53 protein-coding genes and 9 tRNA genes (2 of these 62 running past the window's edge) are annotated in these 57,290 nt (G+C 46.8%); 27 read left to right on the forward strand and 35 right to left on the reverse strand.

Translation table 11 applies throughout. The features are described 5' to 3' along the window. Window positions 1-1,873: the 5' portion of an ASKHA domain-containing protein gene (locus X794_RS02665; RefSeq protein WP_011309177.1), read on the reverse strand. The gene continues 50 nt to the left of window position 1, outside the view; 1,873 of the gene's 1,923 nt are visible here — the first part of the coding sequence; it begins with the start codon at window positions 1,871-1,873; its stop codon lies off the left edge, out of view. A gap of 37 nt (window positions 1,874-1,910) precedes the next feature. Next, complete coding sequence (locus tag X794_RS02670) at window positions 1,911-3,704, reverse strand: formate--tetrahydrofolate ligase (RefSeq protein ID WP_011309178.1); 1,794 nt, start codon at window positions 3,702-3,704, stop codon at window positions 1,911-1,913. Between the two features lie 130 nt (window positions 3,705-3,834). On the opposite strand from X794_RS02670, the gene X794_RS02675 reads away from it, so the two are divergent. The 5 genes from X794_RS02675 to X794_RS02695 all read left to right on the forward strand — a co-directional run bounded on the left by X794_RS02675 (window position 3,835) and on the right by X794_RS02695 (window position 8,549). Beyond that, window positions 3,835-4,416: a hypothetical protein gene (locus X794_RS02675; protein WP_015407022.1), complete on the forward strand. Its 582-nt coding sequence runs from the start codon at window positions 3,835-3,837 to the stop codon at window positions 4,414-4,416. Beyond that, entirely contained in the window at window positions 4,379-4,714 is a 336-nt protein-coding gene (locus X794_RS02680) for a hypothetical protein (RefSeq protein WP_012984280.1), read from the forward strand. The genes X794_RS02675 and X794_RS02680 overlap by 38 nt, the downstream gene beginning before the upstream one ends. A gap of 76 nt (window positions 4,715-4,790) precedes the next feature. Further along, window positions 4,791-6,587 (forward strand): aspartate--tRNA ligase, encoded by a 1,797-nt coding sequence (gene aspS, locus X794_RS02685; RefSeq protein ID WP_034376597.1) that lies wholly within the window; start codon window positions 4,791-4,793, stop codon window positions 6,585-6,587. Window positions 6,588-6,606: 19 nt separating this feature from the next. Then, window positions 6,607-7,950 (forward strand): trigger factor, encoded by a 1,344-nt coding sequence (gene tig / locus X794_RS02690; protein ID WP_034376595.1) that lies wholly within the window; start codon window positions 6,607-6,609, stop codon window positions 7,948-7,950. Next, window positions 7,947-8,549, forward strand: coding sequence for an ATP-dependent Clp protease proteolytic subunit (locus tag X794_RS02695; RefSeq protein ID WP_011309183.1), 603 nt, complete (start codon window positions 7,947-7,949; stop codon window positions 8,547-8,549). Before tig ends, X794_RS02695 begins: the two co-directional genes overlap by 4 nt. 80 nt (window positions 8,550-8,629) lie before the next feature. Here X794_RS02695 and X794_RS02700 read toward each other — a convergent pair whose 3' ends face one another. From X794_RS02700 to X794_RS02745, 10 genes are all read right to left on the reverse strand, one after another. Then, entirely contained in the window at window positions 8,630-9,616 is a 987-nt protein-coding gene (locus X794_RS02700) for a carbohydrate kinase family protein (protein WP_011309184.1), read from the reverse strand. Further along, entirely contained in the window at window positions 9,613-10,440 is an 828-nt protein-coding gene (gene purN, locus X794_RS02705) for a phosphoribosylglycinamide formyltransferase (RefSeq protein WP_034376592.1), read from the reverse strand. The genes X794_RS02700 and purN overlap by 4 nt, the downstream gene beginning before the upstream one ends. 2 nt (window positions 10,441-10,442) lie before the next feature. Then, window positions 10,443-11,102 carry a PHP-associated domain-containing protein gene (locus X794_RS02710; RefSeq protein WP_034376588.1) on the reverse strand — a complete coding sequence of 220 codons (660 nt, stop codon included), beginning with the start codon at window positions 11,100-11,102 and terminating at the stop codon, window positions 10,443-10,445. 2 nt (window positions 11,103-11,104) lie between these two features. Continuing rightward, entirely contained in the window at window positions 11,105-11,665 is a 561-nt protein-coding gene (gene efp, locus X794_RS02715; protein ID WP_034376585.1) for an elongation factor P, read from the reverse strand. 15 nt (window positions 11,666-11,680) lie between these two features. Then, a complete protein-coding gene (locus tag X794_RS02720; RefSeq protein ID WP_034376583.1) occupies window positions 11,681-12,772 on the reverse strand; it encodes a M24 family metallopeptidase in 1,092 nt (363 codons plus the stop codon). Then, on the reverse strand, window positions 12,769-13,692 hold the full coding sequence (xerC, locus tag X794_RS02725) for a tyrosine recombinase XerC (RefSeq protein WP_011309189.1): 924 nt from the start codon (window positions 13,690-13,692) through the stop codon (window positions 12,769-12,771). Before xerC ends, X794_RS02720 begins: the two co-directional genes overlap by 4 nt. Further along, a complete protein-coding gene (gene topA / locus X794_RS02730) occupies window positions 13,693-15,804 on the reverse strand; it encodes a type I DNA topoisomerase (protein WP_011309190.1) in 2,112 nt (703 codons plus the stop codon). It lies immediately after the preceding gene. Between the two features lie 6 nt (window positions 15,805-15,810). After that, window positions 15,811-16,932, reverse strand: coding sequence for a DNA-processing protein DprA (gene dprA / locus X794_RS02735; RefSeq protein WP_012984283.1), 1,122 nt, complete (start codon window positions 16,930-16,932; stop codon window positions 15,811-15,813). Window positions 16,933-17,060: 128 nt separating this feature from the next. Further along, window positions 17,061-17,150, reverse strand: a tRNA-Ser gene (locus X794_RS02740). A 36-nt stretch (window positions 17,151-17,186) separates the two neighbouring features. Continuing rightward, window positions 17,187-17,276: transfer RNA gene (locus X794_RS02745), tRNA-Ser, on the reverse strand. Between the two features lie 435 nt (window positions 17,277-17,711). Here X794_RS02745 and X794_RS02750 point away from each other — a divergent pair. The 12 genes from X794_RS02750 to X794_RS02805 all read left to right on the forward strand — a co-directional run bounded on the left by X794_RS02750 (window position 17,712) and on the right by X794_RS02805 (window position 27,701). After that, window positions 17,712-18,986 (forward strand): cation:proton antiporter, encoded by a 1,275-nt coding sequence (locus tag X794_RS02750; RefSeq protein ID WP_011928999.1) that lies wholly within the window; start codon window positions 17,712-17,714, stop codon window positions 18,984-18,986. Between the two features lie 35 nt (window positions 18,987-19,021). Continuing rightward, window positions 19,022-19,093 (forward strand) — tRNA-Arg (locus tag X794_RS02755). A gap of 34 nt (window positions 19,094-19,127) precedes the next feature. After that, a complete protein-coding gene (locus X794_RS02760; protein WP_011309194.1) occupies window positions 19,128-19,700 on the forward strand; it encodes a 2-oxoacid:acceptor oxidoreductase family protein in 573 nt (190 codons plus the stop codon). Then, the gene (locus X794_RS02765) at window positions 19,693-19,989 is read left to right on the forward strand and encodes a 4Fe-4S binding protein (RefSeq protein ID WP_011929000.1); all 297 of its coding nucleotides are present in this window, start codon (window positions 19,693-19,695) and stop codon (window positions 19,987-19,989) included. Before X794_RS02760 ends, X794_RS02765 begins: the two co-directional genes overlap by 8 nt. Next, window positions 19,989-21,161 (forward strand): transketolase C-terminal domain-containing protein, encoded by a 1,173-nt coding sequence (locus X794_RS02770; RefSeq protein ID WP_011309196.1) that lies wholly within the window; start codon window positions 19,989-19,991, stop codon window positions 21,159-21,161. Before X794_RS02765 ends, X794_RS02770 begins: the two co-directional genes overlap by 1 nt. Then, window positions 21,161-22,102 carry a pyruvate synthase subunit PorB gene (gene porB / locus X794_RS02775; protein ID WP_011309197.1) on the forward strand — a complete coding sequence of 314 codons (942 nt, stop codon included), beginning with the start codon at window positions 21,161-21,163 and terminating at the stop codon, window positions 22,100-22,102. Before X794_RS02770 ends, porB begins: the two co-directional genes overlap by 1 nt. Then, the gene (locus X794_RS02780; protein ID WP_011309198.1) at window positions 22,078-22,551 is read left to right on the forward strand and encodes a complex I 24 kDa subunit family protein; all 474 of its coding nucleotides are present in this window, start codon (window positions 22,078-22,080) and stop codon (window positions 22,549-22,551) included. The genes porB and X794_RS02780 overlap by 25 nt, the downstream gene beginning before the upstream one ends. Further along, window positions 22,551-24,422, forward strand: a complete 1,872-nt coding sequence (locus tag X794_RS02785) for an NADH-quinone oxidoreductase subunit NuoF (RefSeq protein WP_012984284.1) — start codon at window positions 22,551-22,553, stop codon at window positions 24,420-24,422. The genes X794_RS02780 and X794_RS02785 overlap by 1 nt, the downstream gene beginning before the upstream one ends. Window positions 24,423-24,434: 12 nt before the next feature. Beyond that, window positions 24,435-25,157 (forward strand): 2Fe-2S iron-sulfur cluster-binding protein, encoded by a 723-nt coding sequence (locus X794_RS02790; RefSeq protein ID WP_011309200.1) that lies wholly within the window; start codon window positions 24,435-24,437, stop codon window positions 25,155-25,157. A 55-nt stretch (window positions 25,158-25,212) separates the two neighbouring features. Further along, window positions 25,213-25,290 (forward strand) — tRNA-Pro (locus X794_RS02795). Window positions 25,291-25,380: 90 nt separating this feature from the next. Beyond that, window positions 25,381-26,070: a molybdopterin-dependent oxidoreductase gene (locus X794_RS02800; RefSeq protein ID WP_012984285.1), complete on the forward strand. Its 690-nt coding sequence runs from the start codon at window positions 25,381-25,383 to the stop codon at window positions 26,068-26,070. A 161-nt stretch (window positions 26,071-26,231) separates the two neighbouring features. Beyond that, a complete protein-coding gene (locus tag X794_RS02805; RefSeq protein WP_011309202.1) occupies window positions 26,232-27,701 on the forward strand; it encodes a dihydrolipoyl dehydrogenase family protein in 1,470 nt (489 codons plus the stop codon). A 36-nt stretch (window positions 27,702-27,737) separates the two neighbouring features. Here the strand turns inward: X794_RS02805 and X794_RS02810 are convergent. Further along, window positions 27,738-27,812 (reverse strand) — tRNA-Gly (locus tag X794_RS02810). Window positions 27,813-27,960: 148 nt separating this feature from the next. Between X794_RS02810 and X794_RS02815 the strand changes: the two genes are divergently transcribed. Further along, complete coding sequence (locus tag X794_RS02815; RefSeq protein ID WP_011309203.1) at window positions 27,961-28,347, forward strand: zinc ribbon domain-containing protein; 387 nt, start codon at window positions 27,961-27,963, stop codon at window positions 28,345-28,347. Window positions 28,348-28,363: 16 nt separating this feature from the next. After that, window positions 28,364-28,438, forward strand: a tRNA-Ile gene (locus X794_RS02820). Window positions 28,439-28,507: 69 nt separating this feature from the next. Here the strand turns inward: X794_RS02820 and X794_RS02825 are convergent. Continuing rightward, window positions 28,508-29,305: an SDR family NAD(P)-dependent oxidoreductase gene (locus X794_RS02825; protein WP_034376578.1), complete on the reverse strand. Its 798-nt coding sequence runs from the start codon at window positions 29,303-29,305 to the stop codon at window positions 28,508-28,510. 144 nt (window positions 29,306-29,449) lie between these two features. Between X794_RS02825 and hflX the strand changes: the two genes are divergently transcribed. Together hflX and X794_RS02835 are read left to right on the forward strand one after the other, a co-directional pair. Continuing rightward, entirely contained in the window at window positions 29,450-30,661 is a 1,212-nt protein-coding gene (hflX, locus tag X794_RS02830) for a GTPase HflX (RefSeq protein WP_011929006.1), read from the forward strand. 3 nt (window positions 30,662-30,664) lie between these two features. Continuing rightward, on the forward strand, window positions 30,665-30,877 hold the full coding sequence (locus X794_RS02835; protein WP_011309206.1) for a hypothetical protein: 213 nt from the start codon (window positions 30,665-30,667) through the stop codon (window positions 30,875-30,877). Between the two features lie 627 nt (window positions 30,878-31,504). Here X794_RS02835 and X794_RS02840 read toward each other — a convergent pair. The 7 genes from X794_RS02840 to dxs form a co-directional block, all read right to left on the reverse strand. Next, window positions 31,505-32,671 (reverse strand): LL-diaminopimelate aminotransferase, encoded by a 1,167-nt coding sequence (locus tag X794_RS02840; protein WP_011309226.1) that lies wholly within the window; start codon window positions 32,669-32,671, stop codon window positions 31,505-31,507. Next, window positions 32,658-33,512 (reverse strand): diaminopimelate epimerase, encoded by an 855-nt coding sequence (gene dapF / locus X794_RS02845; protein WP_011929008.1) that lies wholly within the window; start codon window positions 33,510-33,512, stop codon window positions 32,658-32,660. The genes X794_RS02840 and dapF overlap by 14 nt, the downstream gene beginning before the upstream one ends. Further along, on the reverse strand, window positions 33,499-34,485 hold the full coding sequence (gene miaA / locus X794_RS02850) for a tRNA (adenosine(37)-N6)-dimethylallyltransferase MiaA (RefSeq protein ID WP_034376574.1): 987 nt from the start codon (window positions 34,483-34,485) through the stop codon (window positions 33,499-33,501). The genes dapF and miaA overlap by 14 nt, the downstream gene beginning before the upstream one ends. A 61-nt stretch (window positions 34,486-34,546) precedes the next feature. Continuing rightward, complete coding sequence (gene tpiA / locus X794_RS02855) at window positions 34,547-35,308, reverse strand: triose-phosphate isomerase (RefSeq protein ID WP_034376572.1); 762 nt, start codon at window positions 35,306-35,308, stop codon at window positions 34,547-34,549. A gap of 11 nt (window positions 35,309-35,319) precedes the next feature. Beyond that, a complete protein-coding gene (locus X794_RS02860) occupies window positions 35,320-36,525 on the reverse strand; it encodes a 2,3-bisphosphoglycerate-independent phosphoglycerate mutase (RefSeq protein ID WP_011929011.1) in 1,206 nt (401 codons plus the stop codon). Then, entirely contained in the window at window positions 36,518-37,711 is a 1,194-nt protein-coding gene (locus tag X794_RS02865; protein ID WP_034377008.1) for a phosphoglycerate kinase, read from the reverse strand. The genes X794_RS02860 and X794_RS02865 overlap by 8 nt, the downstream gene beginning before the upstream one ends. A gap of 98 nt (window positions 37,712-37,809) precedes the next feature. Then, window positions 37,810-39,711 (reverse strand): 1-deoxy-D-xylulose-5-phosphate synthase, encoded by a 1,902-nt coding sequence (dxs, locus tag X794_RS02870; RefSeq protein ID WP_012984288.1) that lies wholly within the window; start codon window positions 39,709-39,711, stop codon window positions 37,810-37,812. A gap of 163 nt (window positions 39,712-39,874) precedes the next feature. On the opposite strand from dxs, the gene X794_RS02875 reads away from it, so the two are divergent. Both X794_RS02875 and X794_RS02880 read left to right on the forward strand, forming a co-directional pair. Beyond that, window positions 39,875-40,426, forward strand: coding sequence for a COG2426 family protein (locus X794_RS02875; protein ID WP_012984289.1), 552 nt, complete (start codon window positions 39,875-39,877; stop codon window positions 40,424-40,426). A 39-nt stretch (window positions 40,427-40,465) separates the two neighbouring features. Beyond that, a tRNA-Arg gene (locus tag X794_RS02880) sits at window positions 40,466-40,542 on the forward strand. 393 nt (window positions 40,543-40,935) lie between these two features. Here X794_RS02880 and hpt read toward each other — a convergent pair. The 8 genes from hpt to X794_RS02920 all read right to left on the reverse strand — a co-directional run bounded on the left by hpt (window position 40,936) and on the right by X794_RS02920 (window position 50,187). Continuing rightward, a complete protein-coding gene (hpt, locus tag X794_RS07280; RefSeq protein WP_011929015.1) occupies window positions 40,936-42,336 on the reverse strand; it encodes a hypoxanthine phosphoribosyltransferase in 1,401 nt (466 codons plus the stop codon). A gap of 112 nt (window positions 42,337-42,448) precedes the next feature. Then, a complete protein-coding gene (gene rplT / locus X794_RS02890) occupies window positions 42,449-42,808 on the reverse strand; it encodes a 50S ribosomal protein L20 (RefSeq protein ID WP_011309236.1) in 360 nt (119 codons plus the stop codon). An 18-nt stretch (window positions 42,809-42,826) separates the two neighbouring features. Then, complete coding sequence (gene rpmI, locus X794_RS02895) at window positions 42,827-43,030, reverse strand: 50S ribosomal protein L35 (RefSeq protein WP_011309237.1); 204 nt, start codon at window positions 43,028-43,030, stop codon at window positions 42,827-42,829. Beyond that, the gene (gene infC, locus X794_RS02900; protein WP_077998058.1) at window positions 43,023-43,580 is read right to left on the reverse strand and encodes a translation initiation factor IF-3; all 558 of its coding nucleotides are present in this window, start codon (window positions 43,578-43,580) and stop codon (window positions 43,023-43,025) included. Before infC ends, rpmI begins: the two co-directional genes overlap by 8 nt. A 66-nt stretch (window positions 43,581-43,646) precedes the next feature. Continuing rightward, window positions 43,647-45,395 carry a threonine--tRNA ligase gene (thrS, locus tag X794_RS02905; protein WP_034376569.1) on the reverse strand — a complete coding sequence of 583 codons (1,749 nt, stop codon included), beginning with the start codon at window positions 45,393-45,395 and terminating at the stop codon, window positions 43,647-43,649. A 125-nt stretch (window positions 45,396-45,520) separates the two neighbouring features. Next, window positions 45,521-48,052, reverse strand: a complete 2,532-nt coding sequence (locus tag X794_RS02910; protein WP_011309240.1) for a hypothetical protein — start codon at window positions 48,050-48,052, stop codon at window positions 45,521-45,523. A 141-nt stretch (window positions 48,053-48,193) separates the two neighbouring features. Beyond that, window positions 48,194-49,600: a hypothetical protein gene (locus X794_RS02915; RefSeq protein ID WP_015407039.1), complete on the reverse strand. Its 1,407-nt coding sequence runs from the start codon at window positions 49,598-49,600 to the stop codon at window positions 48,194-48,196. Between the two features lie 502 nt (window positions 49,601-50,102). Then, a tRNA-Leu gene (locus X794_RS02920) sits at window positions 50,103-50,187 on the reverse strand. A gap of 145 nt (window positions 50,188-50,332) precedes the next feature. On the opposite strand from X794_RS02920, the gene X794_RS02925 reads away from it, so the two are divergent. Then, a complete protein-coding gene (locus X794_RS02925; RefSeq protein WP_226988266.1) occupies window positions 50,333-50,653 on the forward strand; it encodes a zinc ribbon domain-containing protein in 321 nt (106 codons plus the stop codon). A 10-nt stretch (window positions 50,654-50,663) separates the two neighbouring features. Further along, complete coding sequence (locus X794_RS02930; RefSeq protein WP_034376566.1) at window positions 50,664-51,326, forward strand: YggS family pyridoxal phosphate-dependent enzyme; 663 nt, start codon at window positions 50,664-50,666, stop codon at window positions 51,324-51,326. On the opposite strand, the gene X794_RS02935 is transcribed toward X794_RS02930, so the two are convergent. Next, a complete protein-coding gene (locus X794_RS02935; RefSeq protein WP_011309244.1) occupies window positions 51,323-51,982 on the reverse strand; it encodes an MtnX-like HAD-IB family phosphatase in 660 nt (219 codons plus the stop codon). The genes X794_RS02930 and X794_RS02935 overlap by 4 nt on opposite strands. Before the next feature lie 23 nt (window positions 51,983-52,005). Further along, the gene (def, locus tag X794_RS02940) at window positions 52,006-52,509 is read right to left on the reverse strand and encodes a peptide deformylase (protein ID WP_011309245.1); all 504 of its coding nucleotides are present in this window, start codon (window positions 52,507-52,509) and stop codon (window positions 52,006-52,008) included. A gap of 125 nt (window positions 52,510-52,634) precedes the next feature. On the opposite strand from def, the gene X794_RS02945 reads away from it, so the two are divergent. Continuing rightward, window positions 52,635-52,711, forward strand: a tRNA-Pro gene (locus X794_RS02945). Window positions 52,712-52,794: 83 nt separating this feature from the next. On the opposite strand, the gene heR is transcribed toward X794_RS02945, so the two are convergent. The 3 genes from heR to X794_RS02960 are packed head-to-tail and all read right to left on the reverse strand — an operon-like array spanning window position 52,795 to window position 54,726. After that, the gene (gene heR, locus X794_RS02950; RefSeq protein WP_011309246.1) at window positions 52,795-53,598 is read right to left on the reverse strand and encodes a heliorhodopsin HeR; all 804 of its coding nucleotides are present in this window, start codon (window positions 53,596-53,598) and stop codon (window positions 52,795-52,797) included. A 57-nt stretch (window positions 53,599-53,655) separates the two neighbouring features. Next, window positions 53,656-54,057 (reverse strand): DUF2177 family protein, encoded by a 402-nt coding sequence (locus tag X794_RS02955; protein WP_041344468.1) that lies wholly within the window; start codon window positions 54,055-54,057, stop codon window positions 53,656-53,658. A 9-nt stretch (window positions 54,058-54,066) separates the two neighbouring features. Then, a complete protein-coding gene (locus X794_RS02960; RefSeq protein WP_011309248.1) occupies window positions 54,067-54,726 on the reverse strand; it encodes a dienelactone hydrolase family protein in 660 nt (219 codons plus the stop codon). A 212-nt stretch (window positions 54,727-54,938) separates the two neighbouring features. Between X794_RS02960 and X794_RS07375 the strand changes: the two genes are divergently transcribed. Then, complete coding sequence (locus tag X794_RS07375) at window positions 54,939-55,103, forward strand: hypothetical protein (RefSeq protein WP_011309249.1); 165 nt, start codon at window positions 54,939-54,941, stop codon at window positions 55,101-55,103. 73 nt (window positions 55,104-55,176) lie between these two features. Here the strand turns inward: X794_RS07375 and X794_RS02965 are convergent, their stop codons facing one another. After that, window positions 55,177-57,290, reverse strand: partial view of a sodium-translocating pyrophosphatase gene (locus X794_RS02965; protein ID WP_011929022.1) — the 3' portion only. It continues 13 nt past the right edge of the window; only the last 2,114 of its 2,127 coding nucleotides appear in the window; the start codon falls outside the window, past its right edge — the gene reads right to left on this strand; it ends in the stop codon at window positions 55,177-55,179.

Here is a 57,290-nt window from a genome sequence, read left to right on the forward strand (position 1 = left end):
AATCCGTAGATTTGGTATGAGGCAGGAACATAGCCGCCATATAGTTGTCCATAAAACTTACGCTTTCAGATAGCTCTACATTGGTCATCATTTTGGCGGCGGCAGAAGCTTCTGTCTGGGCATTTTTATCAAAGGCACACAAACGGGCACCCGCCAGTGAGCCATTACCCACAAATATAAAATGTTCTTCCGGAAGTTCGGGAAGCAAACCTATATTGATAGCTTTTTTAATATTCAGTTTGGCACCGAAAGTTCCGGCAATAATCACTTTTTCAAGGTTTTTAAAATTTGCCTCGGCATTTTCCAGCAGAGTTTGGTAACCGGCGTACATAGCCGCCTTGGCACGGATAAGGTTGTCTATATCTACCTCTGACAGGGTTATATCCTGTCCCTGCCCGAATTCACGGCCAAAAGCCAGTACATATTCGTAGCCGTCAGCACCTTTGCGCAGGCGGCCAGTTTTAATATGGGTATTATATTTGCCGTTTTGCCCCAGCAAACCGCAGTTTAGCAGGGCGGAAACTGTATTTATGAGCCCAGCACCGCAAATGCCCTTGGGATTGCCACTGCCCATCACGCTCAGTTTTGGCTCAAAACTTTGGGGTTCAAGTTCAATATCTTCTATAGCGCCAGGTTTTGCCAGCATACCGTTCTTTATGCCGCCGCCCTCAAAAGCCGGGCCGGCCGAACATGAGGCAGTTAACATAAAGTCTTTGTTGCCGACAACTATTTCGCCGTTGGTACCAATATCTATATAAAGTACCAGCCCTTCCCTATGGGGGATATTGGTGCTGATTACCCCAGCCACAATATCTCCGCCCACGTAGCTGGCCACACAAGGCAGGGTGTATATATATGCCTGCGGGCAGATGCTTAGGTTTATATGCCGGGCAGGTATAAGCGGCAGTTCGCTTGCCAAAGGGACATAAGGTGCAAGCCGCAGGTGTTTGGGGTCAAGCCCGTAAAGAAGCTGGGTAATGGTAGTATTGGCGGCTATGGTTGCAAAGGCAATGTCACTTGCTTCAAGACCGCACTCGGAAAGCATGGCCTGTCCCAGATTGTTAAGGGTATTTACCACGGCTTGCTGAAGCTGGTTAAGCCCGCCTTCTCTGGCGGCATAATTTATCCGGCTGATAACGTCTTCGCCGAAGGGTATCTGACCGTTATACTCGGTGGCTTGAGCCAGCACCTGAGATTTGGTAACCTCCAGCAGTTGCCCGCGAACACCGGTAGTGCCGATATCAAATGCAAAAGCATATGTTGTGAGTGTTTGGTCTCCCGGCTGGATATTTATTATTTTTACCCCATTCGGGGTTTCCAGCAGGCTTACTGTTATTTTCCAGTTCTTTTCCCGCAGGGTTTCAGAAAGGCTTGAAAGCAAATGATAATCTATATCAGGCTCGGTTGGGCAGAAAGGTTTAAGAAAACGTTTTAACCTGCCAAGGTCACTTGAGTTGTCTGCTCCGGATGGGGGAACAAGCTTCAGAAAGACCTTTCTCAAAGGCAGAACGGGTTTGTTTTTGACAGACTCAGGCCGGCTTTGCAGGGTGCAGCTTATGGCATCACCGCTTATGGCGGTATCAAAGCGTGATTCTGCCAGTATCTCTACCGTTACGTTTGAAACCAGACGGCTCTGGCAGGCCAGCCTTATTCCCTGGGCAAATTCTTCAGCGCTTATCTGGAGGTGGTCTTCGCACTCCAGTTCGCCTTCTATCAGTTTTATACGGCAGCGTCCGCACACGCCTTCGCCCCCGCAGGAGGCACACAGCCCTGTTCCGGCGATAATAGCCAGATCCAGCAGGCTATCCCCCTTCTGGCCATTTATAACTCTATGGCCGGGCTCAAAGCAGACGCTAAATTTTTTCTCGGTCATCTTACTATTTTATCAATTTTAAGCGGATAAGACTAATTTAGAATAATCCTTTCACCTTGCCGGTTTGGGTGTCTACATCTATCCGCTTGAAATTCGGATCAGACGAAGTGCCGGGCATAAGTTTGATATCTCCTGCCACCGGCACTACCAATCCTGCCCCCATGTAGGTGAGTATATCCCGTATCGGCAGGGTAAAGCCGCTGGGGCGTCCTTTAAGTGCAGGGTCATGTGAGAGGCTCAAGTGGGTTTTGACCATACAGGTTGGCATAAACTGGGTATCACCCATACTTTCTATGCGGGCCAGTTTTTCCATGGCAATTGGGGTATATGAAACGCCGTTTGCCCCGTAAACCTTTCGGGCAATGGTTTCAATCCGCTTCTTCAGGGGCATATTTTCGGGGTAGAGAAAATGAAAATTATTTGGTTCGTTACAGGCATCTGTTACCGCTTCGGCCAGTTCGGTTGCCCCGTCTCCGCCTTTTGCCCAGTGATGGGAAACGGCTACTCTGGCTTCTGCCTGTTCAGCCGTACGGCGGATAATATCTATTTCCTCATGGGTGTCTGCGGCAAAGTGGTTTATGCAGACCACCGGGTTTATGCCTGCGGTTTTTACTGTTTGGATATGGGCAAGCATATTTTGGCAGCCTTTTTCCACCAGTTTCGTATTTGGGGTGGTGTAGGCGGGGTCAAGGGGTGCACCCGGTGTTACTTTAGGTCCGCCGCCATGCATTTTTAAAGCCCTTGCTGTCACCACAATTACTGCGCAGTCTGGTTTGAGACCGCTCAGACGGCATTTTATATTCCAGAATTTTTCAAAGCCGATATCTGCCCCGAATCCGCTTTCAGTTACGTGGTAATCAGCCAGTTTAAGTGCCAAACGGTCAGCTACAATGGATGACTGCCCGATTGCAATATTGGCAAAAGGCCCGGCATGTACAAACACCGGCTGGCCTTCAATAGTCTGAAGGAGGTTCGGGTTTACCGCCCGAAGGAGAAGGGCAGTCATGGCACCATCTACTTCCAAGTCTGCGGTAGTAACTGGTTCATCATTTTTACGGTAAGCTACTATTATTTTGCCCATGCGTTCCCGCAGGTCAGAAAGGCTGGTAAAAACCGAAAGTATAGCCATTACTTCTGAGCTTACAGATATACCAAATCCGGAGGGCATCCGGTATCCGTCTGTTTTACCGCCTATCCCCATAATTATTTCCCTAAGGGACTGGGCGCAAAAGTCCATTGCCCATTTCATTTCCACTCTAGAGGGGTCTATATCCAGCCGGGTCAGGTGTCGGCTGGATAGAAATTCATCAGTATTGTTGGCTTCGTGCTGAAGCCGTGCCTGAAGGGCGACCATAGCCAGATTGTGGGAGTTGGTAACGGCGTCTATATCTCCGGTCAGTCCCAGCGAAAATGGTGAAAGCGGCAGACACTGGGAAAGCCCTCCCCCAGCCGCCGAACCCTTTATATTAAAGGTGGGGCCGCTGGAAGGCTGGCGGATAGCCCCGGTTACTTTCTTGCCCAGCTTGCCCAGTCCCTGCACCAGCCCCATAGTGGTAGTGCTCTTGCCTTCACCCAGAGGGGTAGGGGTAATGGCGGTGACGTCTATATATTTGCCGTTCGGTCTATCTTTCAGGCGGGCAAGTACCCCTGCAAAATCCACTTTGGCAATGTATTTGCCGTGGGGAATTATTTCATCTTCAGTTAAACCCAATTCCATGGCCAACACTTTTACCGGCTTAAGAAAATCCTCAGCCTTTTCGGCTATTTCCCAGTCTTTCATCAGGACGGGGTCAAGCTCTTTTAAGTGGAATTCGCGGTCATTTACAGCCAAAATATTGCCTCGTAAAACCTTCAAAAGGTATTAAACCCAGTATATCAGACAGACCCTATTTTGCAATGATTTAAACATAGAAAAAAGTATCGGTCAGAGTTTTTTCGGTTTCTTCTGGTATAATGAATATATGCACGAACTATTGCCCTTTTACGGCAAACGTCAGAAGTCATTTCTGAAGAACTATATGCGTCTAGCTTCCCTTGGCCGCTGGCCGCTTATCGGTGCGCTGGTAAAGAAATATGCCAACCATTATGCTCGAAAACAGCACGGCGGGTATTTACTTAATTTGGCTGAAGCTAAAGATATACTGGATATGTCTGAAAATATTTATCTCGGGCCTTGCAGCTGCCGGGAGGTTTTTAAAAACTGTGATGCCCCGATTATGGCGGAGATAATAATAGGGGCGGGGAGACACGTCTACCGTGACACACTTGAAAATTTCAAACCGGTCAGCCGTGTTGAGGCAATGGCGGTTATTACCACCTGCCAGCAGGCAGGGCTGATGACTACCCTAGTACATTGCAAGGAGCATTTTTATTCCATATGCAATTGTTGCCGCTGTTGCTGTGTGCCTTACCGTTTGAAGCATCAGTACGGCATAGAGTTTGCTCTGGTACGGGATAAAAATATCGTTACCCGTTTTGCCGAGTTTTTAAAGGAGGAAGGGCTACATGGAGTACCGCAAGACATACAGCCGGATAAAACCTGAGCTTCTTTTTGATACCTTGAAAGACCTGATAACCAAACAGGGCGGGCATTTGGTCAGTTCCAACAGTGACAATTACTCCGTAATGGATTCTTCGTCTGATTTTATTTTCAAAGGGACTATGGCTTTCAGCCAGTCAAAAAACGGTTCCCCCGCCTGTGCCAGTGTGTACGTGATGGGGTCTGAACGCAAGGATAGCCGGGTAATACTGGATATAGAGGCAGGTGCTTTCGGTGAATCGGCTATAAAGTGCCTGCTGGATGAGGTAAATTTTTTGCTGGGCGAATATGAAAAAATATAGCTTTCAGCGTTTGAACAAACACCATGTATAGGATATAATCTTCTCTAATTGTCTTGACTAAATTTAGAAGGTGCGCATGCTTAAAACTCATAGCTGTGCCTTAACTCAGGAAAATGTTGGCACTGAAGTTACTCTGGCCGGTTGGGTACACCGCCGCCGTGACCATGGCGGGGTTATATTTATTGACCTGCGTGACAGGGAAGGCATTGTTCAGGTGGTATTTAACCCGGAACAGTCCGCCGCCTGTCTGGATATTGGCAAAGAGCTGCGGAGTGAATATGTTCTGCAGGTAAAAGGCGTTGTCAGTCACCGCCCGGCCGGTACAGAAAATAACCGCATGCCTTCCGGTATGGTGGAAGTGGTAGCCGTCAATGCCAAAATCTTAAATGCCGCCAAAACTCCTCCTTTTTATATTAATGAAGAAGTAGAAGTGGATGAGAGCCTGAGGCTCAAATACCGCTATTTGGATATTCGCCGTCAGGGCATGAAAAATAATCTTATTATCCGCCACAAAGCTGTCCGCTTCATGCGGGAGTTTTTAAACGATCAGGGTTTTATAGAAATTGAAACCCCCATCCTTATTAAAAGCACACCTGAGGGTGCGCGTGACTATCTGGTGCCCTCACGCCTGTTTCCCGGCAAGTTTTTTGCCCTGCCCCAGTCCCCCCAGCAGTTAAAGCAGCTGCTGATGGTGGCGGGTATGGAAAAATACTATCAAGTTGCCCGCTGTTTCCGTGACGAAGACCTGAGGGCTGACCGCCAGCCTGAGTTTACCCAGCTGGATATGGAGATGAGCTTCGTTGACGAAGAAGATATGATGAAGTTGATGGAAGACCTGTTTACCGGGTTGGTAGCCAGTGTCCGCCCTGATATGAAATACAATAAAAAGTTTCCCCGTATCAGCTTTGCTGATGCTATGGAGAAATACGGCTGTGACAAGCCTGACCTTCGCTTTGGTATGGAACTGGCAGATATTACCGATATAGGTGCATCTTCGGCCTTTGGCGTCTTCAAAAATGTGGCTGCTCAGGGTGGGGCTATCAAAGCTATTTCCGCCCCCGGTTGTGGTGGTTATAACAAGAGCCAGCATGAAGAACTTATAAATCTGGCCAAGAAATACGGTGCGGCCGGGCTGGTACCTATTTCACTGGGTGTGGAAAACGGAGAGCTTAAAGACTTGACCATGGAAATGGTTAAATCCGTAGCCGCCAAGTATCTGGCGCTGGAAGAAATAAAGACCATCGCCGAACGTTCCGGTGCTAAGCCGGGTGACCTTATATTGATTGTGGCTGGTGCCCGCAAGATGGTGAACACCGTACTGGGTGAAATGCGAAACCAGCTGGCAGTAAAACTGAATTTATGTGATAAAAATGAACTCAGCTTTGCTTTTGTAGTAGATTTCCCCCTCTTCCAGTGGGATGAGGAAGGCAAACGCTGGGATTCGGTTCATCATCCCTTTACTGCCCCACTTGAGTCTGACATGCCGCTTATGGATACAGACCCCGGCAGGGTAGGCAGCCGGGCTTACGATGTAGTCTGCAATGGATATGAGATTGCTGGCGGCAGTATCAGAATCCATCAGGCAGACCTGCAGAGGAAAGTATTCCATCTGCTGGGGTATAATGATGAGCAGATAGATGAACGCTTTGGCCACCTGTTGGAGGCCTTTGAGTTTGGCGCACCCCCTCATGGCGGTGTTGCACCGGGTATAGACCGTTTTGTAATGCTGTTGGCAGGGGAAACTTCAATACGTGAGGTTATATCCTTCCCCAAAAATCAGGCCGCTCAGGACTTGCTTTTTGGAGCTCCGTCAGTAGTAGATGACAAGCAAATAAGGGATTTACATATCCGTATTCAAGCGGAAAAAGAATAGTTTTTTGGATTGAGGTGCCATGAAAGTAACAGATAAAAAGATAGAGGGCTGTCAGGCCAGCATAACGGTAGAGATGGATTCAACCGAGGTTGAAGAAGGTCTTTCCAAAACATACCGCCGTCTGGTGAAAAAGGTGGAAATTCCGGGCTTTCGCAAAGGTAAAGCCCCCAGAGATGTGTTTGAAAAATATGTCAGCCGCGAAAAAATGCTGGACGAACTGGTAGATGATATTGTGCCGGAAGCCTGCCAGAAGGCTATACAAGACGAGGAGATAAAACCCTTTGCCACTCCCAAGGTAGCTATGGTTACCACCGACCCCTTTGTTTTTTCTGCTCGCATACCACTGCCTCCGGTAGTGGAGCTGGGTGATTATAAAACCATAAGAGCTGCTAAAGAGACGGTAGAGATTGCCGAAGAAAATATTGATACGGTAGTAGATCAGGTACTCCATCAGCGAGCTACTTGGGAAACAGCGGAACGTCCTGTCAAAATGGGTGACATGCTACTTATGCAGGTTGAAAGCACCCTTAATGGCGAACCCTATCTGAACCGTGAGGATATGCAGTATTCAGTTCGGGAAGAGGCCATTTATCCTGCTCCCGGTTTTGGCGACTGCCTGGTAGATATGGTTGCGGGTGAACCCAAAGAATTTTCAATAGTTTTCCCCGAAGACCATGCACGGGCTGAACTGGCCGGTAAAACAGCCGCTTTTAAGGTAACTGTCCGTGAAATTAAAGAAGAAAAACTGCCTGAACTAAATGATGCATTTGCCCACGAATTAAACCCTGAGTTTAATACTCTGTCTGAGCTTCGCCAGCGTATTCGGGAAAATATGCAGGACAGACAGGATGACAAGGCTCAGGCCAAGTTTGAAGACCAGATTGTTGAAGCCCTGATAAAAATGAGTAAAATAGATTATCCGGAAGTTATGGTGGAAGCAGAGCTGGACCAGATAATTGAACAGCAGCTGCAACGTCTGCAGAGTAATGTAAAAAGCCCCGAAGAATTCCGGGCTATGCTTTCCCAAATGACACCGGAGGATATGCAGCAGCGGTATCGCCCTCTGGCGGAACAACGGGTAGCATCTTCGCTGGTGCTGGGTAAACTGGCCACCACCGAAAATCTGGTACCCAATGATGAAGAAGTAGATGCTGAAATTGAAAAACTGATTACAGATGCCGGTGATAAAAAAGAAGAAGAAAAAGCCCTTTACAATCAATCGGAAACCAGAGACCGTCTTATTCAGCTTCTGACTGCCCGTAAAACTATGGCTTTTATAGATGAAATAGCCCTTCAGCCAGCTCTTGAGGCTGTCGAACCTAAAGCTGATGAAGATGAAAAAACAGAGGAGGCAGATAAATGATAAGCCCTGAAAACGTAGTACCTATGGTTATTGAGAGCAGTGCCAGAGGAGAACGTGCCTTTGACATTTATTCTCTATTGCTGAAGGAAAGAATTATCTTTCTGGGTTCGCAAATAAACGATCAGGTAGCCAATCTGGTTATTGCCCAGTTACTGTTTCTTGACAGGGAAGACCCGGACAAGGATATCAGTCTATATATACACAGCCCCGGCGGGGTAATATCTGCCGGTCTTGCCATGTACGATACCATGCAGCTTATTCGCCCCAAGGTATCCACCATTTGCGTAGGCGTAGCTGCTTCCATGGCAACAGTACTCCTGTGTGCCGGTGCTAAAGGCAAACGCTATGCTTTGCCTAATGCTACCATTCATATGCATCAGGCTATGGGTGGCGCTCAGGGACAGGCTTCGGATATTGAAATTGCCGCCCGCGAGATTATGCGCCAGCAGGATATTTTGCGGAATATTCTGGTAAAACATACCGGCCAGACCATGGAGAAAATAGTCCACGATAGTGACCGTGACTATTATCTGAGTGCCCAGCAGGCGGTGGAATACGGTTTAATAGACGAAATTTTGCAGAAACCTGAAAACAAATAATTTAACAGTTGGTGGTTTTACATCTAAAGACAAAACGCCCTTCGCAAGAGGGGCGTTTTTATTCTTCAAGCGGTAAGAAATCAGTTAGTAAAATAGTGCATGCCGAAGCGTTCTTTTAGTCCTTCCAGATTGGGCAAACCTGAACGGGCACCCAGCTTGCTTATGCAGAAACGGGCAGAAATATCCCCCAGCAAGCCGCACTCTTCAATGGGTTTATCCCCCATAAGCCCGAAAAGGAAACCGGTGGTAAAGGCATCTGCCGCACCTATTGTATCCACTACGGTACGGATATCTTTCCTGAGGCTGACGGTTGACTCCATATGGCACTCGTGGTCTTTGTCCCGTATATAGGTCTGGAGGGTTATTTTGCCTTTTCGTTGAAAACGGCGGCTCTCTCCCAGAGTAACTACCACATGTTCACATCCGCTGCGGATACACATATCCGTAGCCCGCTGATAATTCTTTTGGGTCATTTTCTCTATATCCAGTTGGTTGGTGAAAAGGGCATTTGTGCGTGAAAGAATGGGAGCAAGCCTTTTCAGCCCCTGGGCGGCAAAGAGGGCTCCGGGTGAAAAGCTGAAAAGTACATCCGGTGCCAGCCGTTCCGCTATTTCATGGCAAAGGGCAAATTCATTCTGGCTGAAGAAAGTTGACATATGAACCAGCTTGGCTTGGCTTAAGTACTCCAGATTGATATCAGAAAGGTTAAGGTAATTGTTGGCACCGGGATTTACATATGTTGAGCGGCGCCCGGAAGATTCACTTAGTGAAACCACTGAGCCCGTTTGGGCTTCGTCCGTTACCATCAGGTACTGGTTATCTATACCTGCGTTTTCAAAGTCTTTAATCAACAGGTTGCCGTCAGAGTCATTCCCCACTGCTCCTATGAAGCCGCATTTTAATCCCAGCCGGGATAACCCATGTATAGTATTTGCACCTGAACCGCCGGGGAATGAGGCAGATTCGGTGACTACACATTCGCCGTCATGGAGTATTTGCTCCACAGTATATATATGATCTACATGCACCGCCCCCAAGCCGATAGCCTCAAGACTACAAGTAGTCATGTCATTCTCTCCCTTGGATTTAGGTGGTCAATCTCGGCGCTCAGGTCATAACCCGGTATAGTTTGTCCGCAGTTATCAGTTACCTGACCCTTGCGGATATTTACTCGCCCTTCGCTTATGGCCTTTATACTGCGGACTATAAGCGGCAGTTCGCGGATAGTTCCCTGGTGGCGGATAGCTTTGAAAAGGGAGTTGTCTTCACCCTCGGCGGTTTTAATATCATTTACCGTCCGCTTTGCAATACTATCCCAGAGAGGCTTGAAGGAATCTGTCTGGATTGGGAAACGGCAGTAACTTACCACTGGTCCCCTGTCCAGTTCAGGTGTTACCAGATGTATCATAGCCCCGGTTTCGGCGGCTTTTTGCTGCATAAGCTCCCAGATAACCTCTTTCCAAGTGCCTTTGGGTCCCCATGGAGTGGCTGGGTGCAGATTTATAATGTTATAACGGCTACACATTTCCGGTCCCATTATCAGCATGTAGCCAGCCAGTACGCATAACTGAGGGTTATATTCCTTGAGGCGGTTTATGACCTCGCGGTCATAGTCCAGTCTCCACTGCGGTAGGATGCTGCCGGGTATTTCATCATTACCGTTTACCCGTGTTTTATATTTCTGGTAGGAAAAGGTAACCAGCGGTATCTTGTAGTTTTTTACCAGTTCAAAAAAAGCGTCTGTCTCGGCTGATTCACCGGGTTCGCGGCTGCAAAAGACAAAACTTATCCTTGCCTTAAGCTCTCCCTTTTGGATGCTGTCCAGCACTGCAGTCAAAAGGGAGCGGGATCCTTTGCCTCTGGCAGTTGAAAACCAGCCCAGTTCAAACATGCTTATTTCTCCGGTTTGATATATTTGGAAAGTTTGCGTATGAGTGCCCGTATCCGAACCATGCGGTTCTGGCGGCCGGTTATCCGTCCCTGCCGGAGGGCGGCTATGAATTCCTTGGGGGTATTGAAATCAGGCATGGTTATGTAGGTAGTGCCTATTTCAGGCAAAGTATGGGAATCCGTGCCGGCACTCATGGGCAGGTCATACTGTTTGGCCAGCTTGCGAGCTTTTTTAAGGCTTCCGTTAAGCAGGGTGCGGGAATTAAATACCTCCAGCACGTCTATTTTCCCCTCGGAAGCCAGTCTTTCCAGCTCCGTATCTATCAGCGCCGAACCCCTTAGCCCGTCATAAGGGTGGGGAATGCATACCAGAGCACCCTGTGCTTTTATGCGGGATACACATTCGTCTACTGATATGCCGCTGGGTATGCTTTCTTTAAGAAACATGCCCATAATCTCTCCGTGGGGGGTCAGCACTTCCTCTGAGATTATTATTTTTATGGGGCTTTCCTTGGCCAGCATCAAGGCCCCTTCGGCCGTGCCATGGTCACACAAAGAAATGCAGTTGATGCCTTTTTCAACGCATTTGCTTATCAGGTCTTTTGGTTGGGTATTTGAGTCCATAGAATAATTTGTATGGACGTGTAAATCAGCTTTTAACATTGTTAAGTGGTTGCCTTTCCCAGATATTGGCCGCTACGGGTGTCTACCCTGATTAAGTCTTTGGTATTTATAAATAACGGCACCTGTACAACAAGCCCTGTTTCCAGAGTAGCCGGTTTGGTAGTGGTGGCGGCGGTATCGCCTTTAAAACCCGGTTCGGTATGGGCTATCCTCAGATTGACGGATGCCGGTAGTTCAACACCTATAGCATCTTCCTGAAAGGTCATTACCCTGACACTGCCGTTTTCAAGCAGGTAGTTAACGGCATCACCCAGTACGGCTTTATTCAGAGCTATCTGCTCAAAGGTTTTTTCATCCATGAAGTGGTAGACGTTTTCATCATTATATAAAAATTGCATATGGCGGTATTCCAGATTTACCAGATTGAACTTTTCATCTGATTGAAAGGTTTGTTCCATAGTGTGCCCGTCCCGTATATCTTTCAGTTTCAGACGTAGCAAGGCGGTGTGCTTCATTTTTACATGTTGGATATCTATTACTTGGAATAGACCGTTTTCCTGTTGGATGATACAACTCTTTTTTAATTCGTTTCCAGTGGCCATATAAACCTTTCTCTTCTAAATATACGGGTTTTGTTTATCTGATTTTGAAAGCAACTCTATTTTACCATTTTTAAGCATACAGGTATCTTCTATGCGGATACCGCCCCATCCCGGCAGATAAATGCCCGGCTCAATACTGAAAACCATACCGTTTTCAAGTATATCTGTACTTCTGGGACTCAGGTGCGGTTCCTCGTGGACCTCCAGCCCCACTCCATGCCCAAGGCTGTGTCCGAAATTTGCCCCGTACCCGGCTTTTTCGATAACCTCCCGGGCAATAGCATCAGCCTCTTGTCCGGTCATTCCGGAGTGGATTTGGTCTATGGCCTTTTGCTGGGCGGCCAGAACTATATCATATATTTTCTTAAATTGGCTATTCGGTTTTCCCGGCAGGACAGTTCTGGTCATGTCACTGGCGTACCAGCTGACCTTTGCCCCATAATCCATCAGCAGGGGTTGTCCGTCAGCCACAGCTTCAGGGCGGGTTTGAGCGTGAGGCAGGGCAGAGTTTGCCCCGGTTGCGGCAATCACCTCAAACGGCATGGATTGGCTGCCGTGGCTTTTCATAAATTTCTCAAGTTCCCAAGCCAGTTCCCTTTCGGTCATCCCCGGTGTCAGCAGGGAGGGTAGTGCGGAGAAAGCGGCATCTCCAATAGCGGAGGCCTGTTTGATGCAGTCTATTTCATTTTCGGATTTTATCTTTCGCAGTTTTCCTGCTAAATCTGCGGTTTCCACAAGCAAGACATTTAAACCGCTTTCGCTGAGTGTGTTTTTTAGTTTGCTGTATTGTTCAAAAGTAATAAAGGAAGATTCAAAACCCAGACGGCGGATACTTTCGGAGCTTAACAGTTCGGGCAACCAGAGTGACCTTCCGTTTATAACTTTACATAAAGTATAATCAGGAGACTCATTTTCAGCCTGCTCATAATAGCGGAAATCTACCGCAATAAAAGACTGGGTCGGGGTAATAAACAGGTGGCCTTCGCCGCCGGAAAAACCGGACAGGTAATACTGGTTTTCGGGTTTGGATACAAGCAATCCATCCAGTTCATTTTCGGCCATAAGTTTTCTTAGGAGTGCAAGTCTTTGTCCGTTTGACTGGCTCATTCGTCTTCCCTCCCGGCGATATTATTCTGTGGTCTGGCCAGCGGATGACTGGACATGTAGACTTTACGGGCTTGGCTTTTGGTAACATGGGTATATATCTGGGTAGTGGAAAGATTAGAGTGCCCCAGAAGTTCCTGTACCACCCGAAGGTCTGCTCCTCCGTCCAGCAGGTGAGTAGCAAAAGTGTGGCGCAGCATATGCGGATGGACGTGTTTTTCAATGCCTGCCTGTTTGGCCAGTTTATCCAGCCTTTCCTGAAAACTGCGGGCGCTCAGTCTGCCGCCGGTTGGGTTCAGGAATAAGGCCGGGGTATTCCGCTTGCCTTTTAGCAAAGGTCTGCCTAGATTGAGATAGTTTTGAATGGACTGGATGGCAGGTAAGCCCGCTAGAACTACGCGTTCTTTAGACCCTTTACCCCAAACACGTATCTGGTGGCTGTGCAGATCCATATTTTCTATATCCAGTTTAACCAGCTCGCTGACACGCAGGCCGCTGGCGTAAAGGAGTTCCATAAAAGCTTTGTCACGTAGTCCTTGGGGGGTGGACGAATCTGGCACCCGCAGAAGTTTGTTAACCTCGGTTACGGTCAGAAACTCCGGCAGGCGTTTGTCCAGACGGGGGCTGGAGGCATTTAAGGTGGGGTTTTTTTGAATAAGGCCTTCCCGCATAAGATAACGGTAAAATGAACGTACTGCCGAAAGTTTACGGGCAATACTGCCCTTTACAATTCCTTTGGCTATCAGGCTGGACATGTAATCCCTCAGGATATAGCGGTCAACCCTGTCAAAAGAGCTTACTTTTTTTTCAATCAGGTAATTAACAAAACCAATTAAATCTGTGCGGTAGTTTCTAAGGGTATAAGGTGAAACGTTTTTTTCTACCGATAGATATTCAAGGTATTTGTTAAAATTCTCCTGCATTTAGCTTTCATCTTCAAGTTTTTTGCGTTTACCGCACTTGGTGCATTTTGCCCAGTTCTGGCCGCTCTTGGTCATAAGCGCGCCGCATTCCGGGCAAGGTTTGGTCAAGGGCTTGTAGAAAGATACAAATTTGCAGTTCGGGTAACCGGCACAGCCGTAAAATATCTTGCCCTTTTTGCTGTATTTCTCAACTATATCCGAATTGCAGTCGGGGCATTTGGCACCTGTTTTTATCTGGTATGAGCGGGTGTAACGGCAGCCGTCATCTTCCTTGGAATAACGTGAGCAGGCAATAAATTTGCCGAAGCGTCCCCGTTTGATGACCAGTTTGGCATTACATTCAGGGCAAAGTTCGTCCAGTTCTTCTTCAGGTGGCTTAATTTTCTCAATTTTTTCACTGGCGGCTTCTATTTCTTTTATAAATGGTTCGTAGAAACGCCGTATAATGGGCACCCAATCCAGTTTTTCGGTAGCTATTTTATCCAGTTCGGCTTCCATGGCGGCGGTAAAATCTATGCCGATAATATCAGGGAAATGCTCTACCAGCAGGTCATTTACCAGCATCCCCAGTTCACTGGGCTTCAGGCTGCCTTTAAGCTTGGTAATATATTCCCGTTCCTGTATGGTGGAGATAGTGGGAGCATAAGTGCTGGGGCGTCCGATGCCGTTCTGTTCCAGCGCCTTGATTAGTGTAGCTTCGGTATAACGGGGAGGCGGTTGGGTAAAGTGCTGGGTGGCATCCAGACTTTTCAGCTTCAGTTCTTCGCCTTCTTCCATGGGGGGCAGGCTGGATTGTTCTTTTTCCTCGTCCTCGTCCTTGCCCTCTATATACACAATAGTAAAACCCGGGAAAGTATTTACCGAGCTGGTAGTCCTAAGCAGATAGCGGGTTTTTGATGGCTGGTGCTTGGCCTCTATATCTATAGTTGTATTGTCAAAGACGGCAGGGCTCATCTGGCTGGCTATCATGCGTTGCCAGATAAGCTGGTAAAGCTTGAACTGGTCTGCCGACAAACTCTTCTTGATAAAATCAGGTGTGCGGTTTATGCGGGTAGGGCGGATAGCTTCATGAGCTTCCTGTGCTCCCTTAACTTTGCTTGAGAATACTCTGGCCTGTTTGGGCAGGTAGGCAGGGCCGTATTTTTCAGTTATATAATCACGGGTTTCGGCTACAGCAGTTCGGGCTACATTGGTAGAGTCAGTACGCATATAGGTGATAAGACCCACTTCTCCTTCACCCTCTACGTTCAGGCCTTCATATAGTTGCTGGGCTATGACCATGGTTTGCTTGGCTGAAAAACGGAGTTTCCGCCAGGCTTCCTGCTGGAGAGTGCTGGTAATAAAGGGTGCAGGAGATTGTCTGAGGTTTGATTTTCTTTTTATTTTTAGTACCTGATAGTCAGATACCTCAAGCTCTTTTTTGATTTGGTCAGCTTCAGATTCGTTATGTATTTCCAGTTTGCCTTTGGTTACATAACCGGCCAGAGTGGCTTTGAAGGCGGCTGATTTTACTTTTTTACTCAGCAAGGCCTCTATGTTCCAGTATTCAGTAGATACAAACTTCTCTATTTCCCGTTCACGGTCAACTATTATTTTCAGGGAGACAGATTGTACCCGTCCGGCTGAAAGTCCCCTTTGAACCTTTCGCCAGAGCAGGGGGCTTAGTTTGTAACCCACCAGCCGGTCAAGCACCCGGCGGGCTTGCTGGGCATTTACCAGATCCATATCCAGTTCACGGGTATTTTTGAAAGCCTTGTCTATGGCTTCTTTGGTAATTTCGTGAAACACCACCCGTTTAGGGTTGGATAGATTGGCTTTGGTGACTTCGGATATATGCCAGGCAATGGCCTCACCTTCGCGGTCAGGGTCGGTAGCCAGATATATTGCCTTGGAATTCTTGACTGCTTCCTTAAGTTCCTTTATAACCTTGGCCTTAGCCTTCAGGGAAACATATTTGGGGGTAAAATTGTTTTCAACATCTACGCCCAGCGTACTTTTAGGCAAATCCCGTATATGCCCCATGGTGGCCATAATATTAAAGTCCTTACCCAGCATTTTGCTGATAGTACGGGCTTTGGCAGGTGACTCAACTATAACAAGTTTTTCTTTCATGACAGCTTAATTCATCTCCAGCTGGTAGATTTCCTTCTTTTCCCGGGTTCGCACATAATTCATGCCTCCGGTAGAACGGACCTGACCTTTCAGTTCCATTATGGCCAGGGTGCCACTGACCAAGGCTACACCCAGAGCGCACTCACGGCAAATCTGGTCAATATGTACAGGCTCATAGCCAAGTTTACCCAATATCAAGCTTTCAGTCTGGTTTTCAGGTATAATTTCAACGGTAGTATTCTCCTCTGAAAACAGGCTGATATTCAGTTCTTCAAGTACGTCTTTGACAGAGCTAACCAGCTTTGCCCCTTCCTGAATAAGGCGGTTAGTCCCCAATGAAGACGGTGATAGTATACTCCCCGGAACGGCAAAAATCTCGCGGTTTTGTTCAAGTGCGTAATTTGCGGTTATAACTGCCCCGCTGTTTTCTCCAGCCTCGGTTACCAGTATGCCGCGGCATAAACCCGAGAGTATACGGTTGCGGCGGGGGAAAAATTCGGGGCGGGGACGGATTCCGGGCGGATGTTCGCTTATAAGCGCTCCGTTTTCAGCTATCTGGCGGGCAAGTGAATGGTTTTCTGAGGGGTAAATAATATCCAGCCCGCAACCAAAAACCGCAATGCTTCTGCCGCCGGCCTTTAGGGCTGCGGTATGGGCAACAGTATCTATGCCTCTAGCCAGACCTGAGACTATGGTCAGACCGGCCCGTGCCAGAGACTCCGCCAGTTCTTCGGTTACCAGTTTTCCGTATACCGTGGGCTGGCGGGTACCTACTATACCCAAACACAGTTCGTCTGCTGGTAAAAGCTGTCCTTTTACAAAAATAAGGGGCGGATAATCATGTATTTGCCTTAAGCTGGCAGGATAATCTTTATCCGTGTGGGCATATGTCTGTATATCATGCCGTTTCAGGGTTTCAAGGGTTTTAGAGAGGTCTATTTTAGGACGGTGAGCCACAATATTTTCGGCCAGAGTGTTATCAAGTCCGGCTGATATCAGAGCTTCTTTGCCGGCATGCCAGGCATTTTCCAGATTGCCGAAATAGTTATCCAGCAGGTTCAGGCGTACCCGGCCGACCCCGTTTATATAACTGAAACCTATGGCGTAGTTGTTATCTTGGTTTTGCATCTTGTTCTTTTGGAATTCTAGCACAGGCACAATATGCAGACAACCAAAACCTTATATGGAAGGGATATTCTGGCTGAATGGCAAAAAAATAGCCCTCATAATTTGAGGGCTTTAGCGTTCAAATTTAATGGCGGAGAAGGTGGGATTCGAACCCACGGTCACCTTGCGGCGACACACGCTTTCCAGGCGTGCCTGATAGACCACTCCAGCACCTCTCCGTATCTTATCTGTAAGTATTCTTTTATTAAGCCCTATGGCGGAGAGGGTGGGATTCGAACCCACGCTCCGCTTTCACGGAGACCGCTTTTCGAGAGCAGCACCATCAACCACTCGGACACCTCTCCAGAGGCTATATTTTACTTGAATACAAGCAAAATTAAAAGCCAATCAAGAGTGTATCCAAGCCTGCAGGAGTAATAATATAATGAAACCTGCCCTGAATTCAAATTTGTCTGGTAGTATCTTTGGAAGGTACGGCATATTGTACAAATACCAATGGCTTTGCCCAGTCTAAAAAGGCAGTTTCATCTGGTAAATATCTGCATGTATGCGGAGGTTTATTCCTTAAAATTCAGATAGGTTTACATAACTATGCATATTTTCGGCAGGGGAAAGAATTTATCCCGGCAGGGCAGAATTAAAGTTTGTAGATGTATATACAGGATAATTTATTGTTTCAAAATATATTTTCCCGCGGGTAGCTTGCCGTACCAATTAGCAAATTAGATTATCGGCAGTTTTTTTGCTAGAATAGGTCAAATTATTCTTAAGTGGCGGGTATGGAAACAGAAATATATTTTAAATTCATACTTTCTTTCGGTCTTATTTTGCTTGTTGCCCGTTTGGGCGGAGCTATTGCCGAGCGTTTTCTTAAGCAACCGGCGGTTATTGGCGAACTCTTAGCCGGTATTATTATTTCGCCCTTTCTGCTGGGTCAATTCCTCTTTGCCAATGACCCGGTTATTATGAACTTTGCCCTTATTGATGGTGTGTTTAGCCAGAATGGTGAACATCTGAGCGGATTTGCTCCCATGGAAATTATTTCGCAGATAGCGGTAGTAGTGCTGCTGTTTGTGGCAGGGTTAGAAACCAACGTTACTTCGTTTATAAAAAACAGCTTTACCGGTGCTATGGTGGCCATAGGCGGGGTGGTTGTTCCATTTGCTTTGGGTGTGTTTAGCGCCATGTACTTTTTCCCTGACTTGCATATGGCCGGCTGGCTCTTTATCGGTGCCATATTGACTGCTACCAGCATTGGCATTACGGTGCGTATCCTGATGGATATGGGCAAACTCAGTTCCCGTGAAGGCACTATCATTCTGGTAGCTGCGGTGGTAGATGATATTATCGGTCTGGTTATCCTGTCTGTGGTTATTTCCATGGCTCAAAGTGGCAGTGTAAATGCACTTAGTGCCGTAACCACCGGTGTTATTGGTTTTGCCGTCTGGCTGGGTATACTTTTGCTGGGCGTATATGGTCACAAATATATATCCAAATATATACTTACCCCGTTCAAATCTTCCGGCACTATGCCGGTTATGGCTTTGATTGTGGGTTTGATAGTTTCCTATCTGGTCACTCTGGTAGATTTGCACCCGGTGGTTGGTGCCTATGTAGCCGGGCTTATGTTTGCTTCCACAATGGAAAAAGAGGAAATACTCCACCAGACCCGCCCTATAATGCTTTTTATCGCCCCGTTCTTCTTCGCTTACCTTGGTATGCAGGTAGACTTGAGGGAAGTCTGGGCTGTTATTGTACCGGCACTGGTTATAGTGGTACTGGCCATTATCGGCAAGATTGTAGGCTGTTACTTCCCTGCCCGGTTCGTGGGCAAGACCAGCCATAACGGTGCCATGATAGTAGGCGTAGGTATGGTACCCAGAGGTGAGGTGGGACTTATCGTAGCCGGGGCGGGGCTTATTGCCGGGGCTATCACCCGTGACCTTTTCGGCATTGCGGTAGCTGTCAGTATTTTGACTACTCTTGTTATGCCTGTCATGATAAAACCTTTCTTTAAACCAAAAGCTGAAGCTAACGCCAAACGGCTTCCTTGAGGAAAAACATAGCTTAAGGTAAAATTGGGTATTATGCCTCTGTAGCTCAGTGGATAGAGCACCAGCCTCCGAAGCTGGTGGCGAGAGTTCGAGTCTCTCCAGGGGCACTTTTATAAAGCGGGGAGGACTACCACCATAGACATGAAACATTTTATTGAAATCAGATGGCATGGGCGTGGCGGTCAGGGTGCGGTAACCTCAGCTGAGCTTATCGCCCAGGCAGCAATCGGTAAGGGAAAGTATGCTCAGGCATTCCCCAGTTTCGGGCCTGAACGCAGAGGTGCCCCGGTTCAATCTTTCAATCGTATCAGTGACAACAATCCCATCCGTGAACGTTCAGGTATCAACCAGCCGGATATTGTGGTGGTGCTTGACCCCAGTTTGGTTATCATCGGGAATGTAATCTCAGGTCTTAAAGATGGTGGCACTCTTATTATCAACACCACAAAGCCTCTGGAACATTTTGCTTCTCAATACGGTGATCGCTGGAAAGTAGCCACAGTTGATGCAACTGCTATTGCCAAAGAAGTCTTAGGTGTCAATATTGTTAATACAACCATGCTTGGCGCCCTTATAAAGGCTACCGGTCTGGCGGATATGGAAGCCTTCGAAGAACCTTTAAAACACCGCTTTGGAAAGCTGGCTGCCAAAAATATGGCTGCTATGAAAAAGGCCTTTGAAGAGACTGTTGTAAAGGAGCTTAAAGTTGGCTAAACAGGAAAACCAGATTACCTGGCAGGAAGTGACACCCGGCTGTATAGTCAGTGAACCCGGCAATGCCAGCCAGTACAAGACCGGTGATTGGCGTTCCCAACTACCTATTCACAATTTTAAAAAATGTATAAAATGCGGCGTATGCTATATATTTTGCCCCGAAGGTTGCATAAATGAGACCAAAGAGGGCTTTTTCGAAGCAGACCTTTTCTATTGCAAGGGTTGCGGCATCTGCGCTCATGAATGTCCCACCGGAGCTATTGTTATGAAGGATGAGGAGGAGAAATAATGCCCAGAGTAGGCTTAGAAGTTTCTATTGCCCTGAGTGAGGCAGTTGGGCTTTGCAATGCTGATGTTATTGCTGCTTATCCCATTACTCCTCAAACTCATATTGTTGAACATTTGGCCGAGATGGTGGCTGAAGGCGAGCTGGATGCTGAATATATACCGGTGGAATCTGAACATTCAGCCCTGAGTGCCTGTTTGGGCTCGGCGGCAGCCGGTGCCCGCACTTTTACCGCAACTGCCGGGCAAGGGCTTGAGCTTATGCACGAGGTGCTTTATGTGGCTTCCTCTATGCGGCTGCCTATTATGATGGCAGTTGCCAATAGGGCTCTTTCCGGTCCGCTTTCAGTTTGGGGTGACCACTCTGACGTAATGTCCTGCCGTGATATCGGCTGGATACAAATATTTACTGAAAACGGGCAGGAAGTGGTTGATAACACTATCTGTTCATTTAAAATAGGCGAAGACAAACGGGTGCTCTTACCTGTTATGGTTCACTTGGACGGTTTTCATCTTTCTCATGTTATTGAGCCTATTGAGATGCCTGAGAGAAAGCAGGTAGATGCTTTCCTTAGTGTTAACGACTATCCGTATGCACTAAACCCTGATAATCCCCGTGCTATGGGTGATTTTGCCCCCCCGGTGATTTTCACCGAAGCCAAGTGGGCACAGGAACAGGATTTTCAAAAATCCAAAGCTGTTATTTTGGAAGTCTGGAAGGACTTTGAGAAGCAGTTTGGCCGTTCTTACAAACCGGTGGAAACCTATCGCACCGAAGGTGCTGAAAACCTGCTGTTCACTATGGGCAGTTTTTCAGAGACTGCCATGTCCGCCATTGATAAAATGCGTGATGACGGCATGAGTGTGGGGCTGGTTCGGCTTCGGCTTTGGCGCCCCTTCCCCTTTGAGGAGTTGCGCACTGCTGTCAAAGATGCCAAAAACCTCATCGTGCTTGATCGTGCCTTGTCAATAGGTGGTCCGGGTGGTCCGGTCTGTTCCGAAATCAAGGCCGCTCTATATCCTCTGGAGAAAAAACCCAAGATTGTCAGCATTATCGGCGGTTTGGGTGGACGGGATATAACCGTTGCCAATTTTGAGGATATCATGAAGAAAGGTCTGGCGATTGCTGAAAAAGGCAGTCCTAACGAATACGAAATATATGGAGTGAGGGCATAATGCAGAACTATTCAGTATTTGTTCCCAAGCTACTGCCCAAACGTGAGTTATTTGCCCCCGGACATCGCGGGTGCATAGGTTGCGGCGAGGCTCTGGCAGTCCGTCTGGCTACCAAGGCTATGGATGAAAATACCATAATAGTAAATGCCACCGGCTGTATGGAAATTATCGCCTCCCAGTACCCCTATACCTCATGGCGTTTACCCTGGATACATACGCTGTTTGAAAATACAGCAGCAGTTGCCTCCGGTGTGGAGTCGGCGCTCAAGGTGCTTAAACGTAAAAAACGGATAGAAGACAAGGATATAAAGATTGTAGCCATCGGGGGTGATGGAGCAACCGTAGATATCGGGCTTCAGGCACTTTCGGGTGCTATGGAGCGCGGCCATAATTTTACTTATATCTGTTTTGACAATGAAGCCTATATGAACACCGGTATCCAGCGTTCTTCAGCTACCCCCTTCGGGGCAGCCACCACAACCTCGCCGGCCGGCAAGGTAGGCAAAGGCCAGTTTTCATGGAAAAAGGATATGCCGGCTATTGCAGTTGCCCATAATATCCCGTATGTGGCCACCTGTTGCCCCAGCTATCCCTTTGACATGATTGAAAAAGTCAGCAAAGCTTTGGCGGCTGACGGGCCGGCCTATATACATTGTTTGTCTGTTTGTCCTACCGGCTGGCGCTGTGCAACCGAAGATACCATAAAGATTGGACGGTTGGCAGTTGAAACCGGTGTTTTCCCCCTGTACGAGGTTGTTAATGGTGAGTACAAGATGAGCATGGAAACTCCCGCACTTAAGCCATTAAAGGAATACACCAGTCTTCAGCGGCGGTTCCGCCACCTGACAGAAGAATCTCTGGACCTTATTCAGGAAAGAGTTCAGCTGGAATACAATAAGATTGCAGAGAGGGCGGCATGTGCACTGAAACTAGAGAAATAGTAGCGCCAAAAGTTAAAGACATTCTGAATAAATATGCCAAAGACAAAGGTATGCTGGTAGCCATACTGCAGGATATCCAGACAGAGTTCAATTATCTGCCCCGTCCTGCTCTGGAAGCTGTAAGCCAGGGACTGGGTGTTCCTATGAGTCAGGTTTATAGTGTGGCCACTTTTTTCAAGGCCTTTAGCCTGAAACCCAAGGGCAAGCATTCCGTTCATGTGTGTATGGGGACTGCCTGCCACGTACGCGGTGCCAGCAAGATACTGGATAAACTGGTTGAAAAACTGGGTTGCTGTGCAGGTGAAAATACCGAAGACATGAAATTCAGCCTTGATGCTGTAAACTGTGTCGGTGCTTGTGCTTTGGGGCCTGTAGTTGTAGTAGATGGCCAGTACGTGGGCAATATGACTACCGAAAAGGTAAAACCTTTGATTGAGGGATGCCAGTAATGAGTAATATAGCGATTAAAAAGTTTAGCAGTGCAACCGAACTTGAAGCCAAAAGGCAGGAAATTCTTAAAAGCAGGAATTCGGGGCAGGCGGTTATTGCTATTTGTTGCGGTACCGGTTGTCAGGCTTACGGGGCTAAAAAAGTTGCAGATGCCTTTGAAGAAGAACTGGCTAAAGCCGGTTTGGGAGATAAGGTTGAGGTAAGGACTACCGGTTGTCATGGTTTTTGTGAACGCGGTCCACTGGTAGTTATCCGCCCCCAGAATATTTTCTACCAACGTCTAAAAATTTCAGATATACCTGAAATCATTGAAAAAACCATAAAGAATAACGAAGTAATAGAACGATTGTTGTATGTTGATCCCATGACCAAAGAGAAAAAGGTGCATGAACATGATGTGCCTTTTTACAAAAAACAGATGCGTCTGGTTTTTGGCAACAACGGCAATATAGACCCTACCTCTATAGAGGACTATCTAGCGGTAGGCGGCTATAAATCTCTGGCCAAGGCTATATCCAGCCTGAAGCCTGATGAAATTGTGGAAGAAATTATTAAATCCGGTCTGCGCGGTCGGGGTGGCGGCGGTTTTCCCACCGGCTGGAAATGGAAGTCCTGCAGGGAAGCCCATGACCCGGTAAAGTATGTAATCTGTAACTGTGACGAAGGTGATCCCGGTGCATTTATGGATCGTTCCCTTATGGAGGGCAATCCCCATAGTGTTATAGAAGGCATGATTATCGGTGCTTATGCTATTGGCTCGCACGAGGCGTATATTTACATTCGTGATGAATATCCTATGGCGGTTAAGCACGCCCTTCTGGCCATAAAACAGGCCGAAGATTATGGTTTGCTGGGTGAAAATATACTGGGCAGCGGGTTTAGCCTGAAAATCCATATAAACAGAGGCGGCGGAGCTTTTGTTTGCGGTGAATCTACCGCCCTTATGGCCTCCCTTGAGGGTAAGGTTGGCGAACCCCGTGCCAAGTATGTTCATACCTCTGAAAAGGGTCTATACGACAAGCCTACCACTCTTAATAACGTAGAGACTTGGGCGAATATACCCCTGATTATAGAAAAAGGGGCAGACTGGTTTAACAAAATAGGCACTGCTGGCAGTAAGGGTACCAAGATATTCTCACTGGTAGGCAAGGTCAACAACACTGGGCTTATTGAAGTTCCCATGGGGATTACCCTTAGGGAAATTGTGTATGATATTGGCGGTGGTATCCCCAAAGGCAAGAAATTCAAAGCTATTCAGACTGGCGGCCCTTCCGGCGGCTGTTTGCCCGAAAGTATGCTGGATCTGCCGGTGGACTTTGATGAGCTTACCAAGGCCGGCTCTATGATGGGTTCAGGTGCCATGATTGTTATGGATGAAGATAACTGCATGGTGGAGATTGCCCGTTACTTCCTGAGCTTCCTTGAGGGTGAATCCTGCGGCAAATGTGTACCTTGCCGTGAGGGTGTCAAACGTATGCGCCAGATTCTAGAAAAGATAACTAAAGGTGAGGGCGAAGAGGGAGACATAGAGCATCTGGAACAGCTTTCACAGGCTATACAAGACGCTTCTTTGTGCGCTCTGGGCGGCAGTGCTCCCAATCCGGTTATGTCCACCATAAAATACTTCCGTGAGGAGTATGAAGCCCATATCCGGCAAAAGACCTGCCCCGCCAAGGAATGCAAGGCTCTTATTACCTATAACATTATTGATGCCAACTGTCCCGGCTGCGGTTTGTGCTATAAAGCCTGTGCAACAGGGGCTATCATTTCGCAGGGCAAAAAGATGCCGGTCATACTTGACCAAAGCAAATGTACTAAATGCGGTGCGTGTTTTGACGCTTGTAAGCTACACGCCGTAGAAATCAGATAAGGTAGGGTGGCTATGATAAATTTAACCATAGACGGCAAGAAGTATCAGGCAGAAGAAGGTCAAACAGTACTGGAAGTAGCCCACCGGCATGGTATTTTTATTCCTACCTTATGTGTAGATGAAGCGGTTTCAGCCTATGGAGCTTGCCGCTTATGCATGGTGGAGATTGATAGAAAAGGGCGGAAAAAACTGGTTGCTTCCTGCCTGTATCAGGTTGAAGAGGGTTTGGTAGTTACCACCCAGAATGACCGGATTACAAATATCCGCAAAACGGTGATAGAACTCCTGCTGGCACGTTGCCCTCAGTCAGAGGGTGTTCAGACCATGGCAAAAAAACTGGGTGTAAATGGGACACGGTTTGAAAGCGAAAAACCTGAAAATTTATGTACCCTATGCGCCCTTTGTACCAGAGTTTGTTCCGAGGTAGTGGGCAAGAGTGCCATAAGTCTGGTAAGCAGGGGTACCGGCCGTGAAGTCGCCTTGCCGTATTACGAGGATAAGACAGATTGCATAGCCTGCGGCTCTTGCGCTTATATATGTCCCACCGGGGCCATAAAAATGAAAGATGGGAATGGTGTGCGTACTATCACTTGGCCTAACTGCGAGGTCAGTTTCAAGCTTAGGCGTTGTGCCAAGTGTGGCGCTGAATGGATTCCTGAAAAACAGATAAAGCATATTCTAAATACCACCGAAGTTCCTGAAGATTTCTTTAATATCTGTCCTGATTGCCGTTAATTCGGGTATAAGGCTTCCTTGACCCTGTAACATAGCTTTGTTATACTGGCGCCTGCGGGGTGTAGCGCAGTCTGGTTAGCGCGCAGCGTTTGGGACGCTGAAGTCGGAGGTTCGAATCCTCTCACCCCGACCAGGCCATTTCCAAAAGCCAGTCCGATGCGTTTGTGTTATTATTAAGTGTGTAGTAATGCAAACGGTTTTCTGCCATGAAGGGGAGAAAACAATGGATTTAAAACGCGGGTTTGGGGTCTTGGTAGTCCTGCTTCTTGCCGTCTCCATGTTTCTAAATTCCCAAAACATATCTTTTGGCGACATATTTTCTAATGATACCCCGGTTACCTTGGATGGGGTACAGATACTGGAATATGAAGGCAAAGATCTTACCTCTATCCTAAACCTCAGAGATAATTCCATTTCCGGCCCACCCGAAATTGATACCGTGTCTTATACCTTGAATATTAACGGGCTGGTCGGCCAGGAACTTTCGTTTACTTACGATGAACTAAGAACCCGTTTCAACCCTTATACAAAAGTAGTCACCCTGCATTGCGTAGAAGGCTGGGATGCTACTATGCTTTGGGAAGGTGTTCTTTTTAAAGACATTGCAGGTATGGCGGGTATTAAGGGTGAAGCTGATACGGTCATTTTTCACGCTCTGGATGGATATACCACCGCTCTCAGCCTTGATTACCTGATCTCAAATAATATCATGCTGGCCTATAAACTGAACGGTGTAACTCTGCCTGCCAAGTATGGTTTTCCTCTTCAACTGGTTGCTGAAAGCAAGTGGGGCTATAAATGGATAAAATGGGTTAGCCAGATTGAATTTTCTGATGATGAAAATTATCTGGGTACTTGGGAACGGCAGGGATATTCCAATGATGCAGACTTGAACAAAGGGTTCTTTGACTAAAACCATTGACTTGCCGCAAACGCCTGATAGAATAAAACTAACTGCCTGCCTAAGTCTAAAATTACATAATATTATCAGGTGGGTTGCCGAATAGACGGGGTAGGGGAGAGGTTTAATCCCGCCGGGCTTCAGCAGGTTTGTCAGACGGAAAGAGAACAGGTATGAAATTTCAATATGATCTGGTGGTTATTGGCAGCGGATTGGCCGGGTTTACTTCGACTGTTTTTGCTAACGGACTGGGTAAGAAAGTAGCTATGGTGGAAAAGGGCAAATTGGGTGGTGCCTGTACATGGAATGCGTGTGTGCCATCCAAGACTTTGCTTCAAATAGGACGCCGTGTCGGTCAAATAAAAAAATACAACCAGAATGGGTTGAAACTGGTCAGTGTAAACTTGCAAACGGAAAATATTATGCCATACCTGCATTCCGTTCTGGAAGATATTTCCGGGGTTGATGATTTTGATAATTTGGAAAAGACAGGCATAAATATACTAAAAGGTGAAGCCGTATTTACCGATAGGCATCATATCAGTTTGAACGGACAGGTTGTTTCAGCAAAACATTTTATTATTGCCACTGGCTCAAGTCCGGCAATTCCTCCTGTAGAAGGATTGGCAGATATACCTTATTATACAAATGAAACAGTATTTGACATAAAATCCATACCATCCTCGATGATTGTACTGGGAGGAGGGCCAGCCGGTATCGAACTGGGGCTGGCCTTTGCCTGGTTGGGATGCAAAGTGGATATTATTGAAATGGCAGAACGTATACTGCCGAAAGATGACACCGAACTAAGCGGGTTATTACTAGATTATCTGAATGCTGAAGAAAACCTGCAAATTCATGTTTCTACCAAGGCAATTCGTTTTCAAAAACAGGATAATGGCCAGTTGAAGCTTGAAATGCAAACCCGTGAAGGAAAAATTAGTGAAATCACGGCCGAAACAGTGCTGGTTGCGGTGGGCAGGCGGGCAAATGTGGCGGGGCTTGCACTGGAAAAAGCCGGGGTGAAATATACAGCACGGGGCATCAGTGTTAACAGCAAACTCCAAACCAGCTCTTTAAATATATTTGCAGCCGGTGATGTGGCAGGTCCTATCCAGTTGGGCATGATGGCCGAAAAACAGGCTATTTTGGCAGCAAGCAACGCCTGCTTGCCATTCAAACAGAGCATTAGGTATGACGATGTGGCTTGGGTAACATATTCCGAACCTCAAATGGCCCATATTGGTCTGACTGAAGATGAGGCCAGACGTAAGTACGGCAATAACATTCGGATTATCCGCTACCCGCTAACCAAAGTACGCAGGGCGGTTATGGATCATGATATTCGCGGTATGTGTAAATTTGTACTGGACAAACATGACAGGTTGATAGGGGCACACCTGCTGTGTTCACAGGCTGAAAACCTTATCCATGAACTGCAAATAGTAAAATGCCTGCATAAACCACTTTCAAGACTTCATACTATTCCCCATATTTATCCCACTTATGAAGAAGGGATAATAAAACGGGCAGCAGATATCAGCTATACAATGAAAATGCGTCGCAATCCGTTTGTCAGGCTGGTACTGCGCTACTGGCATGGTTACAAAGACAAGCTGGATACAGTGATAAACCGCCTCTGACCTTGGTTTGGCGATTATATCTCAGGGGAAGAAAGATGGAGCGGGAGACGGGGCTCGAACCCGCGACAGCCTGCTTGGAAGGCAGGAACTCTACCACTGAGTTACTCCCGCTAATTAGCAGGGTTATTCTAACCTGAACAATCAAACATGTCAAAGGTATTTTATGAGTAAAGGCCACTATCTTTTTGCTTGAACGAAGATATAAAACATGTTAGAATTCTCTGCAGATTAAAGATAACAAGTTCATCGGAGGTAACTCATGCCAATCTACGAATATTCATGTTCAAAGTGTAATAAAGTCTTTGAAATTATGAGACCCCGGAGTGAGTCCAGCTTGTCAGCCACTTGCCCTGTTTGCAGTGCCGAATCTACACGCATTATTTCGGATTTTACTCATGGCGTAGCTTTTTCAAAAGATGCACCTGAAATGCGCAAGGATTCTGCCAACGAAAAAATGTGGATTTCTGAACAAAAAGTTGCTGAAAACAAAATTAAAGATCCTGATCCGCTGAAGAAATGGCGTGAAGAACGCGAAAAATCCTGCGGCAAGGGGCCTGAGGCTTGGGTGGAATATGCCAAACAGGAAGAGGCCAAAGAACAAAAAGTTAAAGATTACGGTACCGGATTTACCGGCCGCGAAGTATAAAGTAGTTTTATCCTGAGGGCTCGTAGCTCAGGGGCAGAGCGGGCGGCTCATAACCGCTTGGTCGTAGGTTCGAAACCTACCGAGCCCACCATATATAGAAAGTAAAGGGGGGAGAGTTAAATACTCTCCCCCCTGTTTATTTGAGGATTTACCACTGGTGTTAAACTAACAGAGCACCGCCGTCAGCCACAATCACACTTCCCACCATGTAATCTGCAGCTGCACTTGCCAGGAAGAGGACTACCTTGCCGATATCATCCGGTTCACCCATCCTCTTGAGCGGCAATTTTGCCACAAAAGATTTAGATAACTCTATCAACTGTTCGGCTGACATACTGCCGCTTGGCATCAAGGCAGATGCACCGGGAGTATTTATCCCACCCGGGGCCACAGCATTTACCAGTATGCCATGGGGTGCCCATTCCTGAGCCATAGCTTTGGTAAGCATAATTACCCCGCCTTTGGATGCGTCATAATGAGCCAGATTGCCGGTAGGGCGGAAGCCATCTATAGAAGCTATATTTATTATCTTTCCTCCATGTTTTGCCGCCATCATAGCTTTGGCGGCTGCCTGCGAGAAGAACATAAGCCCCTTAAGATTTATACCAAGAGTCTTATCCCACATGGCTTCGGTCATATCAATAGCAGGCATAAAACGGTAAATGCCGGCATTATTCACCATAATATCCAGATCTCCAAATGCCTTCAGGGTGGCATCTATAACTTTTTGAGCATCGTTTATATTGTTTACATCAGCCTGGATTGCAGTAGCTTTGCCTCCCAAAGCTTTAATCTCGGCTGATGTTTTTTGGGCAACCTCCAGATTCAAGTCAGGAATCATTATGCTGGCACCCGCTTCGGCTAAACGCATGGAAATCCCTTTTCCAATACCCATTGCGCCGCCGGTCACGATAGCCACTTTGCCCCTCAGGTCAAACAACTCGGCTATGGTCATCATTATTGCTTCCTCCTATATAGTATTAGTCCATTGGTACTAGCTCTTATTTTGAATTATCAGGTGGAGGTGTGTCAATACGTGTTTTAACTTAATTATGGAGGCAATATGGTATATAATAGATGAATATGTATATACTTTACATAAATGGAGGATACCATCAATAAAACAGTTGGAAATAATGTAGTAATACAGCCGGAAAGAGCTGTTTTGGCAGCGGTGGATACCAACCGTAATTCAAACTGGGCTATAGAAGACTCACTGGACGAATTATGCCAGCTGGTGGCTACCGCCGGTGCAACTGTAGTAGGGCGTATAATCCAGAAGCTTCATGCACCTGCCCGAAACTCATACTTGGGAAAAGGCAAGCTGGACGAACTGATAGAGATGAAAAAGGAACTTGACTACAATCTGGTCATTTTTGATGATGAACTTTCGCCTATTCAACAAAGGTCACTTGAGGAAGCATTGGGTGTAAAGGTAATTGATCGGGTGGCCCTTATTTTGGATATATTTGCCAAACATGCCAATACCCGTGAGGGCCAGCTTCAGGTAGAGCTTGCACAAATGCAGTATTTACTGCCAAGGTTGGCAGGCCAATGGAGTCATCTTGAAAGACTTGGCGGCGGTATAGGTACCAGAGGACCGGGTGAATCCCAGCTTGAAACTGATAAGCGTATTGTTCGTACCAAGATACGTAATCTGAAAGAACACCTGGATGAAGTAACCATTCAACGGGAACTGTACCGTGAGAGAAGGCGCATGCGTGGCGTACCGGTGGTTTCATTGGTTGGCTATACCAATAGCGGTAAAAGTAGCCTGCTGAATGCCGTTGCCAGAACAGATGTACTGGCTGAAAACAAACTTTTTGCTACTCTTGATCCAACTACCAGAAGGTTGTATATAAACGGATTGGGCAATGTATTGTTGACAGATACAGTGGGCTTCATTCGCAAGTTGCCTCCCGCCATTGTAAAGGCTTTTCGGGCTACGCTGGAAGAAATAAACCAAGCTGATTTGCTGGTACACGTAGTTGACATAACTGCTAAGAATGCTTTTGAACAGTGTCAAACAGTGGAAAAAATACTTACAGACATGGGTGTAGCTGATAAACCGCGCTTGACTGCTATGAATAAAATAGACCTGAAATTGGATACTAACCGCAACTGGACTGAAGAAGAGGCCTTAAATTTATTAAAAACAGAATGTCCGGTGGCGGAAAATACAGTGCTTATTTCTGCTGTGAAGCGTTGGGGGTTGATCGAATTGAACCTCATGCTCAAAGAAAAGTTGATTAGTATGGGTTTTAACCCCGGGTATGCGGTTTATGATGAAATTGGGGAAAAGAAAGAGCAGTAACAAATGGAAAATGAATTGGCCGGCAATATTATGTCCTGTTTTGATGAATTAGCCCTAGGGCTTAGCCGCCGGCGGGAATTATTAGCTAGAAAAGGTGCCTGTGAAAACTATTATTTTTATTATGATTTAGCGGCTATTGATGAAGAGGAAAGCAAGGCTTTAAACAGGCTGAATAACCTGGTCAAGCAGGATATAGAGAGAAATACCGCTATTTAAACGTAGAAAAAGACAGCCCGTAGAATCCAAATCTAGGGCCTTTTATGGGGCAAGCAATGCAATCCTTTAGTATATTGTACCCTTTGTTACCCCTTAATTAATTAAAATCATCAAACATGACTAGATTGTAGGTCATGTTTGTTTAAGCGGGATTTAGGATAGGGGGCTAAGGGTTTTATCACAGCATATACATTTATCTAATTGGTCGCATATATTTTGTTGATAAAAGTCTAAAATATATTACACTCTTATAAATCAAAATTACCCGTGATTGTAGTAGCCATAGTACCAGTCATTTATTAAGCTTTATAGTGGTTCGCACTATATATGTTATGTAATATGTACGAATAAAATATGGACTTAACATAATAATGGGGTAAAAAATATATTACAGATATTTAATAAATAGTTGGATTTGCCGCAGTTGCGGTTTGGGATTTATGCATGCCCGAAAATGTTTTAATTTAAAATTTGGGGGCTTTGGGCTGGCTATTCCAACGAAGCTATTGAAATAACCCCCTACTGATATTGGCTGATTGTCGAAACGATATATCAAAAGGGGGTTCACGCCGTGAAATCTTTGAACTCCTTACGTGAACCCCCTAAAACTAGCTAAAGAAGACTTGTCTAAGACGATTTTTTATAGCCAGCCAGTTTGGCAATACCCTTTTCAATCTGTTCATCAGGTACGGTCAGCGATAACCTTATATAGCCTTCGCCGGCAGTCCCATAGCCTGTACCGGGGGTGACGACTACGCCGGTTTTATCCAGCAGTTCTGTAGCAAAGCTGGCTGAGGTATAGCTTTCAGGTACAGGTGCCCAGATGTATAAACTGGCTTTGGGGGCTGTAACCTCCATACCTATATTGCGTAGTGATTCTACCAAGCGGTCACGACGGCGCTGATATATGGCACAATTCTGGTTTATAATTTCTTGTGAACCGTTCAAAGCCGCAATAGCCATCAGCTGGATAGCTTGAGGTATGCCTGAATCAAGGTTGGATTTGAAACGTCTCAAGGCATCTATCATTTTGGCATTACCAACGGCCATGCCTATCCGCCAGCCAGTCATATTATAACTCTTGGAGAGGGAATGAAACTCAATCCCTACATCTTTGGCACCGTCAGCCTCAAGGAAACTGACAGGTTTGTAGCCGTCAAAAGCTATTTCAGAGTAAGGTCCGTCATGGCAAACTGCCAAGTTGTGTTTGGCGGCAAAATTAGCTACTTCTTGAAAAAAACTTAGGCCAGCTACGGCGCCGGTCGGATTGTTGGGATAGTTTATCCAGAGAACTTTGGCCTTTGAAAGGATATTTTGCGGTATGGCTTCCAGGTTAGGCAGGAAGTTATTCCCCTTGTTTAGCGGCAGGTTAAATACCTCTGCGCCTGCCAGTTGACTGCTGATGGCATAAACCGGATAGGCAGGGTTTGGCACCAGCGCAATATCCCCGGGGTCAAGGAAACACCAGGCGGCGTGCCCTATACCCTCTTTAGAACCTATCAAGGGTAAAACCTCGGTGTCCGGGTTTAGTTTTACTCCGAAACGTTTTTGATACCATTCCGCCATAGCTTTACGTAGTACTGGCAGCCCCTCGGTTTCAGGGTAACGGTGGTTAGATGGATCTTCGGCCGCTTTGCAAAGTTCCGCCAAGATGTGTTTCGGGGTGGGTAAATCAGGATCGCCAATGGCAAAACTGATTACTTCCTCTCCTTTGGCGCGTTTTTCAGCTATCTTTTTGCTTATCTGGACAAAAAGATACGGCGGCAGATTCTCAATCCGTTTAGATAATTTCATCTTTCAACCATTCTCCCGTGTATATAATTTCAGCTTTTCCGGTCAGATAAACGTCATCATGACCGTCCCATTCAACTCCAAGTGTTCCGCCCGGTAACTTTATGTAAACGAATTTACCGACATATCCCAGTATCTGGGCGGCAACCGCCACTGCAGATGCACCGCTACCGCAACCCAGCGTCTCCCCTACCCCTCGTTCCCAAACCCGCACTTTTATATGCTCGGTATCAAGAATATTTGCAACTTCAAAATTGGTACGTTTTGGGAAAGCTTTATGGATTTCCACCTGTGAGCCCACTTCACCCAGAGGGAATTCTTCAACCGGTTTGGTGCAAAAATGGATAGCATGCGGATTACCCATAGATACCAGTGAAACAAGCACCCGTCGGTTATTTATATTTAAAGGAAAATCAGAAATAAGCTGTCCGTTATAGTGCTTTGGATCTGGTTCGGCGGCAACAGGTATCTGGTGGGCTTCAAACATGGGTTTGCCCATGGTGGTGCGTATCCGTCCGTCTTTAAATATCTGGGCGTGCCGCATACCCGCCAGAGTTTCAATACTCAGTTCGTCTAGGTTGCCAAGTAGTTTGTTTACAGCTATATAATGAATAAGGCAACGCAAGCCATTGCCGCAGATTTCGGCTTCAGAGCCGTCTGCGTTGAAAATGCGCATCCGGAAATCTGCTTTCTCGGAAGGCAAAATCAGCATCAGCCCGTCAGCACCGGCACCAAAGTGGCGGTGGCACATATGGAGTGCCAGTTTTGGCCAATCCTGCTCTTCACCTTGCGGGTCCAAGAGAACAAAGTCATTGCCTACGCTTTGCAATTTAGTGAATTTCATTTTTATTCTCCGTAGCCAGGAAATCACAGACTAGTTGGATAATTCCGTTACTCCTGCTTTCTTCAAGTGTTATCCAGTGTATATTAGTATCCGTCAGACGGAAATAGGTATTTTGCTGGCGGATAAGGCGGTGGGTTTCAAATTTCATCTGTTCCACTGCCTCCGTCAGGCTGATACCGCCCTCAATGTATTTGGCTATCTGGCGGTAGCCTATGCCTGACATAGATGGCAAACTGGCTTTATAGCCTTTTTCCAGCAGAGAGCGAACTTCCGCCTCCAGACCTTGTTCTAACATTTTTTCTACCCGCAAGTCAACGGTGCGGTAAAGTTCTTCACGGGGTATATGTATACCTATCTTAAATACCCTGTACGGCGGTGGATTTTTGATAAGGAGTCCAGAAAATTTTCCTCCGGTTTTGTGGATAACCTCCAGTGCCCGTACAACCCGGCGGATATTGCGGGGGTCTATCTGGGTAGCAGCCTGCGGGTCCTTTTTTTCTAGTTCTGTAAAAATGACATCTCCCCCTTCTTTTTCCGCTTTTTCGAATAGAGCGGCACGAAAGGTTTCATCAGGGGCTACCGGGGGAATACTCCAACCCTCAAGCACGGCTTTCAGGTATTGCCCGCTCCCACCTACCAATACAGGTAAACGGTTTTGGGTATGGAGACTATCTATAGCCTGATAAGCAAGTGTCTGATATTCTGCCAGACTGAAAGGCTGGTCAGGTTGAATAAAACTGTAAAGATAGTGAGGTATTTCTAACATTTCTGACAGGGTGGGTTTGGCGGTGGCAATATCCATCCGGGAATATATCTGGCGGCTATCCGCATTTATTATGCCGGCAGGGATAACTTTTGCTAAATTTATAGCCAGAGCGCTTTTACCTGAGCCGGTGTTGCCCAGAATGACCAGTAAAGGCGACAGGGGCAAATTTGAGGCGTTTGCACCGGTGGTGCTATCAATTATACTCATTGGTCTCCCTGTATGGCTTAAAAAGGGTTTAGGAACGCTGAAGAATTTGCTGAGTTTCTTTTTAGTGCTTATTTTGAATAACGGCGGCTTGGCGGCAAATGCTTACAAAAGATTCAGCCTTTAGGGAAGCGCCACCCACCAAAGCCCCGTCAATATTCGTCTGAGAAAGAATTTCGGTAATATTTTTTTCATTTACACTGCCGCCATATAGTATAGGAGAAGTTTGGGCTGCGGCATTACCAAGAGTATCACCAAGCACCCGGCGGATATAACCAATGGAAGAGTTGGCTTCTGAAGCGGTAGCGGCCTTGCCGGTGCCGATTGCCCAGATGGGTTCGTAGGCTATTATGATACAGCTGAGGTTAAGCCCTTCCAGAGCCTCTTTTAGCTGGGTTTCCAATACTTGGCGGGTTTGGCCGTTTTCATTCTCTTCAGGCTTTTCGCCCACGCATACTATCGGGAGTAGGCCAGCCTGAAGAGCGGCCTTTATCTTTTGGTTGACCACCTGTCCTGTTTCACCGAAATATGCCCGTCTTTCAGAGTGGCCTATAATAACGTATTGGCAGAGTTCTTCCAGCATCAGAGGGGATATCTCACCTGTATAAGCCCCTTTTTCCTGATAGAAAAGGTTTTGAGCACCTAGTTTGATGCTGCTATTTTCCAGCATGGTTTTTATGGGATACAGCGATATAAAGGGCGGGCAGATTATTTTCTCAATGCCTTCTATCCGCTCAAGTTCGCATTTCATGCTCTGAACAAGTGTACAAGCTTCGGAAAGAGTGGTATTCATTTTCCAGTTTCCAGCAATAATAATTTGCCTCATAAAGCTTGCTCCTAGGCTCCGAATTTGCCAAGTTTAAGGGCATTAGCCATGGCTAGCGGCATAATATCACTGGCTGGTATATGCCCTAGTCCGCCCTGCAGGCAGTCTGTTTCCGAAAACCGGCAGACCTTGTCCGGACGGCAATATTTCGAATAAATAAGCACCGGTACTTCATGCCAGCTGTGACCCTGAATAACAGCCGGGGTGGAATGGTCACCGCTTATGGCTACCACATCCGGTTTTAAACTCAATATTTCAGGTAGTATCTGGTCCAGTTCTTCCAGTGCCTTGACCTTGCGTTCAAAGTCACCGTCTTCACCGGCGGCATCTGTGGCTTTGACGTGAAGAAAGAAAAAGTCGTATTTTTCAAAGTTAGCCTTATAAGTGGCTATTTCATCACTTAGCATTGAACCGGTAGGCAATACGTCCATGCCTACCACTTTTGAAAGTCCCCGGTACATGGGGTAACTGGCAATCGCGGCCGTCTTAAGTTTATAAATTTCGTTCATAGTGGCAAAGCAGGGTTTTTCTGAAAATCCCCGCAGCAGTATCATGTTGGCCGGGGCATGGTCTTTAAGGGTTTTAGCTGCAAATTGCAAAAACCGGTTTGCTACTTTTGCCATAAGCCGGGCATTTTCAGCTAAGGGTTTAACCTCTTCGGGAACAGCTCCAAGTTTTTGGGGGTCTGAATCAGTAACCTTTTCAGATAAACCGCTACCCCTGAATATAACTACCAGACGGTGGTCTTTTACCGGTTTTACAATTACCCTGATACCATCAAACTCCTGTCCGTCCAGAAGGGTACAAAGTTTGGCACTGACTAAGCTTGAAACCCGGCCAGCTCGGCGGTCACAAATAAGCCCCTGCTTATCTACTGTACAGAAGTTGCCCCTAGTGGCCACATCTCCCGGTTTTAGGTCAAAATCTATTCCCAATGCTTCCAATACCCCACGCCCTATTAGGCAGTCAACCGGGTCATAACCGAACAGTCCCAGATGGCCGGGGGCACTACCGGGGGTTATACCGGCCGCAACCGGACTCGCCATACCGCAGATGCTTTTGCGGGCTAATTCATCCAGATTGGGGGTACGGGCGGTCTCAAGTTCGGTCTGCCCGCTTTCGGGGTGTGGCAAACCGCCCAATCCGTCTATTACTAGAAGTACAATCTTGCTGGGAGTAGTTTGTGAAAGCTGGCTGACAAGATTTAATTTATTCATTTTTCTTTGCAAGCACCTCTACGCCAGGTAATTTCTCACCGCTGAGAAACTTGAGTGAAGCTCCGCCACCGGTGGAGACGAAGCTCATCTTGCTGGCAATATTCAGTTCAGTTACAATCTCGGCGGTAGAACCTCCGCCGATAATGGTAGTGGCATGAAGACGGGTCATAGTATTTACCATTGCCCGTGTACCCTCTGAAAATTGGGGTATTTCATAAATGCCCATAGGACCGTTCCAGAAGACTGTCTTGCATTTCTCAAGATGCTTGGTAAAATGGGTAATCGTAAGAAGACCAATATCTACAATCTTGGCTGTGTGAGGTATATTTTCAACACTCACATTTTCTGCTCTGGCCTCAGGGCCTATTTTATCAAATGTAACCAGCACGTCATCCGGCAAAATAATTTTAACATTTTTTGACTTTGCTTTGTCCATAAGCATTTTGGCGGTATCCAGACTATCATCAATAAGCGAATCACCTATCTCAAGTCCCTGAGCCTTTAGGAAAGTGGCTGCCATGCCTCCGCCAATAAGAATGGTATCCACCTTATCCATTACGTTTTCCAGCATGCCTACCTTGTCACTTACCTTGGCACCGCCCAGCAATATCATAAACGGTCTGGGAGGATGTTCAAGTACTTTCCCCAGAGCATTAAGTTCTTTTTCAAGGAGCAAGCCTGCCACAGCCGGCAGGTATTTGGCAACCCCTACAATAGATGCATGTTTGCGGTGGGCAGTACCAAAAGCATCATCTATATATATATCAGCCAGATCTGCCAGTTTTTTAGCAAATATAGGGTCATTGGCTTCTTCCTCAGGGTGGAAACGCAGATTTTCCAGCAATAGAACCTGGCTGTCTTCCAGCGCATCTACCTTGGCTGCTACCTCATCTCCGATGCAATCAGAGACTGTAAATACTTCCTGTCTGAGTATTTCAGATAGGCGTTTCGCCACCGGGGCAAGGCGCATGCTTTCAACTATCATACCATCCGGCCTTCCCAAGTGGCTGCATAAAATAACTTTGGCCTGGTGGTCCAGCAGATAATCAATGGTAGGAATTGCCGCCCGTATGCGGCTATCATCATTGATAGTACCGGTTTCTTCATTTATGGGGACGTTAAAGTCCACTCTCACCAGAGCTTTTTTACCAGAGAAATTTAAATCTCTGATTGTTAAGTTTTCCATGAACGCTCCTGAAAAGGTCTTATTATTCATAACCGACACCAACCTTCCTAAGGTGGTTTCGGGTTATAGCGGTTAATAATTTTCAGTAGTTGGTTTCCCTATGGGCAAATTATTTGAGGGTGTTTCATTTCATTGGGATTGCCTACCAGAGATAATACTCTTTGGGCTATACCTTTTCCGTCTAATCCGTATTTGGCACGAAGCAGGCTTTGGTTACCATGTTCAACAAATTTATCCGGTATGCCAATATTGGCAATCTTGATTTTATTCACCAATCCGGCTTCTGCAAGGAGAGTGTTTATTCGGCTCCCCAAGCCTCCGGAGATTACGTTTTCCTCAACTGTAACGAGGTACTTATGGCTTTGGGCTATTTTTAAAACAAGTTCGCTGTCCAGTGGGCTGATATAGCGGTTATTTACTAAAGTGGGTTTAATACCGCTTTCGGTCAGTATTTCCAGGGCGTCTTTGGCAAAAGCTACGCTTTTACCGGTGGCTAAAATAGCTACGTCACTGCCATTGACCAGGATTTCATTTTGACCTATTGGTATATTATGTAAACTACTTTCTATTTCAGCCCCTTCGCCAAATCCTCTGGGATAGCGAAGAGCAAAAGGTTTACCCGAATTGACAGCGGTATATATCAGATGTTGCAGGTCATTTTCATCAGATGGTGCGGATACAACCATATCAGGTATCAAAGACATGAAGGATAGGTCAAAAATACCCTGATGGGTTTTACCGTCATCTCCTACAATGCCGCCCCTATCAATCGCAAATACTACCGGCAGTTTTTGCAAACAGACGTCATGGATTATCTGGTCAAAACCGCGCTGGAGGAAAGTAGAATAAATAACTACTACGGGTATATAACCCTGGGTAGCCATTCCGGCTGCAAAAGTGACGGCATGCTGTTCGCAAATGCCCACATCAAATACCCTGTCAGGGAAAGCTGCGGCAATTTCACCCAGCCCGCAGCCATCTGTCATGGCGGCAGTTATGGCTACTACCTGCGGGTTTTGGGACATAATTTTATGTAAAGTTTGACCGAATACCTGGCTATAGGAAAGCCCATGACTACTCTTCAACCCGCCGGATTTGGGCGAGATTCCGTGATATTTTACAGCGTCAGCTTCAGCATCATCATAGCCTTTGCCCTTTTTTGTAATCATATGGATAAGTACCGGCTTGGATTCAAAGTCTTTGGCGCGTTTAAGTGCCGCCTCAAGTTCGCGTATATTATGCCCATCCACCGGCCCCAGGTAAATAAAGCCCAATTCTTCCCAGAGACTGCCAGGTAGCATGGATTTTTCAAATTTGCGTTTAATGCTTTTAGTAAAAGCCCAAACAGCTTTGCCGAAAGGCATATTAGTTATGGTTTGCTTGGCATTCCGTTTGGCAAATTCAAAACGCGGATCAAAGCGGACATTATTTAAAAACTTGGATAAAGCCCCGGTAGAAGGAGATATGGCCATGCCGTTGTCATTAAGAATAACTATAAACTTGGTGTGTAAATGTCCGGCATTATTGATAGCCTCAAAAGACATGCCGCCGGAAATGGCTCCGTCTCCGATTACTGAAATAACGCTGTAATCTTCTTTGGCCAAATCACGGGCTACAGCCATGCCCAGTCCGGCTGAGATGGAGGTGCTGGCGTGGCCTGCCCCGAACGGGTCGTGCGGGCTTTCATCACGGCAGGTAAAACCCGATAATCCGCCATGCTGGCGAAGCGTGGCAAATTGTTCGCGGCGGCCGGTTAAAAGCTTGTGGGCATAAGACTGATGGCCCACATCCCAGATTATTTTATCTTTGGGGCTTTCAAAAACGCGATGCAACGCAATCGTAAGCTCAACGACGCCTAAGCTTGAGGCTAAATGTCCCCCGTTTAAAGTCACTCGGTTAACGAGCTCTTCGCGGATTTGGACAGCCAGCTCTCTTAGTTCGTCCAGAGAAAGCTTTTTCAGGTCTGAGGGACTATTTATTGTGTCTAGCAGTTTTGACATTTCCAAGTTGTGTAGAATAGAAATTTCCAATCCTGTATTCAAATTATAGTAACAGTTGTGTTCATACTAGTCAAGCTAGAAAATGTTGACTATCCTAGCAGTATTTGCTAGAGTTTTGGGGACAATAGGCATATAAAATGCCAAAAGAGGTTATAAAAAGGACTTGTCATCAGAATTTTGGCTTGGCTTGGGGTTACCACCGGAGTTGCTGGTTTTCCTGGCAGCAGTTCTGCCTGTTTCTGAGTTACGCGGGGCTTTGCCGCTGGCTATAAATGTGCTTGGTATACCATGGTATTGGGCGTACTTGATTGCACTGGCAGGTAATCTATTGCCAATACCAGTTATATTAGTTTTGCTGGAAAAAGTATTAAACCTGCTTGAGCGTTTCAGTTTTATGCGTGGTTTTACCCGGTGGATTTATGCTTTGGGTCAAAGAAGAAGCACTCCGGTTGAAAAGTATAAACGCATCGGGCTTATGATGTTGGTGGCTGTACCACTGCCCGTTACCGGTGCTTGGACAGGCTCATTGGTGGCAGTAGTACTGGGTCTTAACTACAAAGAGGCTTTGATTTATATCAGTCTGGGGGTGGCTATTGCAGGGGTAATAGTGACCTCTTTGTGTTTGCTGGGCTGGTTCGGAGCTATACTTGCGGGAGGAGTGCTGGGTGGTATCGGGGTTTACCGCATAATACACTCAAAAAACCGACCTCTTTAACTTGACCTTAAAAGCTGTAAAATGGTAGCATTTTGTCGTGTCCCCGTAGCTCAGTTGGATAGAGCAACTGCCTTCTAAGTAGTGGGCCGAGAGTTCGAATCTCTCCGGGGACGCCACTTGATTTTTCCTCCTGCTGCTATAAAAATATTTCCCCTGTTCCAAGCGTCATATATGTCAAATATTTAATAGATTTGCGAATACTAAACTAATTAAGGGTGTATGAGAGCGCCCTTTTCATTTACACAGGTGTGGATAGTTTTAAATACGGTTGCTGGTGTATCAGCGGGTGTGGCATATTAAAACTGTCCCAAGTGACCGAAGCAATGGCGACGGAAACTGACCCAGATAACCTTAGTAAGTTCTACCAAAATACGGAGCTAGGTAATCTAAAGAGCCCTCTCTGAAGATTGTCCAGGAACTGGGTAGGTAGAAACCGAAAGGGAGCTCCAAGGTTAAAACGTCCCGAATGCATAGGCTACTTGGGGCAACTATTTTATCAGGGTTTAAAATCAGGGGTTCTGTTTTATACCGGGTATGCCTATAAACGGAAGATTCCGGTATTCCTCATGGTAATCCAGCCCATACCCTACCACAAATTCATCCGGCAGTTCAAAACCTACATAGTCAATATTTATGTCAATAAGTCGTCTTACCTTGCGGTCAAGAAGGGTGCAAACCTTGAGGCTGGCAGGATTTTTAGACCTGAGATGGTTTAACAGATAGTTCAGGGTTATGCCTGTATCCACAATGTCTTCAACAAGCAGCACATCTCTGCCAGCTACCTCCAGATCCATGTCCTTGGTGATGCGTACCATAGATGCATTGCTGCCGCTGTAATAGGATATGGTCATAAAATCTATATCCAGCGGAATAGCTATCTGGCGTATTAGGTCTGCCATAAAACAGATAAATCCCCTTTGCACCCCGATAAGTATGGGGCGGTTATCCGGGTAATCATCAGATATTTGGCGTGCCAAGCTGGCCACTCTCTCGGCGATATCCCCGGCGGTATAAAGCACCCTGTCTATGCCGTGAGCTCTGGTCTGAGCCAATGGGCCGCACCCGTACTTGGATAACAGACGTGCATAATCATTTTTATATAACAGGCTTATTTTTATATCAGGGTAAAGCTCTCTTAGCATTTTGAGTTTATGGTTTTTGGTAGTAACCAGACTTTGCTTCAAAGTGGTCAGCTCTATATACATGTCCAACCCCGGCAGATAAAAATCAGGGGTAAACATTTCAGTAACCAGTTCACCTTCCCAATCCAGCGGGAAAGAACGGGGTTCATATATCCACTCTATATTATAGAAATCCAGTAAACGGGCAAATTCAGTCTCGCTCTGGTGGGCAAAGGTGATATTTTGGGCGGTTTTCAGGTTTGAAGCTGGCATTGAGGCAGTGTTATCCACAGGTGCTGTGGTTGTCGGCAATGTACAAAAGGCCAAAGAGATTATACGTGCCATATTTTCAGCAAAAGTTATATCCTGCTGGCTGAATTCGTAAAAATCTTTGCAGTAAAACCTTATACTGCCGATAACTTTTTCCCGATAAATAATAGGACTACCCAAGATAGAAGAAAATCCGGCTTTTAAAGCCATCTGCGGGAACTGGATACGGTGGTCATTTTGGACATCGGTTATGGCTGTAGTTTGAATGTTTACCGTTTCTCCTATGCTGTCTGCGGCTGAAAGAACGCCTTTGTGGATATAAAACTGGGGCAGACCGAAGGAGATATTGTGGGAAAGTTTTTGTCCTGCCGCATCTATAAGCAGTAGTGATACGGCACAATGACTGGCCCGTGCCGCCAGACGGATAATCCCTTCCAGCTTTGCCTTAAGTTCAGCCGGGGTGTTTAGACTTTGGATTGACCGGCTAACGGCTTTGTAAAAAGCCCGCTCTTTGTTCAAGGCACACTCCCTTAATGCAATTGTAAAATGGCAGATGGGGTATGTCAATTTAATAAATGGAAAAACCGCTGTTTTTCGACAGCGGTCAATTATCCATTTGGGTGGTTTAGGCTTAGTTAGCTTTAGCAGCAGCGGCTTTGGCAGCCACAGCGGCGAAAGCAACAGTGTCTGATATGGCCATATCGGCTAAAACTTTACGGTTTATATCAATACCGGCAACCTTAAGCCCTGATATAAGCTCACCATAAGTAAGCCCTTCAGCCCTGGCAGCCGCATTGATACGGGTAATCCAAAGCCTGCGCATATCACCTTTGCGTGCTCGTCTGTGGGCAAAAGCATAGCTCATGGCATGAACCATGGACTCATGTGCCCGCTTGAACAGCGAATGTCTGGTTGAAGCGTGGCCCTTTGTTAAGGCCAGGACCTTCTTATGTCTTTTATGTGTGGCTAAGCCACCTTTAATACGTGCCAATGTAATACCCCTCCCTAGTTAGCTTACACCATACGGAATTAATTTCTGAATACGAGCCCTGTCCACTCCGGCCACCTGAGACATTTCGTCAAACTGACGGAGTACTCTGGCGGATTTATTACGGCGCAGGTGGCTTTTCATGCCCTTGCTGCGCATAATTTTGCCGGTACCGGTTACATGAAAGCGCTTTGCAGCGGTCTTTCTGGTTTTCATTTTAGGCATTCGCGGTTTCCTGTCCTTCCTTTACCTTAGACACTTTGATAGCTGCCTTAGGCAAAAGTGTTAAATGCATTCTGGATCCGAGTAACGAAGGTTGTCCTTCTATAGTTGCAATATCAGTTAACGAATCAGCCATTTTCTTAAGTAACCTCAGCCCCAGTTCAGCGTGGGTTATTTCCCGTCCCCGGAACATAACAGTTAGCTTTACTTTATCTCCGCTTTCAAGTTGTTTGCGGGCGGATCGGGCTTTAGCATCAAAATCATGCTCACCAATTTTGGGACGCACACGTATCTCTTTTAACAGGGATACCTTCTGCGTTCTCTTAGCCTCACGGTCCTTCTTGGTTTGTTCAAAGCGGTATTTACCGTAATCCATCAAACGGCACACGGGGGGTACCGCTGTAGGAGCAACTTCAACCAAATCAAGATTGATTTTCCTGGCCTGTTCCCGGGCCTGTAAAATTGGCAAAATTCCTAACTGTTCACCTTTGTCACCTACAAGGCGACATTCCCGGGCAGTTATTTGATTATTGATGCGAAGTTCCTTAAATATTCCTGGCTACCTCCTTAACGGACAAGTGTCTATTCTGGCAAAATATACCATAGTTCAGCTAGGTAATCAAATCTCAGTTGACTTGGTTTTTATTTTAGCAAGGAGCATAGATTTAAACTCTGCAAATGGCATTACCTGTTGGCTGCCGGTGCGGGTTCTTACAGCTACACTCTGGGTTTCAATCTCTTTGTCCCCAACTACCAGCATATATGGTATCTTGGCAAGCTGGGCCTGACGGATTTTCTGGTTCATGGTCTCAGAGCGGCTGTCTACCTCTACCCTTACTTCTTCTTCCCTCAGTTCACAAGCCAGCTTTTCGGCAAATTCGGTATGGCGATCTGCAATTGGTATTACTATAGCCTGCTTTGGTGATAACCATGCAGGGAAAGCCCCGCCATATTGTTCAGTCAAACAGGACATGAACCGTTCCATACTGCCTAGTACTGTGCGGTGCACCATAGCAACCGGTTGGTCTTTGCCATCTTCGCCTACTACGCTTACATCAAAACGTTCGGGTAGCTGGAAATCCACCTGAATAGTTGGGCCTTGCCATGCACGTCCCAGTGCATCTTCAAACTTTATGTCAATCTTTGGACCATAGAAGACACCCTCTCCGGGGTCTACCTGATAAGGAATCTGGTTGGCTTCCAGCGCTTTTGCCAAAATATCAGTGGCATATTCCCATTTATCCAGCTCGCCTACGTATTTTTCGGGGCGGGTGGAAAGCATAACCTTGTATTTGGTAAAACCAAATGTATCAATCATGAATTTAGCCAGATCCAGCACTTTTACAACTTCTTTTTCCAGTTGATCATACAAACAGAAAATATGGGCATCATCCTGAGTAAATCCGCGTACTCTTGAAAGTCCGTGCAGCACACCGGAACGTTCATAGCGGTAAACAGTACCCAGTTCAGCCATGCGGATAGGCAGTTCTTTATATGAGCGGGTGCGGTTTTTGAACATGAGTATATGATAAACGCAGTTCATCGGTTTAAGTACATACTCTTCGCCGTCAATATCCATCGGGCTGTACATATTCTCACGGTAAAAACCCCAGTGGCCGCTTGTCTTCCAGAGGTCTACTTTGGCTATATGGGGTGTATAGACCAGGTCATAACCCCGTTTCAGGTGTTCTTTCTTCCAGAACTCTTCAATGAGATGGCGCACTATGGCACCGTTTGGCAGCCAGTTTACCAAACCGCCACCTATCTCCTGGTGAAGTGAAAACAGTTCCAGTTCTTTGCCCAATTTGCGGTGGTCGCGTTTAGCGGCTTCTTCAAGCATATTCAAATATTCGGCCAGAGAGGCCTTGTCCAGAAAGGCTGCCCCGTATATACGCTGCAACATGGGGCGTTTTTCGTCACCTCTCCAATATGCACCGGCAATAGACAAAAGCTTAAAGGCCTTGACCTTGCTGGTGTAGTTGACGTGAGGCCCGCGGCAAAGGTCGCAAAAATTACCCTGTCGGTAAATACTTACGGTCTCATCAGTTATATCATTTAGCAGTTCCAGTTTATACGGCTGGTTGGCAAAGAGTTTTCGGGCTTCGTCCTTGGACATTTCTTCACGTCTGAAGGGGAGATTAGATTTAACCAGCTGGTTCATTCGGGTTTCTATTTCCGGCAGGTCTTCGGGAGTGAGGGTGCGTGGCAGGTCAAAATCATAGTAGAAACCGGTATCAATAGCCGGCCCTATGCCAAGCTTGGCCTCAGGAAACATGGACAAGACCGCTTCAGCCATAATATGGGCGGCGGAGTGACGCATGATTTCAAGGTCGCTTATGGGTTTTGATTCGTCTATTTGGTTGGCCATAAGATTCACCTCTAATCTAAATAAAAGCCTCTCACCCACCGTTTCCGGTTAATGAGAGGCTTTTTCTCTCTGGGTTAGCTTTTGTAACTAATTATACATGGGCTAAGCCAAATTAGGCAATATTATTAGATAAGTGCGCCAAATGCGGTAGCCAGGAGTACGGCTGCAAAAACTATACTTAAGTTTATGATAACCAAGATTGAAATCCACTCCCAGCTGGTAAGGCGTTTGATAACGGCCTTGACCAAAGCTTCTTGGGCTTTGCTCATAGCTTCTTCGGCAGCCAGTTTGGCCGCATTGGCAATGCTTTCTGCTTTGGCACCGGCATCTTCAGCTGCACGGCGGGCTTTTTCAACCTCGGCTGCGGCTTTCATCTGGGCATCACGCATCATAGCTTCTGCCTGAGAGCGGGATATTTTGGCAAAGTCTTCGGCTGAACGTTTGGCATCAATACCCACCTGTTCAGCTCTGTTTATAAGGTCCTGAATAATACTCATTGAAGCATGGATAGCGGCATCCCCTGCTTCATCAGCCAAAGTAGCCTTTTTGCGGGTTTCCTCAGCTACCTTAAACCCTGACTTGGCGGATTCCTTAGCAGCATATCCGGCATCCTCAGCCCGTTTGGCAATGTCACCGCTGACTCTGGTTGCGGCTTCAAGGGCTTCATCTCCGGCCATCTCAGCCAGGGAAGCTTTGCGGGCAGTTTCTTCGGCCAGTTGAAGGGCAGCAGTAGCCGCCATTTTAGCCTTGCGGCCGGCTTCGTCTGCCTTACGGGCACTGTTAGCATCTTTCCGTGTATTGGCTTCAGTAGTTGCCGTATTGGCAGCAGCAGTTGCCTCAGTAGCATTATTTCCAGCCTTATTAGCGGCCAGAATGGTTTTATCAAGCTCTGCCTTTGCAGTCAAAGCTATCTGGCTGGCCCGGATAGCAGATGCCTCAGCAGCTTTTTTATTGGCCAAAGCAGTTTCTTTGGCAGTGAGAGCTACTTCGTCTGCCCGGTTGGTAGCTTCTTCAGCTGCCAGTTTGGCGGCTTTGGCGGTATCTTCAGCCTTATAGGCAGCTTCTTCTGCCCTCGAAGCAGCAGCGGCGGCAGCAGCAGCGGCGGCGGCAGAAGCCTGTTCAGCTCTGCGGGTAGCTTCCTCTGCGGCTAGTTGAGCTTTCTTGGCGGCATCTTCAGCGGCTTTGGTGGCAGCCTTTACAGCATCATCAACAGCTAGTTTGGCAGCTGCTATAGCTTCTTCAGCCTTTTTAGTAGCAGCGGCAGCGGCAGCTTCAGCTCTTTTTGCTGCTTCGTTGGCAGCATTTGTGGCATTGGCAGCAGCCAGTTTGGCGGCTTCGCCAGCAATTTTAACGGCCTCATCGGCTTTTTGTGTAGCAGCCAAAGCAGCCGCTTCGGCCCGTTTGGCCGCTAGATCGGCAGCTTTTATGGCATCTTCAGCCTTTTGAGTGGAAAGCAGGCTGGCATTCTCGGCTTTTTTAGATGCCTCAGCAGCAGCAGCTTCAGCTTTTCGGGCGGCATCTTCAGCTACCAAAATAGCTTTTTCAGCCGAAGACTTGGCAGCGGCAACCGCCGCTTCAGATTTCATAGCCGCAGACATAGCAGCTTCACTGGCTGAAGCTATAGCCTCAGCGGCAGCTTTTTTTGAAGCCAAAAGGGCTTCCTCTGCTTTTAAGGTGGCGGCTTTGGCCGCAGCTTCGGCTCTAAGTGCAGCCTCATTGGCTGCTTTTATAGCTTGTTCGGCTGCAGATTTCGCAATAGCACTGGCTTCCTCTGCTTTTTTAGCAGCAGCCATAGCGGCGGCAGTAGCCATAGCGGCAGCTTCTTTGGCAGCCAGACTGGCGGCTTCGGCCCTTTTAGCTGCTTCACTGGCAGATTTGGTAGCATTTTCAGCTGCATTGGTAGCAGCTAAACTAGCCGCTTCGGCTTTACGAGCAGCTTCTTCAGCTTTTAACACTGCTTCACGAGAAGCATTAGTAGCATCTTCAGCGGTTTTTCTGGCTAAGGCAGAAGCCTGTTCGGCTCTATGGGCAGCGTCTTCAGCAGCGTTGGTCGCCAGTTCCGAAGCCTGAATAGCCGCAATCGTGGCATCTTGGGCTTCGCGAATGGCTTTTTCAGCTGCCTGACGGGCATTTTCACCGGCATCTTCAGCCCTTTGGGCGGCGGATTCAGCCACAAGTATGGCATTATCTGCTGCATCACGGGCGGCTTGACTGGCGGCCTCTGCACGTCTAGCAGCTTCTTCCGCTACTCTTTTAAAATCATCAGCAGCCTTAGCTGCCCCTCTTTCAGCATCTTCAGCTTTACGGGAAGCTAATTCTGCGGCTTTCAGGGCTTCATTGGCAGCGTTAGTAGCTAATTTAGCAGTTTTTTCGGCTGCAGCAGCAGCTTCAGCAGCGGCTCTGGTAGCGGTTTCAGCTGCTTTTTCACCAGCCAAACGGGCATCTTCTGCTCGTTTTTCAGCTAAATTGGCAGCATGGGTAGCACTTTCAGCAGCTTTGCCGGCAGTGACAGCCGCTTCTTGTGCCCGGCGGGCGGCTTCGGCAGCCGCACGTATATTAGCATCCATTTCATCAAGAATCTGGGGTAAGGGCTTAGTTAAAATCTTGGGTTGGGCAACAGGCTCATTATTTGAAGAAATATTTTTCTTTCCTTCCATTTTTTAGATTCCTCTCACCATTATTAACCAAAAAACCTAAAGCCTCCCAGCCGAGTTAAACGGTTGAGAGGCTTTTGTATCAGGTTTGACCACCACGAAGTGATTATATCACCCGTAATAGACCATCAACAAGATATATTATTAAATCAAGGCGCCAAGAGCAGTAGCAATAAGTACTGCTGCGAATACTATACTAAGGTTAATTACTACCAGAATTACGATCCATTCCCAGCTGGTAAGGCGTTTGATGACGGCTTTGACCAGAGCCTCCTCGGCCTTGGCAAGTGCCTCTTCAGCAGCTCTACGCGCACTTTGGGCAACTTCTTCGGCTGTCTGCCTGACCCGTGATACCTCTGCTACGGCTCTATCTGCAGCAGCTCTGGCGGTAGTTTCAGCGCCGGTGGCCCGTTCAGCAGCAGCTTTGGCGGTAGCTTCAGCACCGGTGGCTCGCTCAGCGGCAGATTTGGCGGTGCTTTCAGCCCGGCTAGCTAGCTCTTGCAAGATGGACATAGCAGTCCGGATAGCATCATCGCCGGCTTTGTCTGCAGATACAGCTTGCTGAGCCATGTTTTCGGCAATTTTAAAACCATTGGCAGCAGATTCTTTGGCCATTCGGCCAGCTTCATCAACTGCTGTTGCCAATTTGCCGCTAACCTTGGTGGCAGCTTCAATGGCTTCATCTCCGGCCACATCGGCCATTTCAGCCTTGTGGGACAATTGTTCAGATAAGTGTAAAGCAGATATCGCCATTTCCTTGGCTTTGCGCCCGGCATCATCAGCGGTTTTACCTGCTTCGGTAGTTAGTTTGATAGTGGCATCTTTGCCGGCAGATTTGGCGGCAGCTATAGCGGCTGCAACTTCAACACTGTTTTTTTCAGCCTGTTTAATAAGCCTCTCAAGGGCTTCTTTGGCGGCTTTTGCAATTTCTTCAGCCCTGATTGCAGCTTGTTCAGCGGCTCTTTGGGCAGCTAAGGCAGCTTCTTTTGAGGAACGGGCAACTTCATCAGCTTTAGCAGTTGCTTCCTCAGCAGCATATATGGCGGCTCTAGCCGTTTCTTCGGCACGCATGGCGGCTTCTTCAGCCCGTCTGGCGGCTTCTTCAGCAGATAAACTAGCTTGAGCAGCTGCCTCAGCGGCAGAGGCTCTAGCTTTTTCGCTGGCTTCTTCAGCCGCTTTCTTGAAAGTTTCAGCTGCTTTTACTGCGGCCCTATCAGCTTCTACTGAACGTAAAATAGCTTCCTGAGCCTTTGCAGTAGCTTCGGCAGCTTTAGCAACTGCTTCGGCAGCAGCTTTTTTGGCTACCGCTGCAGCGTTTTCGCCTGCAAGCCGGGCATCTTCAGCCCGTTTTTCCGCCACCTCAGCGGCACGCATAGAAGTACCGGCAGATGCACTTGCTTGTTTGGCTGCTTCCTCTGCACGTCTGGCAGCTTCCGCGGCAGCGCGGATATTGGCTTCCATTTCGTCCAGAATGATAGGCAGAGGCTTGGTCATAATCTTGGGACCGGGTTGGTCTACATGCTGACCCAGAGCGGGGCTTTTATTCTCCATTTCATCCTCTTTCCTTGGCCGGCTAGTAGTACCAATGCCACAAATAGCCGTTGCCAAAAACTATATATAGCTCTGACAATTAAAACGCACTATTAAACAAGCAAGTACTTATATATCACTCACGTGTAGTCTAATCTATGCTCAAGGCAGAGTCAATACGAAATCATGAGTGATCAAGAATAAATTCTATTATGTAAAGAAGTCTTAATGGGTTACATTGTAGAAATTTTAGTAGAAATGGGTAAATATATCTGTGTTAAATTACCCGAAGAAAAAATACTGCTTAGTAACATATAGATAATGCTGCCAAATTGGATTGGCAATATTTTATATAATTTGTAAACCTTCGTTTCTGTGGATGTGAAGAACGCCTGCTGATATAGTACTTGAAGGTAATCAATTGTTGTCCTAGAAGACCTTTTGCCGGGTGATCAATAATATACTGGCATAGCGAAAGATAATTGGGGGTTATGTTGAGCTATGATTTCAGGTTTGAATTTAGTGGTGGGGAAGCGGGGACTCGAACCCCGACGCCTTTCGACACATGATCCTAAGTCATGCCCGTCTGCCAATTCCGGCACTCCCCCACTTTGAAAGTACATATTAACATTTTGTGATGTGCCTCTCAAGCTAAAGACAGATAATCAGTTTGACAAGCGGGCCTTTCCATTATAACATCACTCTATGATTGTTCTGTTTGGAAACAAAGCTTACTTTGATATTTTAGGATATATGGTCACTACCTGTCCGGGATGCAAGACCACCTCCGTAATGACTGTCGAGCAGCAACGCAAAAAACTTACGGTTTATTTTATTCCCACCTTTGATTTTTCCCGTAAGCAATACATGTATTGCGGCCATTGCCATGAGCGGTTTGAAATTGATAAAAGTCTCCAATCCACGGTGAAAGCTCGCCTGCTTAGCAAAAAACAGATGGAAAAACTGATGGTGGAACTGGAGATGGAAAAACCCCGGTACGAATGTGCAAATTGTGAATCAAGAATAGAAGCCGGTATGAAGTTCTGTCCTCAATGCGGAAATAATTTGGGTTGACGGTGAATGCATGTACGAAAATATTGCCCAAAACATAAGAGATATTCTGGCGGAGCTACCGCCTGACGTAGTGCTTGTGGCAGCTGTCAAAAAACGCCAACCGGCTGAAATATTAGCTGCTATAGCCGCTGGGGTAAAAATTATCGGGCATAACTATCTCTCCGAGGCTGAAGAAACCTATCCTTTTATCGGTGATAAGGCCGAGTGGCACTTTATCGGAAAACTCCAATCAAATAAATGCAAAAAGATAGCCCGACTGTTCTCAGTTGTGGAAACAGTGGATAGCTTTGAAATAGCATCTGAGCTAAATCGCAGAGCCGCCGAAATTGATAAAGTTATGTCGGTTTTTATAGAAATAAACAGCGGCAGGGAAAAACAGAAATCAGGGGTATTGCCTGAAGAAACTGTAGAACTGGCAAAGCGGATATCCGGCTTGTCTAATCTTAAACTGGCCGGTTTGATGACTATGGGGCCGGCACTGGAAGATCCTGAGGAACTCCGCACCATATTCCGTCTTACCAAGATAAAATTTGACGAAATAGCTGTTATGGGTTTGCCGAACACCGAGCTTAAGTTTCTTTCCATGGGCATGTCAGTCTCTTACAAAGTGGCCGTTCAGGAAGGGACCAATCTGGTTAGGTTGGGCACGCGTATCTTTGGCAACCGCCCCTAGCGGGGTATTGTTTTCAGACGGGATACAACGTCATGCAGGTCTTGAAACGGATAACAGGGTAAATTGCTCTGTTTAAAGCGGTCTAGAAGCATATCCGTAGCAAAAGTATATTCACAAAGTTTGGCGGGTGGGAAATCCGAAGGGCCGTTGCCTGCATAAATGACCTGATAGTTCTGTGAGATAAAATGATTGGTATAGCTTTCCTTAAAACCATTCTCCACCATTTTGCCGTCGGGGCCGTAATAGCGGGCATCCAGCCCGTTACTGGTGAAAAGTGTACGAGCAGCGTTTATCTCAATATCCTTAAATCCCAGTTCTTCCAACATGGTATGAATATAAAAGTCTAATCCATTGCTTACCACCGAAAAGCGGATATTTTCCTGGCGGCAGTAATTGATAAGTTCATATATGCCTTTCTTGGGTACGGCATTCTTGCGGATAAATTCAACCAGTGTTTCCCTGTCTTCCTTTACCAGTGCAAAAGCCCTGTAGTTAAAATCACCCACACTTATTTTGCCTTGTTGATACTCGCGTAAAATGGCACACCAATCACCTTGAGCATATTTCTCAAGTATTAAAAAGCTTACATCCCCTTCGGTAAGGGTGCCGTCAAAATCACTCTGAAACATTAGTTTCGGGTTATGAGAAAAAGGCATATATAACAGTCCTATTCGTTTGGCTATTCACGGATTTCTTCGGGCATTTCATCATCCGGCCCTATCTCGTGCAATTGGTCTTCACTCTCAAGGTGGTCTATATAAAGGATACCGTCCAGATGTTCGGTTTCATGTTCCAGTAGCTGGGCTACAATACCGGTTCCTTTTATACGGCAGGCCTTGCCATGGCGGTCAAGACCTTTGGCAGTTACTGTTTCGGCTCTGGTAAGTTCACCAAAATAACCCGGAATGGAGAGACAACCTTCGGTAACCTGTCTCTGACCTTCTTTTTTGACAATCTCCGGGTTGATAAGCACGGTGGCTTCTTTGGTATCTGGTTCACGGAAAACCACTAACCTTAAAGATACGCCTACTTGAGGGGCGGCTAACCCCGCTCCGTCAGCGCTATTCATAGTTTCTATCATGTCATCAATGAGAGTTTGGATAGAACCATCAATAGAAGGCACTTTTTTGGCTTTTTTCCTTAAAACTGGCTCAGGCAACTCACAGATGCGGCGGATAGCCATGAAACATTTCTCCGTTTACGAATTAGTTTATAAAATTACACTATAACTATAACATATTTAGCTTTACCGGACAAAAATTCAGACTTGCTCAAAGTTAATCTCTGTGCTACCATATCTTGCACAGTCGGGGTGTAGCGCAGCCTGGTAGCGCACCTGAATGGGGTTCAGGTGGTCGGAGGTTCAAATCCTCTCACCCCGACCATTTTCTCTAAACTAAAGCCCTCTTTCAAAAGAGGGCTTTTTTATTAGGTAAATAATTAATCTTATGTAGCTATATGATTTAGCTTAAGAACCACCCGCCAGTGCTCCGCCAAATACCTGCCAGGCAAGAGCTGTCTTGGCTGTAAGGCTCAGGAATATATAAACCCTCTCACCGAATAGATAATCCCGCCACTTGCCTACTTTTTTGTACTGCAGCCACATATTTAAAGCGAAGCTGAAGAAGAAAATGAACAGAGTAGGCAAAATGAAGTAAACAAAGGTTGGAATATTATCGCTGGCTTGTGATATTGCTCCGAAGAAATAAATACTGATAGCTACCCATGGCATAAATCCGGCAAAACACCCGAAAGTATAAGAAAGCCAGTTGGTTTTGGGAGTAGTCTGGTTGTGAAGCTCCATCATCAGCCCGAACAGGTTCATGGCGGCATTTGCCCCGAAAATAGCAATCAAAGTAGCCACGTCATATATGCCGCTAAGCATGGCAATCAGGACAATCATAATGGAGGAACTCAAGGCATATTCATACCAGCGGGCGTAGTTAATGCCTTTGCTAAGGTTTGTCTTGTACCATTCAAATACGCCCGGTGAAGACAGCAGGAAGTGGGCTATGGCCGAAAGCAATAGGAATATAGCTACCATAGGGCCTATGGGCAGGTCAAATAGCATTTCCGGTGGTTTAAAAGTAATGCCGCCGGGGCCGCCGCCAATAAAGTTGGTAGTGACCGGGAGCGAAAAATTGTTGCTAAGAAACAGAATAAGTATTGACTGGGCCAAATGGAAACTACCCATAACGAGGTTGTAAACCCGCAGTTTCTTAAAGGTTTGCAACTGGTTTGATTCAGACTGTTTAGCTTTCTTGTTAGCCATGTTGCCTCCTATTACCCTTTCTTTGTTGGCAGAAAAACAGGCAAACTCCTAGAAAGGTTACAGACTATACAAAATACCGCCTGTTAAACCGGCGGCAGCACCCAAAAAAGTCCCCCAGCCTATATCTACCAGAGCCATTTTCAGGCTGAAGCTATTAAGGGTGGAATAATTAGTCAAGTCGTGAATGCCATAAGTAATAAACCCGAAAAGGCCGCCATACGCCAGAGCAGCAAAAATATTATCTTCCGCTAAAGGCAGTGCCATGGCTACGATACCCAAACTGATAAGCAGATAAACCAGTATGGCCGAAGGCCAGTCAGGTGACATCCCTCCTCCGCTCCAGCGGGCAATAGGAGAAAGTTCGGTTACATAAAATTTTTTGGCAATCAATCCAATCCAGATAAGATCCAGAACAAAGACAAGCACCAACACTATCAAGTAGACCAGTAGACTGCTCATCTTTCCTCCTTAAACTTGCTTTTCCATGTATTCTATAAACCAGCCACCTGCCAGTTCGGCTACTTTTTCCAATGCACCCGGTTCTTCAAAAAGGTGACCGGCTCCCGGTAATATGCAGAGATGGTTGGGGGCGCGCATTTGCTTTTGAGACTGGGTATTCAGCTTTAATACCTGAGAGTCATTTTCGCCAACTATAAATAAAGTGGGAGATTCCACCATGGGCAGCAGTTCTCTGGCAAGGTCAGGCCTTCCCCCCCTTGAGACAACGGCTTTAATTTGTCTGGGCAGTAATGCGGATGCATAAAGTGCAACTGCGGCCCCGGTGCTTGCCCCGAAATAACCTAACGGCAGGTCTTGGGTTTCTTCTCTGGCCTTCAGCATTTCGGTTACTTTTATAACCCTGTCTGCCAGAAAACGGAAATTGTAGCGGGTATTGGCAATAAGGATATCCACCATATCCTCTTTGGGTGTCAACAAATCAAATAGAAAGGTAGCCAGCCCGTAGCTGTTTAATTGATGAGCAACCTGACGGTTACGCGGACTCTGGTGGTTAGAACCTGAACCATGTACAAATATCACCAGCCCTATAGGTTCTGGTGGTATAGCCAAATCACCGGGCAAATTGGTAGTGCCTATCACAACATTTATGGTTTTTTCGTATATCTGCATAAAAATTCCTAGCTATAGTATAGGATATTACTGTGCCAAAGTCATTATAAATAAAGCAAAGTTGTTAATTTTTATTTAAAAATAGGTGTTTTCCCATAGGTCAAATAAGTACTAATACGCATTATCTTTGATGGTCAACTATTGTAACCTTCTAACACATACAGACTCTCTACCCCACCGTGTTTGAGTCAATTAAAGTGGAGGAGGCCGCCATGAAAGTTACAATAAACGCCTGCCCCAAATGTAAAAAGGAAAGGGTCATTCGGATAGAGGACGAAAATAACCTCTATGAATATCGGGAAAAATATGTGCATCAGGACTGCACTAAGTGTGTAGCAAAAGAAATGGAATCTAAAGCAGTGGGTGCTTCAGCCTGACCGTTAATATGTTATAAAATCAAAGCCCCCCGGTCTTGCAACCCGGGGGCTTTGATTTTAACTAACTATTTTACTAGATAAAGAGAGGTGCCAATACCAAAGTAATGGTGGAGAGCAACTTTATCAGTACGTGGATTGACGGTCCGGCAGTATCCTTGAAGGGGTCACCTACTGTATCACCTACCACGGTTGCGGCGTGGGTGACTGTATGTTTAAGAACAGGACTGCCATCTTTTTCCAGCATTTCGCCGGTCTCAATGTACTTTTTGGCATTGTCCCAAGCACCGCCTGAGTTATTCAGATATGCAGCCATCATAATGCCGCCTATGGTGCCAACCATCAGGAATCCGGCAATGGCCATAGCTGAATCATAGCCAGTCAGTTTCAGGAAAACACCCAGCACTATGGGAGAAAGTACGGGTAGCAGGCCGGGGAAAATCATTTCGCGCAGACCGGCGGCAGCGGTGATATCCACTGCACGGGCATAATCCGGGCGTGAAGTTCCCGCCAGAATACCGGGGTCAGCTTTGAACTGACGGCGTACTTCTTCAATAATCTTGGAAGCAGTTCTGCCTACAGCCTTGATGGCTACAGCGGAGAAGAAGAATACCAAAGCAACAGCCAATAAACCACCTACGAATACTTCTATACGTGAAAGGTCGACTGCCATCATCTCTGTTTCACCGCGAAGGAAGGCAACCCGCTCCAGATAGGCTTCAAAGAGCAGGAAGGCGGCCAGACCGGCAGAGGCCAAAGCATAACCTTTGGTCAAAGCCTTGGTGGTATTACCAACGGCATCCAGACGGTCAGTAATTTTTCTTACCTTGCCGCCTACTCCGGCCATTTCAATAACACCGTTTGCGTTATCGGTAATAGGGCCGAAGGTATCCATGGCCAGAATGAAGGGACAGGTCATAAGCATACCCATGGTAGCAGCGGCAGTACCAAACACTGCGCCTCCTGCGATACCGGTTTGTCCGCCCATCCAGTAAGAAAGAAGCAGAGCGGCACCAATAGTAATAGCGGTAGGCATGGCGGTCTCAAGACCGACAGCCGTACCGGAAACGATATTGGTAGCAGCACCGGTGCGTGAAGCGTTAGCAATTTCTTGTACCGGTTTATAGCGGAATTCAGTGTAGTACTGGGTTATGAAAACCATGGCTACACTGGTCAGGATACCGATAACGCCTGCGCCAAACAGCCACAGGTCACCACCAATGGTTTGGTTAGCTATAAAGATACCGATTATAGATAAACCTACAGCAGTAAAATAGCCGCGGTTGAGGGCATTCATGGGGCTTTCGTTATCTTTACCGCGTACAAACATAATACCCACTATTGAGGCCAAGATGCCGAAGGCACGGACAACCAACGGGAAGAGTACCCATGCGGCGTTTCCGGTAGCCAGATACAGGGTAATACCCAATATCATAGCACCTATGTTTTCGGCGGCAGTAGATTCAAATAAATCAGCACCGCGGCCGGCGCAGTCACCTACATTATCGCCCACCAGGTCTGCGATAACTGCGGCATTGCGGGGGTCGTCTTCGGGGATACCGGCTTCAACTTTACCAACCAGGTCAGCCCCCATGTCAGCGGCCTTGGTATAAATACCTCCACCCAGCTGGGCAAACAGGGCTACAAAGCTGGCACCGAAACCAAAACCGATGATAAGATGGGGAGTTACTTCGGGGTTTCCGCCGTACATGTAGTAGATGCCGGCAACACCCAGTAAACTTAAGGCTACAATAAGGAAACCGGAAACAGCGCCACCTCTGATAGCTACAGTAACAGCTTCAGAGAGGCCACCTTTTGCGGCAGCGGCAGCACATCTAAGGTTTGATTTCACCGAGATGTACATACCGATAACGCCGGAGATACCAGAGCACAGAGCACCTGCCAGGAAGGCAAGGGCAGTTCGCCAGGCAATACCGATTCCGGTTATGCCATAGGCTTCCAACCCGCGTTCGCCACCTAGCAAACCAACCACTGCACCCACAGCTACCGCAGCCACAACGGCCAGAATAGCAATGGTGCGATATTGTCGCCGCAAGAAGGCAACAGCGCCTTCAAGAATACGGCCGGCAATATCCTGCATAGCCGGGGTACCGGAATCACGACGCATAACATCGCGAATCAGGTAGAGGGCAAATAGCACGGCAATCAGCCCTGCTGTCCACACCAACC

The organism is Dehalococcoides mccartyi CG5, from assembly GCF_000830885.1.
GTDB lineage: Bacteria > Chloroflexota > Dehalococcoidia > Dehalococcoidales > Dehalococcoidaceae > Dehalococcoides > Dehalococcoides mccartyi_B.

What these genes read in the sequence shown, in the direction of transcription:
- efp (WP_034376585.1), bottom strand. Translation starts at nt 11,665, where the DNA reads ATGGCCACTGGAAACGAATTAAAAAAGAGTTGTATCATCCAACAGGAA.
- X794_RS02935 (WP_011309244.1), bottom strand. Translation starts at nt 51,982, where the DNA reads ATGCCTTTTTCTCATAACCCGAAACTAATGTTTCAGAGTGATTTTGAC.
- X794_RS02695 (WP_011309183.1), top strand. Translation starts at nt 7,947, where the DNA reads ATGATAAGCCCTGAAAACGTAGTACCTATGGTTATTGAGAGCAGTGCC.
- X794_RS02805 (WP_011309202.1), top strand. Translation starts at nt 26,232, where the DNA reads ATGAAATTTCAATATGATCTGGTGGTTATTGGCAGCGGATTGGCCGGG.
- heR (WP_011309246.1), bottom strand. Translation starts at nt 53,598, where the DNA reads ATGGCTAACAAGAAAGCTAAACAGTCTGAATCAAACCAGTTGCAAACC.
- dprA (WP_012984283.1), bottom strand. Translation starts at nt 16,932, where the DNA reads ATGCAAAACCAAGATAACAACTACGCCATAGGTTTCAGTTATATAAAC.
- X794_RS02955 (WP_041344468.1), bottom strand. Translation starts at nt 54,057, where the DNA reads ATGAGCAGTCTACTGGTCTACTTGATAGTGTTGGTGCTTGTCTTTGTT.
- xerC (WP_011309189.1), bottom strand. Translation starts at nt 13,692, where the DNA reads ATGCAGGAGAATTTTAACAAATACCTTGAATATCTATCGGTAGAAAAA.
- tig (WP_034376595.1), top strand. Translation starts at nt 6,607, where the DNA reads ATGAAAGTAACAGATAAAAAGATAGAGGGCTGTCAGGCCAGCATAACG.
- X794_RS02825 (WP_034376578.1), bottom strand. Translation starts at nt 29,305, where the DNA reads ATGATGACCATAGCCGAGTTGTTTGACCTGAGGGGCAAAGTGGCTATC.
- X794_RS02925 (WP_226988266.1), top strand. Translation starts at nt 50,333, where the DNA reads ATGGTCACTACCTGTCCGGGATGCAAGACCACCTCCGTAATGACTGTC.
- X794_RS02700 (WP_011309184.1), bottom strand. Translation starts at nt 9,616, where the DNA reads ATGACTACTTGTAGTCTTGAGGCTATCGGCTTGGGGGCGGTGCATGTA.
- X794_RS02860 (WP_011929011.1), bottom strand. Translation starts at nt 36,525, where the DNA reads ATGAATAAATTAAATCTTGTCAGCCAGCTTTCACAAACTACTCCCAGC.
- X794_RS02760 (WP_011309194.1), top strand. Translation starts at nt 19,128, where the DNA reads ATGAAACATTTTATTGAAATCAGATGGCATGGGCGTGGCGGTCAGGGT.
- X794_RS07375 (WP_011309249.1), top strand. Translation starts at nt 54,939, where the DNA reads ATGAAAGTTACAATAAACGCCTGCCCCAAATGTAAAAAGGAAAGGGTC.
- purN (WP_034376592.1), bottom strand. Translation starts at nt 10,440, where the DNA reads ATGTTTGAACTGGGCTGGTTTTCAACTGCCAGAGGCAAAGGATCCCGC.
- X794_RS02865 (WP_034377008.1), bottom strand. Translation starts at nt 37,711, where the DNA reads ATGGAAAACTTAACAATCAGAGATTTAAATTTCTCTGGTAAAAAAGCT.
- X794_RS02770 (WP_011309196.1), top strand. Translation starts at nt 19,989, where the DNA reads ATGCCCAGAGTAGGCTTAGAAGTTTCTATTGCCCTGAGTGAGGCAGTT.
- dxs (WP_012984288.1), bottom strand. Translation starts at nt 39,711, where the DNA reads ATGTCAAAACTGCTAGACACAATAAATAGTCCCTCAGACCTGAAAAAG.
- topA (WP_011309190.1), bottom strand. Translation starts at nt 15,804, where the DNA reads ATGAAAGAAAAACTTGTTATAGTTGAGTCACCTGCCAAAGCCCGTACT.
- X794_RS02835 (WP_011309206.1), top strand. Translation starts at nt 30,665, where the DNA reads ATGGAAAATGAATTGGCCGGCAATATTATGTCCTGTTTTGATGAATTA.
- X794_RS02960 (WP_011309248.1), bottom strand. Translation starts at nt 54,726, where the DNA reads ATGCAGATATACGAAAAAACCATAAATGTTGTGATAGGCACTACCAAT.
- X794_RS02930 (WP_034376566.1), top strand. Translation starts at nt 50,664, where the DNA reads ATGTACGAAAATATTGCCCAAAACATAAGAGATATTCTGGCGGAGCTA.
- hflX (WP_011929006.1), top strand. Translation starts at nt 29,450, where the DNA reads ATGGAGGATACCATCAATAAAACAGTTGGAAATAATGTAGTAATACAG.
- X794_RS02815 (WP_011309203.1), top strand. Translation starts at nt 27,961, where the DNA reads ATGCCAATCTACGAATATTCATGTTCAAAGTGTAATAAAGTCTTTGAA.
- X794_RS02780 (WP_011309198.1), top strand. Translation starts at nt 22,078, where the DNA reads ATGTGCACTGAAACTAGAGAAATAGTAGCGCCAAAAGTTAAAGACATT.
- X794_RS02720 (WP_034376583.1), bottom strand. Translation starts at nt 12,772, where the DNA reads ATGAGCCAGTCAAACGGACAAAGACTTGCACTCCTAAGAAAACTTATG.
- def (WP_011309245.1), bottom strand. Translation starts at nt 52,509, where the DNA reads ATGGCTATCCGCCGCATCTGTGAGTTGCCTGAGCCAGTTTTAAGGAAA.
- X794_RS02840 (WP_011309226.1), bottom strand. Translation starts at nt 32,671, where the DNA reads ATGAAATTATCTAAACGGATTGAGAATCTGCCGCCGTATCTTTTTGTC.
- X794_RS02680 (WP_012984280.1), top strand. Translation starts at nt 4,379, where the DNA reads ATGGAGTACCGCAAGACATACAGCCGGATAAAACCTGAGCTTCTTTTT.
- aspS (WP_034376597.1), top strand. Translation starts at nt 4,791, where the DNA reads ATGCTTAAAACTCATAGCTGTGCCTTAACTCAGGAAAATGTTGGCACT.
- X794_RS02800 (WP_012984285.1), top strand. Translation starts at nt 25,381, where the DNA reads ATGGATTTAAAACGCGGGTTTGGGGTCTTGGTAGTCCTGCTTCTTGCC.
- X794_RS02675 (WP_015407022.1), top strand. Translation starts at nt 3,835, where the DNA reads ATGCACGAACTATTGCCCTTTTACGGCAAACGTCAGAAGTCATTTCTG.
- X794_RS02750 (WP_011928999.1), top strand. Translation starts at nt 17,712, where the DNA reads ATGGAAACAGAAATATATTTTAAATTCATACTTTCTTTCGGTCTTATT.
- porB (WP_011309197.1), top strand. Translation starts at nt 21,161, where the DNA reads ATGCAGAACTATTCAGTATTTGTTCCCAAGCTACTGCCCAAACGTGAG.
- tpiA (WP_034376572.1), bottom strand. Translation starts at nt 35,308, where the DNA reads ATGAGGCAAATTATTATTGCTGGAAACTGGAAAATGAATACCACTCTT.
- thrS (WP_034376569.1), bottom strand. Translation starts at nt 45,395, where the DNA reads ATGGCCAACCAAATAGACGAATCAAAACCCATAAGCGACCTTGAAATC.
- miaA (WP_034376574.1), bottom strand. Translation starts at nt 34,485, where the DNA reads ATGAGTATAATTGATAGCACCACCGGTGCAAACGCCTCAAATTTGCCC.
- dapF (WP_011929008.1), bottom strand. Translation starts at nt 33,512, where the DNA reads ATGAAATTCACTAAATTGCAAAGCGTAGGCAATGACTTTGTTCTCTTG.
- X794_RS02785 (WP_012984284.1), top strand. Translation starts at nt 22,551, where the DNA reads ATGAGTAATATAGCGATTAAAAAGTTTAGCAGTGCAACCGAACTTGAA.
- X794_RS02915 (WP_015407039.1), bottom strand. Translation starts at nt 49,600, where the DNA reads ATGGAGAATAAAAGCCCCGCTCTGGGTCAGCATGTAGACCAACCCGGT.
- X794_RS02790 (WP_011309200.1), top strand. Translation starts at nt 24,435, where the DNA reads ATGATAAATTTAACCATAGACGGCAAGAAGTATCAGGCAGAAGAAGGT.
- X794_RS02710 (WP_034376588.1), bottom strand. Translation starts at nt 11,102, where the DNA reads ATGTTAAAAGCTGATTTACACGTCCATACAAATTATTCTATGGACTCA.
- rpmI (WP_011309237.1), bottom strand. Translation starts at nt 43,030, where the DNA reads ATGCCTAAAATGAAAACCAGAAAGACCGCTGCAAAGCGCTTTCATGTA.
- X794_RS02910 (WP_011309240.1), bottom strand. Translation starts at nt 48,052, where the DNA reads ATGGAAGGAAAGAAAAATATTTCTTCAAATAATGAGCCTGTTGCCCAA.